Here is a 57,671-nt window from a genome sequence, read left to right on the forward strand (position 1 = left end):
TATTCATGCTGTTGTGTGGTAACAAGCCTAATTGCACGTTCACGAAATTCTGATGTATAGCGATTTGATTTTTTCATAGTTCCAGTTTCTCAAGTTATTGAGTCTCTGGCAAACACGGGGCGATTCATTAAGTAGCCCTCATTTTGTTTGATAGGCACTTGATTTTAGATCAAGCTATAAATCAATATATACAACTTTACAGAGCTAGTCGAAAAGCTTAGATTTTAATGTTAACTCACAGAGTTGATTTACTTATTACTTTGGGAGGTCGAAGGTTAGATACATAGCATAACTCACCAATTTAATTTCTGTACTACGTACAACGATGTAAAACATTTGACATGTAAAGTACTAAATTATAAGTCTCAAACTAACAAGTCATAACACAACACTTAAAACATCATCATCAAAATACTTTAAATGTCTAACCGAAGATAAATAAAATCTTTGCACCTTACAGTCAGTAGGTGTTTAAAAAGCTTTAGGAGCTGGATTGGCTGATCAATCAGTTCTCAAACTTATAAAAAATAGTCTTATTGTATAAATACCATTGAAGACTCCATAAGTAGAAAAATAGTTATCGAAAAACATCTTGACATAATATGTCATGGTAGTTACTTTTAATACATAATATTAAAAGGAAAACTAAAATGGAAATTTGGAATTTATTTACTGCTTTTATTGTGCAATTAATCACCTTTTTTACTCAAGAAGTGGGCGTAAGCCAAGCGGTTGCAATTATTTTGTTTACCGTTATTGGACGATTAGTTTTAATGCCGATTAACCTTGTTGCTATGGTTAACATGGTTAGAAATAAAAAAGCAATTGCCGCACTAAAACCTGAGCTAGATAGCATAAAGAGCAACTATAAAGACCAGCCCAGTGAAATCGCAAAATTAACTATGGCGCTGTATAAAAAGCACAACATTAAGTTTATTGATAAAAAAAGTGTGATTAATATGGCAAGCCAAGGGGTATTTGGCCTTGGAACTTTTCAAGCTCTGCAACAAATTGTATTGAATAGTAAATTTGCTTGGATTACCAGTATTGCAAAGCCTGATATTGCGATTTCGTTATTAGTGGGGGCTATTACATATTTATCTATGATGATGATGCCAGGTAGCGCAGAACAAACCAGCACCTTATTGTTCCTAATTCCCGCAATTATTTGTGTGGTTACTCTCGTTAATTTTCCTTCTGCAATTGGTTTGTACTGGGCTACATCCAGTAGTACTAGCTTGTTGCAGTCATTATTAGTAAATAAGTATTTTAAAAACCATCAGCCGCAGCATCCTTTATAAAGGTCGCTAAACAAAGGAATGACGATAATGAATATGTGTTATCAGCCCACAGCCGATTTGATGGCATCGGCATTGTTAACCTACACCAACATGCGTGAATATTATGAGCAGTATGGCGTTGATTGGCAGCAACATAAAATATATGAACAAATAGTAAACCTTGAAAATTGGGATATTGTGGTAAATGGCGATGTAGTGGGTGTAATGCGCTTGGCTTTCGATGATAAGGGTTGCTATATACGTGACTTACAAGTAGATGCTGCGTTTCAAAATATGGGTATTGGTGCAGCAGCAATTAATGAGTGTGCTCGTTTAGCAGTGCTCCGAGGTGCTATGCAACTTAGGCTTCGGGTTTTTAAAATAAGCCCTGCGCACAAGCTTTACACACGTTCAGGTTTCAGCATAGATAAAGAAGACGACAGATTTTATTATATGTCTAAAAGCTTAGTTTAATAACTGTGACTTTTATTTTAAAAATCAATGTTGCTCAGTCACTGTAGATTAATATTCGCTCATTCAAACTGCTATCCCGACAATTTAATAAAATAGTTATGGATAGATTATGCGCTTTTATACAAACAAAACAGCCACATTGAGTGTTTGCTTTTTATTGCTTGGCACAGGTTTTATGCTGATAGAAAACAGTGTGTATCAATATGTTGATCATAATGGTGTTCTACATGAAAGCTTGTTTATGCCCTTGAGCATACTGTGTTTTGCTGTGGGAGTTCTTTTTGTGGTTAGTTTGTTAGCCCGAAAAGTATTCGGGCTATTTAAAAGTGCTAGGGCAGATGGGCATTAACCGCTGCTGTTATTACTCATTATTTAAGTTAGCGGGTTCTAATAAGTTAAATGTCGGTAAGCGCCATTTAAAGCGTACCGACGCCATACGAATTAAATAGCCTACTACTAAACTTGCAACTACGCTGATATTGTCATCAATGTTGTAGTGGTGCAGTGCTAAGTATAAACAAGCAACAATAAGCGCTACGCTTGCGTAAAGTTCATGATGAAGTACTAATGGCGCTTGTCGACAAATTAAATCACGCAATAATCCACCAAATACGCCGGTAACTATAGCTGCGACAACACAAATTCCATAGTGCAAACCCATATTTAGCCCAACTTGGCAGCCAATTATACTAAACGCTGCAAGCCCTAAGGCATCTAGACGCATGAATATGCCTTTAAATTTAACCACCCATTTGGCCAACCAAGTGGTTACAATACCCGCCACGCATGTGATCAGTAAATATTCTGGGTGTTTAACCCACGTTAACGGGTAATTGCCAAGTAAAATATCGCGTACGCTGCCACCCCCAATGGCTGTGGCACTGGCTACTAGCATAACCCCAAACCAATCCATGTTTCTGCGCCCAGCGCTGAGTGCACCGGTCATGGCTTCTGCTGTAATTCCGATGATGTAAACAATAGTGAGTAGCATGAAATAGTCACTTAAACTTTTAAGAGCAAAAATAAAAGTGCGATTGTAGAGATAAAATAGTGCATTGACGAGTGAAAAATTACATTAAAAACAGCTGCTTTCAGATTAAAAAAACTAATGTGATAGCGAGGTGTGAATAGCCTGTTAATGTAACGAGAGCGCCGGCTTTAGTATTGAAAGCAAAAAGGACAAATGACCGTAAAAATGCAATAAAGCCTGAATTAATTTAAGGTAAAAGAGCGCTGTTGCCTTTAATTTTGTTGCTTCTTAAAAGCGGTTTTATTGAATGTATTAACTTGAGCCGCGCGCAATTAAACGCGGTGGCAGCAGGGTGCTTTGTACTTGCTCACCACGAATTAATTTGAGTAAGTTTTCAACTAACATTTGCCCCGCTATAGTGGTGTTTTGCTCTATGGTTGTCAGCGGCGGGTTAATGTAACTTGCAATAGAAATATTATCAAAACCTATTACGGCTACATCTTTTGGCACGTTAATATTGGCTTCTTTTAGCGCGCGTATTGCGCCTATGGCAATCAGATCGCTGGCAGCAAAAAGTGCATTAAAAGTAATATTATTAGCAATTAAAGAGCGAGTAGCATGGTAGCCAGATTCTTCGGTAGAAATTGCGTTGGCAATCTTACGATCATTTAAGGTGACACCGTTTTGCTGGAGTTCGTCTTTAAAGCCATTAAAACGGGCAAAAAACTCAGGGCTGTGATCAGAGGCATCGCCAATAAATGCACAATCAGTTCGGTTATGCGCCAGTAAATGCTCAGCGGCAAGTTTACCACCGCCATAATTATCGCAACTTATGGTTAAATCAGGGCGGTTATCAACGCTTGCTCCCCAGCAAACAAATTTAGTGTTTTGTTCAAGCAAGGTATTAAATTTTGGTTGAAAATCAATGTAGTCGCCATAGCCTAATAAGATTATTCCATCTGCTCGATGGCTGTCTTCGTAGTCTGCTTGCCAATCAGCGCTGGCTGATTGAAATGAAACAAGTAAATCGTAACCCTCTTTTGCGCAGGCACGAGTAATACTGCCCAGCATGGCTAAAAAAAACGGATTGATTTGTGATTCATCTGAGGTTGGGTCTTCAAACAACAGCAATGCTAGGGTACTGCTTTGTTGAGTGCGAAGGTTACTGGCGTTTTTGTCTACTTTGTAATTAAGTTTTTTAGCAATATCGTGAACACGTCTTCGTGTTTCGTCATTTACCAGTGGACTATTTCGTAAAGCACGGGAAACTGTAGATTGAGACACCCCAGCATAGTGGGCTATATCAAACGAGGTGGCTTTACCTTTCATCACGATTACTTACTTAAGAGGACAATAAGGGGATATTCTCGTTTATTAGTGATTTTTTTCAAGCTTATTTGTCAATAAAGGCATTTTTTTATTGATTTTTTCATGACACCGGTGTCACAATAAGGGCGTTTTATCATTTTGTTGTCAAAACGTATTAGCTACCTTTATTATTAAAGGTAGCATTTTTTTACAGTGATAGCTGCTTTGAGGTGATAGCTCAAAGTAAATAAGTATCAATGATACCCCATTAAAATAATAAGTACTCATTACTTAAACAAAAGAGATAACACTATGGGTTTACACTCTAGCACACACTTTGATCCTATTCTGGTTGCTGATATTGGCGGCACAAATGCTCGTTTTGCGTTGATCACTGGGTTCGACGAATCAAGTAATCAATTTACCATTGAGCATAATCATACTTTTCCCAGTGCTAACTATGGATCGCTCGAAAGTGCTACCGAGTACTACTTATCAACAGTGTCTCATATAACCCCTAAACGCGCATGCCTTGCAGTAGCAGGCCCTATAAATGCAGGGCAAGTTCATTTAACTAATTTAGGTTGGCACTTTAGCGTTAATGATTTTAAACACCACTTTGACCTTGCTCAATTAAGCGTTATAAATGACTTTGCTGCTTTTGCCTACGCAGCACCGTATTTAGACCCTTCACAAAATGTCACTGTTAAACCTGGTCAAGCGGATGAGTCTGCCAATATAGGTGTAATGGGTCCAGGCACTGGTTTTGGTGCAGCGTGCTTAGTGAGAACCGCACATTCGTGCGCGGTGATGAGTTCAGAAGGCGGGCATATTTCCTTAGCAGCCGTTAATCAACTCGACGCTCAACTTATTCAAGAACTCAAAAAAGATCACCCTCATGTATCGGTAGAAACGGTATTTTCGGGCCCTGGCATTGCTCATTTGTATAAAGCCATGGCTGCGGTTAAAGGGGTGGCGGCAAAAAATTTAGATGCCGCACAAATTAGCAGCTTAGCCAATAGCGGTGAATGTGAAGTGTGTGATGCAACGCTTAATCAATTTTGTGACTGGATTGGCAGTGTTGCGGGCGATTTAGCATTGGCCTACGGCGCCTTAGGCGGCCTTTATATTGGCGGTGGAATTTTACCACGCATGCAAGCTCGTTTACTTGAAAGTCGTTTTATTGAGCGCTTTTCGCAAAAAGGTATTATGTCGCAGTACACAGGTCAAATTCCGGTGACGTTAGTAACACAAGACAACATACCATTAATTGGAGCTGCCGCTTGTTTACATACGAGTCAACAGGATTAATCGCTTTGCATAGGTTTGGAAATAAATAGATGAAAAAAGTCACTATAAACAGCGTTGCCAGTCATGCAGGTGTTTCTAAAAAAACCGTATCGCGAGTACTCAACAATGAGCCTAATGTCAGTGCAGCTACACGCGAAAAAGTGTTAGCCGTATTTAAGGAGCTAGATTACACCCCAAACCCAATTGCACGCGGCCTTGCACAAAATCGCAGCTTTATCATTGGTTGCATTTACGATAACCCTAGTAAAAGTTATATCACCCGTGTGCAAACAGGCGCACTGGCTGCCTGCCAAGAGAACAACTATAACTTGCTTATTCATCCTTGTGAGCTCAGGGGCGATGCACTCATTAACAATATTGAGCAGTTATTGCAGTCATCACGCCTTGACGGTTTAGTATTAACCCCGCCATTTTGTGATTTTGGCGAGTTGGTAGATTTTTTAAAGTCGAAAAAAATCCCTTATGCTCGAGTCGCTTCTGCAATTTTAGATGATGATTCTATTTCTGTGACCAGCAATGACGAGCAGGGGGCGTTTGAAATTACCGAGCATTTAATAAATCTAGGACATACCTCCATAGCGTTTATTAAAGGTCACCCAGATCACAGTGCCACTGAGCAGCGTTTTAAAGGTTACAGGCGCGCATTAACAACTCATGGCATTGAATTTAACGAACGCTTAGTTGAAGAGGGTAACTTTAGTTACCATTCAGGAGTAGACAGTGCGCGTAGTATTTTAGATTTATCGCCACGTCCTACTGCTGTATTTGCATCAAACGACTACATGGCAGCGGCAGTGCTCAAATTAGCCACGCAGCGTAACTTACGTGTACCTGATGATATTTCTATCGCTGGGTTTGATAATGCACCAATAGCGCGCCACATTTGGCCTGGGCTGACCACCATAGCGCAACCTGTAGAAGAAATGACAAAACAAGCCGTTACGCAATTGATCACCCATATTATTGAGCCGCAAGAGTCACCATATAAAGTGATTTTAGAAGCAAAATTAATCACGCGAGAGTCAACTGCAGCCGTAAAATAAAACCCTTTTTTCACAGTAGCCCGAGTATGAGTGACGCTTACTCGGGCTTTTTTTTGTCTGTACTTTTAATTTTCATTATTTGCTTGCTGGTATTTCACTAAAAATTCACGTTTATTTATTGTACATGTTAAAAAAATTGGCTATTTTTATGACTCAGGGTTGACACCGGTGTCAATGTCATGAGTTAATACCCTGACACCGGTGTCAGGGTTGTTGTGAGAGGCTCCCTGGTAGCGTACCTTTGAACGGGTAAGTCAAAGATGCTCAGTACAGTTATTTTCGTGGAGTCTATAATTGTTACTGAGCCTTTATCCTCTAACGAATAGAGATGAGTAAAATTATGTTGCACCCTCGAATTCAAGAAGTCACAGAGCGCGTTATTGAGCGCAGTAAACAAACCCGTCAAGCCTATTTAGATCGTATTTCGCACGCAAAAAAACAAACAAGAGTTCGTGCTGGATTAGGCTGTGGCAATATTGCTCATGTAATGGCTGCGTGTAGCAGCGATGACAAAGCGCGTTTAAAAGCAGACGAGGTGCCAAACCTTGCAATTATCAATTCATATAACGACATGTTATCTGCACATGTGCCTTACAAAGAATACCCCGATTTAATTAAAAGCATTGCCACTAAATTTGACGCCACCGCGCAAGTTGCTGGCGGTGTACCTGCGATGTGTGATGGTGTTACGCAAGGGCGTGATGGCATGGAGCTATCGCTTTTTTCTCGTGACGTTATTGCTATGTCTACTGCGGTTTCGTTATCGCATGACGTGTTTGATGGTGTGTTTTGTTTAGGTGTATGTGACAAAATTGTCCCAGGCCTATTAATTGGTGCTTTATCATTTGGTCACTTACCTGTGTATTTTTTACCAGCAGGGCCTATGCAATCAGGTATTCCAAACAAAGACAAAGCACGTGTTCGTCAAAAGTTTGCACAAGGACTGGTATCTCGTGAAGAGCTACTAGAAGCTGAAAGCGCTTCTTATCACAGTGCGGGTACCTGTACGTTTTATGGTACCGCTAACTCAAATCAAATGCTGATGGAAATAATGGGCTTACACTTACCAGGTAGCTCGTTTATAAACCCATACACAGAACTGCGTGATGGCTTAACCGGTAATGCGGTTGAAACCATGCTTAAGCAGCTTACTGAAAACAAAGATGGCCCGTGTTTAGCGGATGTGATCAGCGAAAAAACCATTATTAACGGCTTAGTTGGCTTGTTATCAACAGGTGGCTCAACCAATCATGCAATCCATATTGTGGCGATTGCTAAAGCGGCCGGTATTCAAGTTACATGGAAAGACATGTCTGATTTATCAGCGGTTGTTCCATTACTGACGCGTATTTACCCTAATGGCTCAGCAGATGTTAATCACTTTCAAGCAGCCGGCGGAATGGGCTTCTTAATGCGTGAATTAGCAGGTGCTGGTTACCTTCATACAGACGTAACCACTATTTTAGGCGAAGGTCTTGTACCTTACATGTGTGAGCCACTACTCGATAAAGACGATAACTTGATTATGAGTGATGCGAACGGCCCAAGCAAAGTTAAATGGGTAGCGTGTCCAGAAAACTCACATGATGAAGAAGTACTTCGCCCAGTAAGTAACCCATTTAGTAAGCAAGGTGGTTTACAGCTACTAACGGGTAACTTAGGTAAAGCGGTTATTAAAGTCTCTGCGGTTGCAGAATCTCATCAAGTGGTGTCGGCTCCGGCTAAAGTATTTAGCTCACAAGGTGAGTTACAAGATGCCTACAGCCGTGGCGAACTTAACCAAGATTTTATTGCTGTACTTAAAGAGCAAGGGCCAAAAGCCAAAGGCATGCCTGAGCTTCATAAGCTCACACCGGTAATGGCAACATTACAAGATCAGGGCTATAAAGTGGCTATTGTTACCGACGGTCGTATGTCGGGCGCATCAGGCAAAGTACCAGCGGCAATCCATTTAGCACCTGAAGCGGTTGAAGGTGGGATTATTGCTAAAATTCATGAAGGCGATATTGTTACTCTAGATGCGCCAAATGGTATTTTAAAACTGCATGTTAGCGATGAAGAGCTTGCACAGCGTGAGCCGCAAATTAGCCAAGCAAGCCAAACGTTTGGTACAGGTCGTGAATTATTTACTGGATTTAGAAACATAGTAAGCAGTGCCGATTTAGGTGCAAGTGCTTTTGGACTTGAATAATAATTAGCCATATTGGGTAATGAGGAACAAGTAATGAGTATTGAAAAAATCTTAGCATCGGCACCGGTAGTGCCAGTGGTGGTAATCGAAAAATTAGAAGATGCAGCACCACTTGCAAGAGCGTTATATAACGGTGGCCTAAAAGCACTTGAAATTACACTGCGTACACCCATTGCAGCTGAGGCTGTAAAACTAATGAAAGCAGAAGTGCCCGAAGCTTATGTTGGTACAGGTACTGTGGTTGATAAAGCAAGCTTTAACGCATCAGTAGAGGCGGGTGCTGACTTTATGGTAAGCCCAGGTGTTAGCGATGAGTTATTAGCGCTGGCAAAAGAGTCTACTATTCCATTTTTACCCGGTGCAGCGACCCCAAGCGAAGTGATGAACTTAGCTGCTCATGGTTTTAAGTTCTTAAAGTTTTTTCCTGCAGAAGCTGCAGGCGGTGCTGCTATGCTTAAATCTATTGGCGGCCCATTACCTGATATTACTTTTTGTCCAACCGGTGGCATTAGTTTAGCAACCGCACCTGATTACTTAGCACTTAACAATGTTATTTGTGTAGGTGGTACCTGGATGTTAGATAAGCAACTTATTGAAAATAAAGACTGGCAAGCTATTGAAACGCTTGCTCGCCAAGCATGTGAAGTTAATAGGAGTCAAAAATGATTAATGTAGCAATTAATGGCTACGGCCGAATTGGTCGTAATGTATTACGTGCACTGTATGAATCAGCGCAAAATAATGAAATTAAAATTGTGGCTATTAACGATTTAGCCCCAGCCAATGTAAATGCTCATCTGACTCAGTTTGACTCAGTACATGGTCGTTTTTCACAGCAAGTAACGCTTAAAGACAACACCATGTTAATTGGCGATGATGTGATCACCTTAACGCAAGAACGCGATCCTGCGAATTTACCGTGGAAAGCACTAAATGTTGATATCGTACTTGAATGTACGGGGTTATTCACGTCACGCGAAGCGGCTAATAAGCATATTGAAGCCGGTGCTAAAAAAGTAGTGGTATCGGCACCTGGTACAGATATGGATGCAACGGTAGTTCATGGTGTAAACAGCGATGTAATTAATGCCGATAGCAATATCATCTCAAACGCGTCGTGTACAACTAACTGTTTAGCACCAGTGGCCAAAGCAATAAACGATACGGTAGGGATTGAACAAGGTAGCATGACTACTATTCACGCTTATACCAACGATCAAAACTTATCCGACGTATACCACCCAGATTTATACCGCGCGCGTAGTGCGACTCAATCTATGATCCCAACTAAAACGGGCGCTGCTAAAGCGGTTGGTTTAGTATTGCCTGAGCTGGCAGGTAAATTAGATGGCATGGCGGTACGTGTACCTACAATTAATGTGTCGTTAGTTGATTTAACGTTTATTGCTAAACGTGACACAAGCATTGAAGAAATTAACCAAGTGGTTAAAGCAGCCTCAGAAGGGCCAATGAAAGGTATTTTAGAGTACAACGAGCTGCCGCTTGTTTCTATCGACTTTAACCATAACCCAGCTTCATCTATTTTTGATGCAACGCAAACACGTGCTGATGGTAAATTAGTTAAAGTAATGGCGTGGTACGACAACGAATGGGGTTTCTCAAACCGCATGTTAGATCAAGTTAAAGCGCTGGGTGCCTATTTATAAATTTTCCGTGTAGTTAATTTAGCTTTATCCAGCCAAGCCACGCATTGCGTGGCTTTTTTGTGTTTTAGTTAGCCCAAAATTTGCTAGAATATGCGCACTAGAATAGGGACTGCATATTATATTAAGGAAAATAATGCTAAAACACGTCACTAAAAAAATATTTCGCACCAGTCACTTGCAAATTGGTGAGGGTAATATCAGCGGTTATATTGCTTGCTTTTTGGCAATATTAAGTTGCTTGGGAGTGCTTGCATTCCACTTCCCTGAATATTTAACGACTCCAGAATTGCGTAAAAGTTATAGCGTCGAGTTTTTACGTCAACTTATGTTTGTTGCCCTTATTATTTCAGGAAGCCTGGGTTTACTTAATTTTGTACGAAATACCAATAAGCGCTTGGGGGCGACTGCGTGGTTTTTTATTTTGCTGGCAATTGGCTTTGGCGGCCCGAATGTTGAAGTGAATGACTTTGCAGATAACACCCCTTATATTGGCTTAGATTGGTTTATATTAGACTTATTAGGCTCAACCTTAATTTTTATTTTAATTGAAAAACTACTTCCGCATCGAAAAGAGCAAAAAATATTGCGTAGTGAATGGCGCGGGGATTTAAACCATTTCTTTGTCAATCATCTAATAGTGGGCTTTGTATTACTGGTTACTAATCATTTTGTTCATTATGGTTTTGGTTGGGCGGTGTCGAGCACATTACAAGGTTACATAGCGCAAATGCCGTTTATACTGCAGCTATTTTTAATTATTTTGGTGGCTGATTTAATGCAGTATTGGACACATCGTGCGTATCACGAAGTCCCCTTTTTATGGCGATTTCATGGTGTGCACCACAGTGCCAAAGAAATGGACTGGTTAGCAGGCTCTCGTCAGCATATTTTAGAAATACTGGTTACCCGTAGTTTAGTGTTAACGCCTATATTTGTGCTGGGTTTTTCACAGCAAATTATTAGTTTGTACGTGATTATTGTAGGCTTTCAAGCGGTATTTAATCACGCTAACGTAAATGTAAAATTTGGGTGGTTAAAGTATTTTATGGTTACACCGCAGTTTCATCATTGGCATCACGCATCCGATAAAGCCGCAATTGATAGAAATTACGCAGCCCATTTTTCGTTTTTAGATTACTTGTTTGGCTCTGCAGTAAAAGGGCAAGCAGAGTGGCCTAAAGAATATGGGGTTGTGGGTGATTACATGCCTGTAGGTATGCTAAAGCAACAAATTTACCCGTTTAAAAAACAAAAATAGTGTTCATTCTAGCTTGCGGCCATAATATTAATGGCCGCATAACCACTATAAAAAGTCAGCTAATGCGCTAAGTGTTGGCCGCTGTGCGATATTTTCGCTCATGCATTGCTGCGCAATATGTTTTAAGTGCATGACTTCAGCGTTTTGCTCTTGGCAGGTTGTGAGTAAATCCTCGATTAAACATCCCAAAGCACGCACTTCTATTAACTGCATTTGTTGATGTTGATAGTCACTGAGCATAGTAAGATCAGTGGCCGCGCCAAAGTCCCCAAACAGCACACGCGCGTGCGGGTCAACCATGGTATTGTGCGCATATATATCACCATGGCTTATATTGTGCTGGTGCAAGTGGGCCACAGTGCTAACCATTTGCTGCGCTATGGCATAAATTACTTGGGTAGAGTAGTGGCAATCGCTTTCAAATGTATCTCGAGTACAGGTATCAAGGCTCGGCGGTAAGCCTAGATTTGTAAAGCTTGTATCAATTAACTCCATCACTAAACCAAGCTGTTGCTGTTGTTCAATGTAAGCCAGTACTTTAATTAAGTTTGGATGCTCAAGCGCTTGCAAGCAGCAATTAACTTCATCCAGCGGATAACCATCGCTTGTAATAGTCCCTTTAAATAACTTAACAGCAACCGGCTCTTTATTCGTTGAATAAGCAAGATGGATAATCCCTGATGCGCCTTGGCCTATTACTTTACTGAGCGAGTAGTCACTCAGTGGTTTATTGGCTAAATTTGATTGGGTAAGGCACTGTGATTTATTAAAGCAATTACCTGCAAATGCAAGCCAAGTCAGCTTTGGTAGTTCAAATAGCCAATCATCAATTTGAGTTAACTGATTTGCAGAGAGCCTAATTAGTTCCAGGTTATGGCAGTTTGCCATGCTTATTGGTAGCTCACTGAGCTGATTACCTGCCAATGCCAGCTTTTTAAGCGCAGTGTATTGGCCAAATGTTGCAGGCAGCTTAGCTATTTTATTATCTGTAAGAATAAGCCATTCAATCGCTTTAGGTAGGCAGTGATCTGCAAATTCAGTGATGTAATTACCTTTAAATGCAACCATTATCAAAGCAGGACACTTAGCAAGTATTTTAGGTATATGTTTAAACTGATTAAACGATAAAAACAGTCGTTTTAATTTTGTTAAGCAGGCAAATTCATCAGGTAAATCAGATAAGTTATTATTAGATAAATCCAAGACTTCGAGGGTATCCGCGAGGGTAAAAATTTCCTCTGGAAAGTGGCTTAGCGCTTCAACTAATTGTAGGTGTTTTGCACCATGTAATTGGCCGCTGCGAAGTTGTGAAAGGGTATTCAAAATTAATAATCCATTTTAAAATCAACAAAAAGGCCAACTAAGTTGGCCTTTAAACACGATTAAGCTTTAACGCTTAAAATTGTGCGTTGTGGTACACGTTTTGTACGTCGTCACAATCTTCAAGCATGGCTAAAAAGCGTTCCATCACTTCTACATCTTCGCCTTCAATAGGGGCTTCTACTTGGGGTACAAAGGCAATTAAGTCTTCGTCAAATTCTGTCACACCCATTTCTTCAAGTGCGGTACGCGTATTGTTGTATTCAGTGTGAGGGGCAAAAATAGTCACTTTACCGTTTTCTACTTCTACATCGGTTACATCAACGTCAGCCATCATTAGCGCTTCAAGTACGGTTTCATCGTCGTCACCGTCAAATACAAAAATAGCAAGGTGATCAAATAAGTGTGATACCGAGTTTTGTGCGCCAATTTTAGCGTTTGCTTTAGTAAAACACACACGTACATCAGCAAAGGTACGTTTGTTGTTGTCGGTTAAACAGTCAACAATAATCATGCAATTACCTGGGCCGTAACCTTCGTAGCGCGTAGCTGCATAGTCTTCACCGCCGCCGCCTTTGGCTTTATCAATAGCGCGTTCAATTACGTGAGCCGGTACTTGGTCTTTTTTAGCGCGTTCAATTAAACGACGCAGTGCTAGGTTACCGTCTGGATCAACACCGCCGTTTTTTGCACAAATATAAATTTCTTTACCGTATTTTGAATAAACTTTAGTTTTAGCACCCGCAGTTTTAGCCATTGAATCTTTTTTGTTTTGGTAAGCTCTTCCCATCTGCGTTTCGCCTTAATATGTATAAATAATTGAAAAAATTTGCAAGCCCATATTCTAAAGGTAAATGCCGGGCAGGGCTAGTAAGTATTGAGATTGATTACTAAGTAACGGGGGGAACAGTTATTATGAATGGAAAATAAAAAAACCCGCCGAAGCGGGTTGTTTATTCGTTACAAATGATGAACGTTTGTCAGGGGATTACCAAATACGAACACGTTCGTCTTCTGGTAAGTACAACTCATCACCTGGTTTTACATCAAATGCTTTGTACCAAGCGTCGTGGTTACGAGGAGCTTGTGCTCTAAAGCGACCTGGCGCATGCGTACCGCCACGTAATTGATTTAACATGCTTTGCTCAGTACGTTTTTCTTTCCATACCTGTGCCCACGCTAAGAAGAAACGTTGATCGCCGGTTACACCATCAATCACAGGGGCTTCTTTACCATTTAGGCTTAGTTTGTAGGCATGATAAGCCATGGCTAAACCACCTACATCACCAATATTTTCACCTAAGCTGTTGCGGCCATTTACAAAGTTACCTGGAATTGGCTCATATTTGCTGTACTGAGCCGCCAGTTTGTCGGCTTTAGCATCAAAAGCAGCACGGTCTTCGTCAGTCCACCAGTTACGTTGTATGCCGTTAGCATCTGATTTTGACCCTTGGTCATCAAAGCCATGGCCCATTTCGTGGCCAATCACGGCACCAATACCACCGTAGTTTACCGCAGGATCTGCATTTGGATCGAAAAACGGCGGTTGTAAAATAGCGGCAGGGAATACAATTTCATTAAATGAGCTATTGTAATAAGCATTTACACGTTGTGGTGTCATACCCCAGCGATTGCGGTCGGTCTTTTTCAGCTCTTTTTCAACGCTATCGGCTTGGAAAAACTCACGCATATTTTTTACATTAGCCATTAAATCATTTTTGCTAATACTTAAGCCTTCGTAAGATTGCCATTCGTCTGGGTAACCAATTTTTGGCACAAACGCCGCTAATTTTGCACGCGCATTTACTTTTGTTTCTGCGCCCATCCAATCTAGGTTATCAATACGCTCGCCAAGGGCTGTGCGTAAGTTTTCAACCAGCTCAGACATTTGCTGCTTCGATGACTCAGGGAAGTAACGATCTACATAAATTTTACCAATCGCAAAGCCTAGTGAACTAGTGCCTGACATTTGGCTGATCGCACGTTTCCAGCGCGGACGAGGCTCTTGTTGACCATTTAACTCTTTACCAAAGAAAGCAAAGCTGGTGTTAAATATGTCTTCTGACAACAGCCCAGCGTTACCATTAATTGCATGGTATGTTAGGTAGTCTTTCCATACGCTTATATCTTCGTTGTTGATTAAATCAATCATGGCCTTTACAGGTTCAGGCTGCGACACGTTTAGCTGCGGTACTTTGTAACCTGTTTGCGCAAAGTATAAATCCCAATTAAATCCAGGGTACTGGGTACTTAATTCGTCGCGTTTTATTTGGTTTAACGTTATGTCACGATTACGGCGTTTTTCACGTGGCCAATGACCTTCTGCAATTTTTGTCTCTAGCGCTAAAATTGCTTGTGCACGTTCAGTGGTATTTTCAACACCAGCAAATTTAAGCATGTCGGCAATATGTGCAACATACGCTTCACGAGTTTTTACAAAACGCTCTGCATCTTCAAGGTAATATGAACGATCAGGTAAGCCTAAACCACCAGCACCTAACGACATTTCGTATTTATTAGGATCTAAGCGGTTAAACCACATACCACCACCAATTGGGGCGCTAACACCAGTGAGCCATGAATTACCAAAGATTTTTGCTAAGTCATCAGTTGAGTCGACAGCGTTAATATCGTTAAGCAATGGCTTAATGGGAGTCACACCGAGCTTATTAAGCGTGTCGGTATCCATGTACGAATTATAAAAATCAGCAACTAGTTGCTCTTCTGCATTTAAATTTTCACGTGCTGCAATGTCTTCAATAATTTCTTTTACACGCTCTTCACTGCGTTCAGCTAACGCAGAAAACGCACCGTAGCGTGTTTTATCTGCTGGCATTTCGTAATTGTCGTACCATGAACCGCTGGCATACATAAAAAAGTCATCGCCTGGTTTTACAGCTTCATTGCGGGCAGTTAAATCAACCCCAAAAGTGCCTAATTCAGCTTGCTCAGTTGCTTGTGGTTTTTCAGCAACGGCTGCGACTTGCTCAGTTTTTGTAGTTTGTGGCTCTGAACAGCCGGTAATAAATGTAGCGGCGAGTGCCGCTGCAATTAAACTTTTTTTCATTACTTTCCCCTATGAATTCACGTTATTTAATTCGTTATATTTTTGTTATAAAAATAGCTATTTGATTGTATTAATAACTTCACTGCAAACAAACCTTTTGAGGTGAATAACCGTACCGGTCGATAAGATGAATAAAATACTATCGAAAATAGCAAAAAACACTCAACTACTTCAATCGTTCTTGAGCGGCTTAGTTTATTGCGCCTTTGACTGCTTTTGCTGTAATGCCCACATACGGGCATATTCACCGTTTTGATTTAGTAGTTCTTGGTGTTTGCCTTGTTCAATAATTTCACCAGCTTTTAAAACAATAATTGAGTCTGCATCGGTTATGGTCGAAAGTCGGTGTGCAATAACAATACTGGTGTGATCATTTGCCACTTCACGCATTGCTTTTAAAATAGCTTGCTCTGCATGAGAGTCGAGCGCAGAGGTTGCTTCATCAAAGATTAAGATGGGTGATTGCTTTAAAATAGCACGGGCAATGGCAATCCGTTGTTTTTCACCCCCTGAGACTTTTAACCCACGCTCACCCACGAGGGTTTTATCGCCTTTGTCTAAGCTATTTATAAAGTCGGTTAAGTGCGCCATGTTAATTGCTTTATTTATTTCATCTTCAGTTGCTGAGGGTCTGCCATAGGCAATATTCTCACGGATGGTGCTATTAAACAGCACAGTATCTTGGGGGACTATCGCAATGGCTTTACGCAAGCTTGCAAGAGTAACTGTATTAATTGCTTGTTTATCTATGCTAATAGTGCCTGATGACAGCTCATAAAAGCGATACAGTAATCGGGCTAATGAGCTTTTTCCTGCACCACTTGCACCCACAATCGCGACTTTTGAGCCGGCAGCAACATTAAAGCTAATGCTTTTTAAAATAGGCCTTTTACTGTCGTAGTGAAAGCTTACTTTATCAAAGCTAATTTCACCTTGTTTAATGACCAATTCTTTAGCCTCATGAGCATCCGCCACTTTAGGTTGTGTATTAAGCAGGCCGAGCATGTTTTCAAGGTCGGTGAGGGCACGGCGTATTTCGCGATACACAAACCCTAAAAAGTTGAGCGGTAAAAAGAGTTGAATCATATACGCATTGATCATCACAAGTTCACCAATCGTTAACTCGCCCGTGACAACTTCGCTTGCGCCAAGCCACATTAATGCGGTTATTGCACAGGCAATTATGAGTGCTTGCCCTGAATTTAGCGCCAGTAACGAGAGTCTGTTTTTTAATCGTGCTTGTTCCCAGGTTGCTAAAAACGTATCGTAAGTTTTAGCTTCATACTCTTCGTTATTAAAGTATTTAACGGTTTCGTAATTTAATAAGCTGTCGATGGCGCGGGTGTTACTTTGGTTGTCAGCAGCGTTTGACTCGCGAATAAAGCGGTTTCGCCATTGGGTAACCGTCACCGTAAAAAAGATATAAATAGCCACAGCAAGTAGGGTGATCAGCGCAAACCAAATAGAAAACAAGGTGCCAAAAATAATCGCCACGGTCATTATTTCAAACAACGTGGGCACAATATTAAACATTAAAAAGCGCATTAAAAAGCTCAAACCACTGGTGCCGCGCTCTATATCTCGACTTATACCGCCAGTTTGTCTGTCTAAATGAAAGGCTAAATCTAACGAATGCAAATGTTTAAATACTTTAAGGCCAATATCACGCATGGCATGCTCGGTGACTCGAGAAAATACAGCATCGCGTACTTCACCTAAAAACACGCTGGCAAATCGCAGTGCGCCGTACATAACGAGTAATAAGGTTGGGACGAGCAGTAGCGGGTTAATTGATTTATCAACCGCATCAATTATTTCTTTTAAAGCCCATGGCATAAGCAGTGTCGCGCCTTTAGCACCCACAAGCGCTAATATGGCAATAAGCACACGCCCTTTAAATTTAGTGATATAAGGCCAAAGAGTTTGAATGCTTTGTTTTAAATTCATGGCATCGGGGCGTTTTACTGAACTTTGTCTGGAGCGCATCGAGGATCTCAGTATTGTTTTTATATAAATGAAATAGCTTAATGTTGGCTATTGTATTTTAATTAGCTGCCCTTATATACTATCTATCCTTTATTTTAGTTTTAAATGACAGATGTTTAAATTTCGCGTTTTTTTAGCTACATGCTTGTTTTTTGCCGCACTCTTTAGTGGGCAAAGCCATGCTATGGGTGTAAAACACGAATTAAACAATAACCAAAGCAGTTATAGCCATGTTGGTAATGTCGAAAATTTAACTAACGCTCCCACACCGTTAAAATCGCTAGGCAATTTACAGCATAAAAACTCAAAGCATTCTGAGTTTGCTGCGCATCAACCTAGGCTAACAGCCAATAACTCTTTTTTATTTTTACACAGTGCGCAGGGCGATCCTGAATACGATGTAGTGCATGAGTTTTTTGCGCTAAATGGGTGTAGGCATATTTTTTTGCGACCGCAAGCAGTCATCATAAATCAGCCTTGGTATACTTGGGTTTTTAAAAGTAAAAAGTCGCGCTTGAGCGGCTGGAAAGATGCGAATCTGTTATACACCGCTGTAACCACCTACCACGCTTAAAGTTCCTTAATTATCGTTAATTGGTTTTAACGCATCGCGTTTTGACTTTAATTTTAATTGTGCCTAATAGGTACGTTACTGGGCTATGCCTAGTAATAAGGAACAACTATGTTAAGTTTTAAAAAACAAAAAAAGCCATTTATGGCTAAATTTAAATTAAGCTATGTAGCCATGTTGGTTGTATTGGTTTTACTGGCAATAAGCGCTTTACCTAATTTATACCCGAATAAATCGTGGTTGCATATTAGTGCCGCACCTGAGGTTAAAACACAAGCACTACCAAGTACTGAAAACATAGTGCGCTTTTTAAATAGCCAAGGTTTTGAGGTCAGCCAAGGGGTAGAAAACCAAGCAACAATTAATGTGCTTTTAAATACACCTACGCAAAGTGCCCAAGCTCAAGCGGCTATAAAATCGAATTACCCAAATACACAAGTTAAAATTGTAGAACATGCAACCAGCCCTATTTGGTTACAAGAGTTTGGTTTATCGCCCATAAAGCTGGGTCTTGATTTAAACGGCGGAGTATTGTTTGTACTTGATGTTGATTTAGATAAAGCCATTGATGAGCAATTACTCAGTGCTTACCAGCAAACGAAAGCCATTATTGTTAAACAAAAAGCCTATGGTGTTAAAGCAAAGCAAACTAACCAAGGCTTTGAAATAAGTGCATTAGAAAATGCAGCTGAAAAGCTAACCTCAGTTATTAGCGACCTTAAAAGCCGCTTTGAAAATCTAACTATAACCACATCAACTCATGGCAACTTACAGGTCGTTAAAGTGAGTTATTCTGAGCAAGGGCGCAGCGCATTTGATAAACAAGTCATGAGCCAAACACTCACTACGCTTCGCTCACGCATTGAAGAGTTAGGAATTACCGAGGCGGTTACACAGCGCCAAGGTAAGCAGCGCATTCGCATTGAGCTACCCGGCGTCCAAGACCCAGCCGAGGCAAAACGTATTATTGGTGCTACCGCGTCACTTGGATTTTATCAACTTAAAGAGATTGGCGGGCAAACATTTAATTTGCAATCGGGTGGGACTATTAAGCTCGACCCTGTGCCTATTTTTACTGGTGAGCACATTAATAATGCCAATATTGGCCGTGATGACTGGGGTAAACCTTTAGTACAACTGAGCCTAGATAGCCAAGGTGGCGATGCTATGTCGACGTTTTCTAAAGCGAATATAGGCAAGCCGATGGCAACGCTCTATTCAGAGTATTCACAAAATGCTAAAGGTGAAGTGGTTAAAAAAAGCGAAGTCATTAATGTGGCGAATATAGCCCAGCATTTAAGCTCACGCTTTAGTATAACCAATATGCAAAGCCAGCAAGCGGCTGCCGATTTAGCGCTATTACTACGTGCAGGATCGCTTACGGCGCCAGTGACCATAGTACATGAACAAACTATTGGTCCAAGCCTTGGCCAAGACAACATTAACAATGGATTGGCGGCGTTAATGTTAGGCATGGGGTTAACGCTTGCCTTTATGGCGCTGTGGTATCGTCGTTTAGGGCTTATTGCAAATGTTGCGTTAGTTTTAAATTTAACGTCTTTAGTGGGGTTAATGTCATTATTACCTGGGGTGGTTTTAACACTTCCTGGTATTGCAGGTTTGGTGCTAACCATAGGAATGGCAGTTGATACTAACGTGATTATATTTGAACGCATTAAAGAAGAGCGCCGCAAAGGACGTCCTCCATATCAAGCGATACAAGAGGGCTATAAACAAGCTGCGAATACGATTTTAGATGCCAATATTACCACGATGATCACCGCGATTATTTTATATGGTATAGGTTATGGCCCTGTAAAAGGCTTTGCTATAACGCTGGCGCTGGGACTTATCACATCGGTATTTACTGGTGTGTATGTATCGAAATATTTAAGCCAAAGCTTATATTTAAAGCTGGGTAAAAAAGCAGGAGTAAACGCGCATGCTTAATTCTTTTTTAAAATGTGAGGCAGGGTCTCGTATACGTTATACAGGCATGCTGATCAGCGCCATATTTGTGTTGTTGTCGGTATTCACCATTGCACAAAAAGGGCTAAACTTTGGCCTTGATTTTACGGGTGGATACTTAACAGAGTTTACCACCAGCCAAGGTGTTGAACTAAAACAGCTTGAGCAATTTATTGCAAAAAATCATCAGGGTGAATTTGAGCTAACAGCACAGGGCAATAATCATTTTCAACTAACACAAGGCCCCAATAATACAAGCAATAACGATGACTGGAAAACGGCTATTAGCCAAAACCCAACTATAAATGCTGAGGTTTTATCATCGGCTTATATTGGCTCTCAAGTGGGTGATGAACTATTTGAACAAGGCTGCTTAGCATTATTTGCTGCGATGGTCGCGGTAATGATTTATTTAGCTGTTCGTTTTGAATGGCGTTTGGCATTAGGCTCTGTGGTGGCTTTATTTCATGACTTAGTGCTGGTGGTTGGCTTATTCTCATGGTTACAAATAGAGTTTAACCTAACTGTTTTAGCCAGTTTGTTGGCGATTATTGGCTACTCACTAAATGACTCAATAATAGTTGGAGATAGGGTGCGCGAGCTGTTGCGCATACCAACAAACATCACACTCAAACCAAGCAGTATTATCAACAGTGCTATTAAAAGCACCTTAACTCGTACGCTTATTACCTCCGGGACTACGCTCGCAACGGTTGCAAGTGTTTGGCTGTTAGCAGGGGCGCCGCTGCAGGGATTTGCAATTGCTCTGTTTGCAGGAATAGTCGTAGGCACGTTATCTTCCATTTGTATTGCTGCAACATTACCCGAGCTACTTGGGTTAAGTGCTAAAAACTACGATAAGCAAGTGGATCAGCAAACGCAGGCATTAATGGATATGCCATAGGCTTAAATCAGCATTGTTGTTACACAGCAAAGGGATAGTGTTAGGTGTAGCAACAATGCTAAAATGGCAAAATTATTTTTACCGTATTTAGTGAATTTCCAAATGAATAAAGCCCATGTTACAGAGCACCTGCGTTTTGCCTTAGAAGAGCAGCTCAATACTGCGAAAATTGCAGCTCAAACAGCCCACGATACCGCGACCCACGAAGAAAGTATTGCAGAAACTCAATATGATACGCTCGGGCTTGAAGCTGCGTATTTAGCGCAAGGTCACGCTGATCGGGTGAATGAGTGTTATAAAGAAATACAACTATTTGAAGCCATCTACAACGACGTCGTTACAGGCACAATAGCAGTCAGTTCATTGGTGTGTTTAGAAGATGATGCAGGCACACAAAAATGGTTTTATTTAGGCCCAGCAGCTGGTGGATTAACCGTTGATATTAAAGGCACAACTATTCAAGTACTTACCTCTGGTGCACTATTAGGCCAACAGTTATTAGGTAAACAAGTCGATGATGAAGTTAGTTTAACACTCGGTGATGTAAAACATAGTTACGATGTGGTTAAAGTGCTTTGAATGTAGTATTTATTTGTCTCTTACTTTGAGACGCAGCATCTCGTAGGCTTCTTTGTTAAATAATTGCCTGAAACTTAAAGAATAAAATTAAAGATGAGCCGTTTATGAACTTAGTTTTGGTTAGTGATATATTTGGTAAAACAGCGGCTTTAAAAGCATTAGCTGAAGAACTAAACGCTCAGTCTATTGTCGATCCCTATGGCGGGGTGGATATGGCATTTAACAGTGAACAGCAGGCCTATGAGTATTTTAGTCAGCATATTGGCCTTGATGAGTATGTCGCTATTTTACAAAAAGCGATTAAACCACTCGCTGGTAACATCATATTGATTGGTTTTAGTGTTGGCGCATCGGCAATTTGGTCAATGTCTTCACATCCGGCGATTAAAACGATAACTAAGGGCATTTGTTTTTACAGCTCGCAAATTAGGCACCATACAGACTTACAACCACAGTTTGAGATTGAACTTATACTTCCGCATTATGAACCGCACTTTGATGTTAAATCACTGCACGTTGAGCTGGCAACAAAGGCTAATGTTAATGTAAAGCATGTTAATTATTTACATGGTTTTATGAACCCACACTCAAGTAACTTTAATCAACGCGCTTACGATGAAACATTAACTGTGTTATCTAATAAGCTAATATAATAAACTAGTTAAGGGGTGTTTATAACTCGATGTTAGCTGGTTTCACTCAATCACAACTAAGGCATTTATAGCGTGAACTTATAAGATTTGCTTGAGTCTGATAATCATTAACGGATAAGCAGTTAAATAAAGGACATAAATTTAAGGGAATATTATGGAGATAGGGATTTTTACCGTCACAATTACGGGTGTTTTACTCACGGCTTTAATTATAAAGTACTTAACCTTTAGGCCTGAGCGTGTTTTTTCTGATATTGGAGAAAACGTTCTACTTTGCAAAAAACCTCACTGGTTCAATAATAATAAAAGTAGAATGCAGCTTATTCCCAAAGGGGCGATAATTAAAATACAGCTAGCGTCAAATACCGTTACTTTATTTTGTAAAAGTGGCAATGTTATTGATATACCAGTGCCAAACTCAAAGTTTACTGCCGATGTTTTGCAAAGCGCAAAAACACACTTTCACAAAGCAGAAGTAGTAATACTAGACAACTAACACACCACTTTGAGAACTGAATTTAGATTTTCAATTTTTTAAAAGGCGCTGAAAATCAATTAGTTAAAGTGGATGTCAGTTTGTTAATGCAATAAAGCGCCAAGATTACACAGGTTCTTGCTGTATTTAATTGTTTATTTCAATGGGTTTAGGCTTTTTTAACAAATTTAGCCGTCACCATCATTTCACCTATGCCATCTACTTTACAGTCAAGCTCATGATCTTTTTTATCAAGTACACGTCTTACTAAGGCCTTGGTGCCAATTTTAATAACTTGTGAGCTACCTTTAATTTTTAAATCTTTAGCTACGGTTACTTTGTCGCCATCAGCAAGTAAAGTGCCGTTTGCGTCTTTCACTAAAATAGCGTCTTCGTCATTAGTAACATTCGGGTTCCACTCATAGGCACATTCTGGACAAATAAGCAGCTGTTGGTCTTCGTAAACGTATTCACATTGGCATTTAGGACAAGCGGGAAGAGACATGATGATCACTTTTAGTATTAAATTTTGGCTATTTTAAAACACAAATTAGCAATAAAAAAGTTCATCAAAAATTTTTATCTTTACGCTAAAAATATCTCGTTTGTGCGCATCTAAAAAAGGGCATATAAATCACCTGTCGCTTAAGCAATTTAAGCGCTAACGTTTATAGTAGATATTCGTTAAAGCACCTATCGTATTAAGTGATTTGCTAAATGCTGCACTTAGTGCGATGGGTGTTTCTATTTGCTGTTTTATTCGCTGAGCTAACTGATTAGCAAGGCTGCTTTGTATATTTTGACTTAACTAGGAAAAGTCGTGTTTAAAACCTTAATTGTGGTTGATAACAATGAGCAAACGCTTGCTCTTTCATTTGAAAATGTCATTACCTTTAACACCTATTTGCGTGACTACCCAAAACGCAACGAACCAAAAACCCGCATAATAAATCTATGTGATGCTAGCCAGTATTTAAGTAAAGGCTATTACTGTTCGTTACTTGCTGAGGCGCGCAAGCACCAAGTATTACCGAGTGTAAAAACAATTAACGCGCTTCGAAGCAATCAAGCGTCATTACAAAATATTGGCCATATTGATGGTGCTGTTTATTTTGGTCATGCGGGAAATGATCAACAAGCTAAAGCCGCTAAATCGGTATTTAAACAATACCCAGCGCCTATTTTATTTGTTGATGAGCAAGGCCTATTACAACAAGGATCATTAGCGTCCCTAAGCGAGCAACAATATGCTGCGTTTATTGAAAAGCTAAATGAGTTTACCCAAACGCAATGGCGTATTGGTAAAGTAGAGCGCCGTTTCCGTTGGGATATGGCGATATTGGTTGATCATAACGAAAAAGTACCGCCAAGTGATAAAGATGCAATAGCCCGTTTTATAAAAGCAGCAGCGAAACATGGTATTAACGCAAAAGCACTTAGCTTTGAGGAAATAGACAATATTGCCCAATTTGATGCGTTGTTTATTCGACAAACAACAGCGATTGATCACCCAACGTACCGCCTTGCAAGTAAAGCGCAAAGCCTAGGTTTAGTGGTGATTGATGATGCGGAGTCTATTTTACGATGCTGTAATAAAGTGTACTTACATGATGCATTCAATTATCAGAAAGTACCGAGCTTAAAAACCGTGGTGGTCGCAGATCAATCAAAAGACACAATTGAGCAACTAGAAGCGTCGTTTACTTATCCGCTGGTATTAAAAATGCCAGAAGGGTCGTTTTCAAAAGGCGTGTATAAAGTTGCTAATCGTGATGAATTAGAAGCTAAGCTTAGTGAATTATTTGCTTTAAGTGCGTTAGTTCTGGCGCAAGAGTACATGTACACAGAATATGATTGGCGTGTAGGGGTACTTAATGGTCGTGCTATTTATGCGTGTCGTTATTTAATGGCGCGTAACCATTGGCAAATATATAACCATGACGCAAAACGCTTTTTCTCGGGTGGCTTTGAAACATTACCTACGTTTGAATTACCTAAAGCTGTACTGGATGCTGCTTTAAAAGCATGTAAAACCGTGGGTAAGGGTTTATACGGTGTGGATGTAAAAGAGCATCAAGGCCGTGCGTATGTGTTGGAAGTAAACGATAACCCAAGTATTGATCACAAAGTAGAAGATGGTTACTTAGGTGATGAGTTATACATGATCATTATGGATGAGTTTAAACAGCGCCTTGAAGCACGAGGTCGCGGCTAATGCTTAACGCATTGTCTGATATAACGATTTTTGCAGGGGCGGATATTAGTATTCGCCCTGCAAGCGCGAGTGATTTAAACGCCTTAGTGGCGCTTGAAAATGCCTGCTTTAGTAACGATAAGCTTAGTGCGCGAAGTTTAAAGCGCTGGCTTAGTGCTAAACATGGGATTTTATTAGTTGCCGAGCACAATGCGCAATTATGTGGTTACGGTTTGGTGTGGTGCCATAAAGGCACGCGGTTAGCGCGTTTGTATTCGTTAGCCGTATTACCGACGATGCAGGGCAAAGGAATCGCTAAAACGCTGCTTAAAGCCCTTGAAAAAGCCACTAGTGAGCGTGGGCGTATTTATTTGCGTTTAGAAGTGGCAGTAAATAACGACAGCGCCATAGGGCTTTATAAAAGTGTAGGGTATCGTGTTTTTGGTCAGTACAGTGATTATTACGATGATCACAGTGATGCCTTGCGCATGCAAAAAAACATCCGTCAAACCAGCGAGTTGCAAGTTGAGCGTTTAACGCCATGGTATCAGCAAACTACCGAGTTTACCTGTGGGCCTGCGGCATTATTAATGGCAATGGGCTCGCTTGATAACAGCACAGAGCTGAGTCAGTCACATGAATTAGCTTTATGGCGTGAAGGCACCACCATTTTTATGACCTCGGGACATGGCGGTTGTCATCCGTTTGGCTTGGCATTGGCTGCAAATAAACGGGGATTTAAAAGTGAGGTTATTGTTAATACCTCAGAGCCATTATTTTTAGATGGGGTACGCAGTGATAATAAAAAAACGGTGCTGGCGACAGTACATCAGCAATTTGTTGAAGGCATAGCCTCGGCTAATATTCCTGTTACCTATAAAGATGTTGAACTAACCGATATAGAGACGTGGTTAAACCAAGGTTTTAGTGTGTTACTGTTAATAAGCACTTATCGGTTTGATGGAAAAAAATCACCGCATTGGGTATGTGTTACTCATTTAGATGCGCACTGTGTGTACGTACATGACCCGTTTTGCGAACCAGGTAACGACAATCAATTAGCGATTGACTGTCAATATGTGCCAATTGCACGCAGCGATTTTAGTAAAATGTCGGCTTTTGGTAGTCAAAGGCTTAGAACGGCAGTTGCTATTGGTAAAAAATAATAGATTAGGATTTTAAGTGACATTTTTAGATTTTATCGATGTAGCCCCATACTCGTGGGCAGCTATTGGTACGGCGGCTTTTTGTGGGGCTATTATTGGTATAGAACGGCAATTGCGTGGCAAACCTGTAGGGATCCGTACTTCTGCACTGATCACCTTAGGTACTTACTTGTTTTTATCGACTGCGTTTAATTTACAAGGGGATGTGATTGATCATTCTCGCGTAGTCGGGCAAATAATTACCGGCATCGGCTTTTTAGGCGCAGGCGTAATGCTCGCAAAAGACGGTGCGGTAGTCGGGGTTACCTCTGCTGCCACCATTTGGGTACTGGCCTCCATTGGCGTGATGATAGCAACTGAAAACCTCGGGGCTGCTATTAAGCTCTCGGTGCTTGTGGTGGGTATTTTATATGGCGTTGACGTGCTAGAAGCTAAGTTTAAAAGCTTAAGTAAAGGCGTGCATGCTAAAGTGAAAAGTTATCATAAACGCTATTATCGAAAAGACAGTATTGATACCGAGCGCCACTAATTAGTGGCGTTTTTATGCGGGTAGTGCTTTGTTTTGGAAGCTAAGCGCATCTTCAATTGGTGCAGGGCGGCCAATAAAATAACCTTGTACACTGTCTACATTGAGTATTCTTAACGAGTTTAGTTCTTCTGCGGTTTCGATCCCTTCGGCAACAATGGTGCAGTCGATTGCTTTTGCAAATCCACACAGTGCTTTTGCCAGTAAAAATTTACGATCGTCTGTGTTTATATTTTGAGTCAGGCTAATATCTAATTTTATAATATCGGCCTCAAGCTCTAGTATGTGCTGAAATGAGGAAAAGCCAGCGCCAACATCGTCAATGGCCAAGCGCAGACCTTTGTTTCTGAGAGGCCTAAGTGCAGCTCGCATTTTTTCGTAATTAGAAATTGGCGAATGTTCAGTAATTTCTAATACCAGCCTAGTGCAGTCAATCTGTTGTAATGTTCGTTCAAGTGCACTGCTAAGAATGTGCGAAGGCGAGCAATTAATGGCAATGTAAGTTGTATTATTAAACTTTGCCATACTGGCTACTGCATTTTTAATGGCCAGCATTTCTAATGATTCACTTAAACCCACCTTACTCGCTTCTTCAAACCAGATATCAGGGGTTTTATAAGGGGTGGTTAAAAAACGTGCAAGCGACTCAAAACCTACAACTTTATTATTTAGTTGACTATAAATAGGCTGGAAATAGATACTAATATCATTATCGCCAATAATTTGCTCAATAGTTGATTTTGTGTGGTTGTACGATACGCTTTTATCTAAACTCTTTTCAATTAATCCGGTCGCTATTTCTGAAATAATATTTAAAAAAGATAAATCGCGCTCATTTAAGCTCTCATCATGGTGTGATTTATAACAACAAAACGTACCATATAATTTACCGTTTGACAGGTTGATAGGTACACCTATATATGCCCCTATACCTAATTTTTTTGTAACCGGCATCGCTTTGGTTATTGGGTTTGCTTTGGTATTAGTAATAATAGGGCTAAGCTTGTTGTCGGTGATTTGTTGGCAATACGTTTCATTAATCGGATCGGCATTACCCACTTTAACAACTTGGTTTTCAGAGGGGTTATCGACCACTTTAAAAACACGCTCATCGTTAATAAATTCAGATATAAAAGCAACATCCATATCTAAATGTTTACGGACCAAAGTGAGTAAGTTAGCTAGTTTAGCCTTAATGGATGCATTGTTGTGTTGTTCGACAAGCAAATTGGTTAATTCATCCATCGGCTATCTCCCTATGTTAATACCACTACACCTAATGAGTAATACTATAATTTATATATATAAAAAGATCTAATCAAGGCCTATCAATCTTTGTTCACGCATATTTAAATTTAGGCTAATATTAGCTGTTATAGTAAGTAGGCTTACATATAAGTTGTAGTTATTATCTATTTTTTAATGCTAGGCTGATATGCTTGAAGTTTATGGGAGGTAATAATTTAGAGGGATATTAATGCATCAGCATTCATTTGATAAAACAGAATCAGTCAGATTAACCGTATTCAAAAATATAAGCTTAATAATTACATTAGTTGCTTTAGTTGTGGCTTACGTTAATGTGTTTATGAGTAAAAATTATGTTTTGGGCTTTATTGAACTTGCATTAGCTTTTTTTTGTATTTATACCTATCACCAAACGAGAACAAACCGCTCTAAATTATGGCATAGCTATGCTGTTATTTATATTTACTTTGCGGTTGTGTTGCTTGCTATCACCGCAATTAATCTAGAGACTGGCATATCGCATTGGGTGTGTACTCTTCCTGTATTGGTTTACTTATTGTTTGGAAAAAAGCATGGTTTTATAAGCAGCTTTGGCTTTTTGATTACGTTGTTATTGCTGTTTTATGTTATCGACAAACGGTTAGTTGAAATAAATTTTAAGCTCATCATTAATCTTTCTCTGACGTATATTATTGTGTGGGGTGTTTCACATGTTTTTGAATCGATGAGAGCCTCTAATCAAGAGGAAATTATTAATTTAGCATTACGCGACAGCTTAACGCAGGCTTATAACCGGCGTGCTTTTAAAAGCCATTTTCATAACCATATCGACTTTTCTAACCCCTATTTTTTTGCCTTAGCTGATCTGGATTTTTTTAAAAAAGTAAACGATAAATATGGGCACGATGCCGGTGATTCAGTGCTGGTACAATTAACACAGTTATTTAAAAAACATTTAGGCGATGAACATGTTTATCGTTTTGGCGGTGAAGAATTTACATTGGTGGTAAATGACGACATAGAGGTCGCTATAATCACAATGGATAAGCTAAGAACTGACATACAAAATCATCAATTTACTTATATGCAGAGCACGTTAAACATCACTATCAGTATTGGCTTGGTCGGTATTGATGCACATGAGCATACTCACCTGAGTGAAATTTTAAGATTAGCCGATAATTATTTATATTTAGCTAAAAACAACGGTCGAAACTGCGTTGTCAACGGCCTGACTAAAATATCAAACAAGGGCAAAGAAACATTAACCAAATAACTTTCGTCTGACTACTTTTCTGTATTCGCTCGGGGTTTGGCTCAATACCTTTTTAAACACACGGGTTAAATGGCCTTGATCGTTATAACCAACTTCTAACGCGACTTCCTGAATTGATAAGTTCGATGAGGCCAGTAATTCTTTTGCACCTTCAACACGTAGCTGCTGCCAGTACTCTATAGGGCTTTGATTTGTAGCAAGTCGAAACCTGCGTGTAAACGTGCGGTAGCTTAAGCTAAATTGTGCCGCGACTTCTTGTAAATCTAACTCACTAGATAAATTAGTTTTTAACCAAAATTGTATTTGTGCAATAAGTTCATCAGCATGTCGGTTAACGGCGCCTTCTAAATAGCGTTGATCTTCGTAGGGTTTACGTATTTCATGTGAAAAGTTCCGCTCAACATGCTGCGCCGCTTCTTTACCATAGTATTGGCTAATAATATGAACAATAACGTCAGCTAAGGCATTTAAACTGGCTACCGTATACATGCGCTCTGATTGGGTAATAAAAAAATCAGGTTTTAAGCTAACGTTTGGATAATCTTGAGAAAATTGCTTGGCATAATGCCAGTGAGTGGTTGCAGGGTGCCCATCAAGTAAACCGGCTTCTGCGAGCAAACAATTGCCGGTACCAACACCAATAATATGGCTTCCCATGGTAAAACTCTCATTGAGCCAATTAACTATTGGTTGATTCGTTTTAACAACAGGGCGTGGATTACGCCAAATACCCGGAACAATGATTAAATCGCAATAGGGGGCGTTATCACTGCTGCAATCAGGCACGATGGCTAAACCTGTTCTGGTTGCAATAGGAGCCATATTTTTTGCAATTAAATGAATATTCAGTGCTCTGAAGTTTTTTTTACTAGTGTGCCCTTTGGCGAACGCTTCACCTGCTCTGAGCATTTCAATTGGCAAGGTTAAACTAGTTACCAGTAGATGCGAGTAAACAGCAATAGCTATATTTAATGGTGGATTTGTTGGGTTATTGCTCATTTAAATGCTCCGACCAGTTGTTTCTGGCCTTTTATGCTTAATATTTGGCTATTAAAGCACAAAGATATGTGCGTAATCCATTTAAACTAACTCCATATTCTTATAACACGTTTTTTTAAAGGTAAATTATGACCGCATTACCCGTCATTGTCGGCATGGGAGGCATTAATGCCGCTGGCCGTACTTCTTTTCATCAAGGTTATCGTCGTATCGTGTTAGATAGCTTAGAGTCACAAGCTCGCCAAGAAACATTTTTAGGCCTCGCCACATTAATGAATTTAGTGAGTGTTGTGAATGGACAACTACAAGACATGCAAGGCAATAATGTTGAGCAAAGCGACATAGAAGCACGTTTTGGTGAGCAAATTATTGCAGGTACATTAATTCGTAAAATTGAAAAACAACACTTTGATGTAGATGCCACGCCGTGGCAGCAAAAAATGACGTTAACCGCATCGGATGAAAACGCGATTGTGTTTGAAACACGCCGTCGTGATTTACCTTCGCCAGTACCTGAAAGTTGGCACGTAGAAGAGCTTGAAAATAAAAAAGTGAAAGTAACTATTGCGGCTCAATTTGATATTAAACATGATTCTACTCGTGATAACCCAATTAAATCTGCTGGGCAACTACCCACAGGGTTTGATCCGTCAATTATGTACAATAGCCGCTACCAACCTCGTGGTTTACAAGCCACTATTTTTGCTGCCACCGATGCAATAAAATCAACCGGACTTGATTGGCAATACATTATGAATAGTGTTGAGCCTGATAAAATTGGTACCTATTCAGCATCGGTTATTGGCCAAATGGACGATAAAGGTTTAGGTGGGTTAGTCAAAGCGCGCCAGCAGGGTGATCGCGTCAGCACAAAGCAGCTAGCACTGGGTTTAAATACAATGTCGACCGATTTTATCAATGCCTATGTTACGGGCAATGTAGGGACTACTTTTTCTACATCGGGTGCGTGTGCTACTTTTTTATATAACTTGCGCGCAGCAGTAAATGATATACAAGCAGGGCGCACACGTGTTGCAATTGTGGCAAGTGTAGAATGTGCGATTACCCCTGAAGTGGTTGAAGGCTTTGGCAATATGAGTGCGCTGGCTAATATTGAAGGTTTGCGCCGCTTAGATGATTTAAGTCATGACGATGAACCTGATTATCGTAGAAGCAGCCGCCCATTTGGCGAAAACTGTGGCTTTACTTTAGGTGAAGGCGCACAAGTGGCTATATTAATGGATGATGCGCTGGCACTTGAACTAGGTGCAGACATTATGGGCTGTGTGCCTGATGTATTTGTTAACGCCGATGGAGTAAAAAAATCAATTACTTCACCTGGGCCTGGTAACTACATTACCATGGCAAAATCGGCTGCACTTGCCAGTAGCTTACTAGGTAAAGAGGCATTACAGCAACGTAGTTTTATTTTAGCCCATGGTTCAAGCACACCACAAAACCGCGTAACTGAGTCGTTAATTTATCATAAAGTAGCGCAAACATTTGCAATAGATAATTGGAAAGTAACCGCCCCTAAAGCGTATGTTGGCCATACTATAGCACCTGCCAGTGGCGATCAGCTTGCCATTGCCTTAGGTGTATTTAGTCATAATATTATGCCGGGTATTACCACTATAGATAAAGTGGCTGATGATGTTTATGCAGATCATTTAGATATTCGTAACAGTCACTATGATTGTGGTGATATGGATATTGCATTTATAAACTCTAAAGGGTTTGGTGGTAATAATGCAACAGCCACAGTGCTTTCAGCAAAAGTAACGATGCAGATGCTTGCTAAGCGTCATGGCGATGAAATGATGGGGCTTTATACCAGCAAGCATGCAGCGGTAAATGAAGCACAACAGCACTATCAACAACAAGCAGATTTAGGTCAATACGCGCTAGTTTATCGTTTTGGTGATGGGCTGATTGATGAAAATGACATTGTTATTGATGAGCACAGCATTCAGCTGCCAGGCTTTGAAAAAGCAATTACATTCAATACAACACATTCCTATCAAGATATGTTCTAAGCACACATACTTGTTAGCAAGGCGCTTTTTAAGCGCCTTTTTTAATGTATGAACCCATATTGTAGTTTAACTAATGCGCTAATTAGTTCCTTAACAAAAATATTAAAACTTCACCTCTTTGCAAATACTTCAAATTACTAATCTCTTCTTCCGCATTAAAAATAAAGCACCTTGATAAATTGAAAATATTAGGTTTGTTGCATACAATATAATAATTAATTAGTAGTGTGTTATTTATTTTATTAAGTTAAAAAGTATTATTTGTTATGCATCAAGAACTTTATAAATAGTTACTATAATTTTTTGCTCAGATAGGTTAAATACTCAATTTTATTAATTACTTTAGGAGTAGTGATGAAATTAATACCATTAAAACGCTGGCTTATAGGGCAAAAAAGTCTCACTTTATGTACTTTACTCTTTCTGTCTAAACTTAGTTTTGCGTCTATTATTTTATTTGATGACAAACCACGTAATGGTACTTCATTGTGGTCAACCTCATCTAGTGAATCGACTTTAACTAAAATTGGTGAGCCTGTAGCTGCTGGCGAAAGAGCTATATTAATGCAGGCACACTACTGGACTCAATCAGGATTACGTATTGCTCAAGTACCTCCTTTTAAAAATTCAATACTTGAGGCAAAAATATACAGAAAATCAGGAAATAAGGGCACTTTAATGTTTCGTCGCGGTAACGATTCATTAAAAATAAATCTTGATGAAACCAATAACGAATTTTGGACATTGGATGGTTTGCCTGGCCATAATAATTTTTCAGACGATACATGGCACACGATTAGAATCAATCTCAATGGCTTTAATCTTGATGAAAATGAGAAAGTCCTGGCTATTGGTATTCAAGGCCCTCTTGGAACAGGTAGATTTTACATGGACTCGGTTTCCTTTGTTGAGGGAGAGCCAGATAATAACATTTCTCCGCCATTAGCTGGTAATTGGGAGCTGACTTTTGAAGATAATTTTAATTCAACTTTATTAAACCCTAATAATTGGCATGTTGGAAAGCAATATCTAGGAATGAGTGGTATCGCAGGTAATGCTGGGCGAGAAACTATTCGCATTGAAAATGAAATGTTACGGTTTGAAGCAGAAAAAAACACATTAAATCAAGGAACTAAACGTTACTTTTATAAAGCCGCTGAGGTAAGTACTTTTCGTAAATTTAGACAAAAATATGGTTACTTTGAAGCCAAAATTAAGTATGACTCAGTACATGGTGCTTGGCCTGCATTTTGGTTACTACCTGACAAAGGCATTTATGGTAACGATACTTATAGGAGGCAGTCATTATTAAAATTTAATCTTGATGATGTATCTACTACTATTTCTTCTGCATTATTAAGATTTAAGATCTCTGAAGCAAACACTCAAAGCAGCATAGCTGTGCATAAAACACTTTCCGCAGATTGGTCCCAAGATACTGTAACTTGGAATACTAAACCGCAGGTCGATCCCTTATGGTTTAGTCATAGCTATGGAGAGGTTACGGGAAACATAATTGAAGTGGATGTTACCAGTTATATAAGAGAGCAAAAAAGTTCTGGTAAAGAGGCGAGCTTTGCATTGATTGACAATTATATGCGTAGCCAGCTTATAAAAATTTTTAGCAGTGAAGCGAATAATATTTCTGATAGGCCCGCTTTAATTGTAAATGAAGAAAGTTTATTCCCGACTGAAGATGCTTTTGTGCGTGGAGGTAATTATGCAGATACTAATTATGGTCAAGAACCATTTCTTTTAATTAAAGACACTTGGGGAGATACCTCACCTACATTCGATCAGGGAATGGAGTTTGATATTATGGAGAGTTTAGGTATCTGGGGGGAAGACATCAGTATCTCAGCTCTGCATTGGGATGGTTACGGTAGCCAACATAAGTCAGTAAATTCCGGCGAGCTTTATCATAATTATTCCTCAGATGGTTTCCATATATATGGCATGCATTGGCAGCCTGGTTATGTCGGTATGTATATAGATGGTGAAAAAGTCTGGGAGCACTATGACGACCGAGTTGGAAGTTTACCTTCTTATATTATTTTATCGTTACAAGTAGGTGGTTGGGATGGTAATGAAAAGAATATCAGTGATGATTTTGAGGCTAACATGCTAGTAGATTTCGTTAGGGTCTGGAGTAATTCAGAGTTCAATTAACAACAAGAGCGAACCAAAGCGTTATCATTTATAAATGTCGATTATGATGCATTAAAAAAAGCACTCAAAAAATTAAATTAATCTATCTGATAAAGTGACGAAACATTTTATCGAGTATTTCCCCCACAATATATTGTGGGGGCGATTACTAAATATATTTAGCAATCAGGCTGTTTTTATTACGATATTTCCAGTTTAAGTAGCGCTTAGCGAGTAAGGCGGTAAGCACAACCACTACAGCTATCATCGCCATGGTCGCAATATAACTCATACCATACCCAGATGGTAAGCCAACAAGGGTTTCACCATAGGTCATATCACTAAAGTTAAAACCAAGAGCAGGTATTAAAAGCCAACTGATAGCATGTAGCAAATACAAGTGAGTGAGGTAGGAAAACATGCTGGTTTTACCTAGTACTTGCAGAAAATTTTGCGAAAAACTAGCCTTTAAGTGGCTCAACAGTTTTAACGCAATTAAACCAAGCCCTACAGTAAGTAACATAAATTGTAACGACAACGGATATTTAGTCGGATTTAAAAACGACATAATAGTCAGCAGTGGATCTGTATGTGTAGAAAACTGTGACATATCACCGTATAAATTAAAGCCGCGTAGTATTGAATATAGTGCTAGGCAGCTCATACCCATAATAAACGCGTAATTCATCACTTTTTTACTATAATGCTGAGATTTATAATATACACCTGCACAATAAGCCAAACACATGAGTCCAACAATAGGCGCAACGGGGTAGGTCGTTCTAATAGAAAAACCAAACGGCAGTGCTAATACATTTTTTTGATGAACGATAGACCACAGTGTATGCGCTATTGTATTAGTTTCAAAGGTAATGCCATCAAGTAAGTTATGACCAAATACCAGTAATAAGCCAGCTATAAATACAGGGTATATACCTGTTAAGCGAAGCAAGCCAAGCACCACAAAGCCCCAGCCAATCGCCCAAATTACTTGAGCATATAACATCGGGAAAAGAGGATTAAAACTCCATGACCATGACACAATTGTAAACTCAAATAAAATAAGCACTAAGCCTCGAACTATTAAAGCGTTAGCAAACTGACGAGTACACGTGTATTTATGCTCTGTAATAGCGGCAGAGAGGCCTGCTAAAAATACAAATAATGGCGCACAGAAATGCGATATAAAGCGTGTGAAAAAAGTAAGCGCATCTGTTCCGGGTATGGTCATGGGATCAGTTACTGAATAATTTAGACAATAATACATGCCGTGATCTATCACCATAAATATGATGATAATGCCGCGTAATAGATCAATATGATGCAAGCGACTTTGCGATAAAGATAATGACATAAATATAATTAACAAGAATGAAAAAAATGAACTTGATTATATGTTATATTATATCAAAAGGCGAGTTTGAAGATTGAATTTAACAGGGTGATCGCATCAGCGCTAAGCAATTAATTATAATTTTCATTATTTAAATTTTTTAACATACCTAAGCGTTATGAAGTTTATTACTGCCAACAAAATAGCTATTTCATAGCGGCTGTACGCAATAGCGATACCAATTAAACCCATATTCCAAATACTCGCAGCTGTTGCTGTTCCAGATGTAGACTGGTTATTTTTTAAAATAGCGCCGCCACCAATAAAACCAATACCTGTAATAATACCTTGTAACATTTTAGATTGCGCCTCTGCGCCCTCCAAAACTGACATAGCAATCAGTGCATAACCACATGATGCGACGGCAACTAAAGGAAACGTTCTTAGACCTGCACCATTATGGCTATGCTCTCTATCATATGCCATTGGCAGGGCAAGTAAATACGCCATGCCAAGATGAATCAAGTTATCAATAATGTCTCTCCACTGTAGATCAATTTCCATTGCTATTTCCACGGATAAATTTTAAATAAGCAGCAAAAATTGAACCAAGGTATTAATTTAAATAAAATCATTGTGTTACCTTTGTTTTATCGAGGGGGATGAGTGGCGTTAGCAATATTTACACAATAAAGTGCGTTTTTACCCAGCAATGAATTTCAGCTGCGTACCACACAAGCAAACTCTATTATGTAAAATTGTGGGGCTTACATATTTTTACAACACTCCCTTTTTAAGTCGTATATAATTTGGCTTATTTGCAACGAGAGTTTACATGCGCATTTTATTAATTATTATCTTTTCAAATGTATTAAGTGGTTGCACAGTAATGGGTATATTTTTGGATGAAACGGCGAGATCCAAGTTAAACATCAATAGCACTAATAGTTTTGTAAAGGATAAAGATAGTTTTAGTTTTAGCAAACTTGGTTACGAAACTGATAAAGCCATAATTGAATTTATAAAAGAAGATAACGGTGTGATTAAAAAATGTAGGCAGGTTACTAGGGTCTGTTGACCTTTCAAGGTTAAATTTACAGCAGTCTGTTTGGTATTTAGGCAAGGCAGAGCCTATGTGGTGTGGTTATTCCCCATAAATAGGCGATAACGCAGAATAAATGCTAATCAGGCGCTGCCCGAAGGGTTCTGCCTAGGGGCGATTTACTCTTTGTTACTCGGTTTTTACTTAGCCCACTAGGTTACAAACCTCGCGCCGCGATTAAACCGCCCCTAGTTTGAACAAATTTTAATCCGCAAAGGTCAACAGACCCTAAAGTCTTAAAAGAATGTGTAGAAGTAGATAAATCTACTCTACACAGTAATGAACCTAAGCCGATAAAAACTGATGATGAAATAATAAGTGTTGGTCTATAAAGCTACTAATAAAAAAGTAACTATGATCGTAGCCAGCGTGCATTTCGAGCTGCAGCGGATACGCTTTTTTATTAGCGATATCGACCAAATTTTGCGGCTTAAGCTGCTCTTCTAAAAAGTTATCAGCATCACCTTGGCTTACCAGCATAGGTAAATAGTTAGCTTGATCGGCTTGTTGCATTAATTCGCAAGTATCGTAGTGTGCCCACGTTGTTTTGTCGTCGCCTAAGTAGCCTGTAAATGCTTTTACACCCCACGGACACGCCATAGGATTAACAATAGGACTAAATGCCGAAGCGCTGGTGTACGATTGTGGGTTTTTAAGTGCAATCATCAATGCGCCGTGCCCGCCCATTGAATGACCACTAATTGCTTTTTTATCTGTAACAGGAAAGTGTTGCTCAATTAGTGCCGGTAACTCATTAACAACGTAATCATACATATTAAAATGGGTGTTGTAGGGCGCTTTTGTGGCATTAAGGTAAAACCCAGCACCTTGTGCAAAATCATAGCTGTCTTCGTTTGGCACGTTATCACCACGTGGGCTCGTATCTGGCGCTACAATGGCGATACCCAGCTCCGCTGCTTTTTTAAATGCGCCTGCTTTTTGCATAAAGTTTTCATCGGTACAGGTTAAACCTGATAACCAGTACAGTACCGGCACCTTATTGGTTTCACTGGCGCCTGGCGGTAAAAAAACTGCAAAACGCATAGTGCAACGAGTGCTTGAAGCGCTATGGCTGTATTGCTTATGCCATCCGCCAGCCACTTTCGCTGTTGAAATATTTTCTAACATAACAATCCTTAAAAGCCGTTACTTAATAGCAACGGCTTGTGATGGTAATTAAGTGAAATGAGCGTATTAGTAATGAATTACAGTACGAATACTTTTACCTTCATGCATTAAATCAAAGGCATCGTTAATTTCTTCTAGGCTCATGGTATGAGTGATAAAGTCGTTTAGCGCAAATTCACCCGCCATGTAACGCTCTACAATTTCAGGAAGTTGTGAGCGGCCTTTAACACCACCAAATGCGCTACCACGCCATACACGGCCAGTAACAAGTTGGAACGGGCGAGTTGAAATTTCTTGGCCAGCACCAGCTACACCAATAATCACAGACTCTCCCCAACCCTTATGACAACACTCAAGCGCAGAGCGCATTACATCAACATTACCAATACATTCAAATGAGTAATCAACACCGCCATCGGTCATCTCAACAATGACTTCTTGAATTGGCTTGTCAAAGTCTTTTGGATTAATTAAGTCGGTAGCACCTAGTTTGGTCGCCAAGTCAAATTTAGAGGTATTAATATCAATACCAATAATACGGCTTGCACCAGCCATTTTAGCGCCAATAATGGCAGATAAACCAATACCGCCTAAACCAAAAATAGCCACCGTATCGCCCGCTTTTACTTTAGCCGTATTTGTTACAGCGCCCATACCGGTAGTAACACCACAGCCTAATAAACAAATTTCTTCTAACGACGCTTCTTTGTTTACTTTAGCCAATGAGATTTCTGGCAATACTGTGTATTCAGAAAATGTAGATGTACCCATATAGTGGTAAATAGGCTCGCCATCTTTGAAAAAGCGAGTGGTGCCATCTGGCATTAAGCCTTTACCTTGTGTTTCGCGCACTGCTGAACACAAGTTTGTTTTACCTGAAGTACACATTTTACATTCACCACATTCTGCGGTGTATAAAGGAATAACGTGATCGCCAACTTCTACACTTGAAACACCTTCGCCCACAGCATAAACCACACCCGCGCCTTCATGACCTAAAATAGCGGGGAAAATACCTTCAGGATCTTCACCTGATAAAGTAAAAGCGTCTGTATGGCACACACCAGTGGCAGTGATTTTTACCATTACTTCGCCTTTTTTAGGCATCATCACATCAACTTCTTCAACGCTTAAAGGCTGATTAGGGCCCCAGGCAATCGCTGCTTTTGATTTTATAAATTCAGACATGTGTATATCCTTTGTAGTGGTTTGAATATGAATTGTAGACCCATACTGTTTGGGTGATGAGGTTATTGTATTTGTTTCTCAGACAATGATAATCTTCAATTTAATAAAACACTTTTACAGTATGGTAATAATTATGCGTTGGGAAGGTATTGATGAGTTTATTGCTGTTGGCGAAGAGGGAAGTTTTACCCAAGCTGCACAGACGTTAGGTTTATCGGTTGCTCATATTAGCCGCCATGTTACAAAGCTAGAACAACGGTTAAATACGCAATTATTAACACGTACTACTCGCAAGGTTGTTTTAACCAAAGAGGGCGAGCAGTTTTTACACCAAGTTAAACATTTACAGCACGCAATGGACGAGGCCACTCAAGGATTAGCATCGGTACAAACCTCACCTAAAGGTAAAATTAAATTAACAGCACCGGTTATGTATGGTGAAAGTTTTATTATGCCCATTGTACATTCATTTATGCATGATCACCCAGAGGTAGAAGTAATCGCAACGCTCTCTAACGAGCAAGAAAACTTATTAGAGGGGGGCTTTGATTTAGCCATTCGACTAGGCCATTTAAAAGATTCAAGCTTAAAAGCGCGGCGCTTGAGCTCGCGACGATTTATTATGTGTGCTTCACCTGCATATTTAGCGCGTTTTGGTGAGCCTCACACTTTGGGGGAGCTTAATAATCATCAATGTTTAATTGGCAATAGTAGTTATTGGCGAGTAAATGAAAATAATCGTGATAAACATATTAAGGTAGCAGGGCGATTGCATTGTAATAGCGGCTGGGCACTGGTTGACGGCGCTAAAAAAGGTTTGGGTATTGTTCAGTTGCCTGATTACTATATTGAAAATGAAATTAAATCCGGTCAGTTAGTGCCTATACTAACTGCATACCAACCACAACAAGAGGGCGTGTGGGGTCTATATCCGCCACGGCAATTTGTGGCTACTAATGTGCGGGTATTACTTGATTACTTAGTAACAGGGCTGAAAGTTTAGCAGGGTTTACTGGCTTGTTTAAAATATAGCCAAGTATCAGATTTATAAATTATTTCTTACATTTATGGTGATATTCAATTGCGCTGAGTTCGTGCTACTATAACGCCACACTTTTGGCATTAATGTTTTAATTAATATGTTTCAACCTGTTAGCCTATTTATCGGACTTAGATATAGCCGCTCCTCTAAAGGCAATGCGTTTATTTCGTTCATTTCGTTTTTTTCTATTGCAGGTATAGCGATTGGTTTAATGGCGCTTTTTACGGTCAGCAGTGTAATGAACGGCTTTGAGAGTAGTTTAAAATCAAATATGTTGGGGCTTATTCCACACGTTGAAGTGCAAGCCAAAGAACACTCCAAAGCGCAAATGAATTCGTTAAAATCTGCGCTTGAGCAATCACCGTATGTTGATCATGTTAGTTTGTACCGCCACGGAGAAGCCATATTGCAAACCAATAAAGATCTTCACGGGGTGTTATTACAAGGGCTTTACGACAATAACGGCTCGCTGTATAAAATCACCGACAAAATAGTGCAAGGCAATTGGCAAAGCGTACTAAATAATAATTATAATATTGCAATAAGTCGTTATTTAAGCCGCAAACTTGGCGTTGGCTTAGGTGATAAGTTACGTGTAATTATGCCTAACGCATCTACGTACACCCCGCTTGGGCGCATGCCAAGCCAACGTTTATTTAAAATTGCTGCTATCTATGAAACTGGCTCCGAAATAGACATGGGACTGGCATTTACCAGTGGCGTATCACTACAACGGGTTTTAAAACTTAGCAACAATACGGTACCTAATTTAAGCGTGTCACTGCATGAGCCGTTTGCACTTGACCAATTTATGCAAGACAGCCAACACATACTCAATGACTTTAAACTCACCGACTGGAGAAGCAGTCAAGGCACTTTATTTGCCGCCGTTGCGATGGAAAAACGCATCATGTCTATGCTCCTTGGCTTAATTGTGCTGGTGGCGGTATTTAATATTGTATCGGCACTGACCATGATGGTCAGTGAAAAACAAAGCGAAGTAGCAATTTTGCAAACATTAGGACTCACACCAAGCCAAGTGCAAACCGTATTTATGGTACAAGGGCTCTATAACGGAGTAATTGGCACGGCCGTGGGTGCTTTTTTAGGTCTTTTATTAAGTTTATATATAAATGAACTGCTGGCTTTGGTTGGTTTAAATTTACTATCGGGAATTTCACTCCCCGTCAAATTTGATGTGGTTAGTTTAAGTGTTATTGCCGTTTTAAGCTTAGCAATGAGCTTTTTAGCGACTTTATATCCAGCGCGCCAAGCCGCTAAAGTAAACCCAGCAGAGGTATTACGTTATGAATGATTTAGTAATTAGTTGTGAAAAAATAAGTAAAGTGTACCAAGACGGGCAAAATCAGGTTGAGGTATTAAAAGGCGTTTATTTAGCCCTAACGCAAGGTGAAATGCTGGCAATTGTAGGCAGCTCAGGTTCAGGTAAAAGCACCTTGTTACATATTTTAGGCACCTTAGACACGGCCAGTGCGGGTAGTGCAAAAATAAAAAACCAAGACGTTGCTAAGTTATCTCGCTCGCAGCAAGCGGCTTTCAGAAATAAAAACTTAGGGTTTATTTATCAGTTCCACCATTTATTAATGGAATTTAGTGCGGTTGAAAACGTTGCCATGCCATTACTCATAAAAGGGTTGAGCGCAAAAGAAGCCAATAAAAAAGCACTTAACATGCTAGATAAAGTAGGCCTTGCACACAGAAGTAGCCACAAGCCTTCGGCTCTTTCTGGTGGTGAGCGTCAGCGTGTTGCCATTGCTCGCGCTTTAGTGACAGAGCCTGCGCTGGTGCTTGCTGATGAGCCAACGGGTAATTTAGATAAGCAAAATGCGATTAAAATTTACGATTTAATTAATGAGTTAAATAAAAGTTTAAACACCAGCTTTGTGGTAGTGACTCATGATTTAGAACTGGCAGATAAGCTGGGTAAAATAGCGTACTTAGATGATGGTAAACTATCAATAAAAGAGTCTAGCCATGTTGCTTAGTGCCTTTATTAGTAAACGCTTTAGAGCCTATTCAGGCCATAAAGATGAAAAAAATGCCTTCGTAAGTTTTATAGCCAAAGCATCCACTATTGGTATTTTACTTGGTGTTGCCGTGTTAATTGTGGCGTTATCGGTGATTAATGGGTTTGAGCAGCAATTAGTGCATCGTTTATTAAGTGTAGTGCCGCAAGTTGAATATGTTGCCCCAAGTAGGCCAATTGCCGATTGGCCCACTAAAGTCGAAAAGTTAAAACAGCAACCACACGTAACAGGCGCAGCCCCATTTATTGCCGTTAATGGTATGGCGCAATTTAAAAGCCAATTAAAAGCGGTTGAGATCCGAGGTGTTGAGCCTTCGTTGGAAGGTGATGTGTCAGCCATTAACCAATTTACACAAGGTAAATTAGTCAGCCAGTTAACAGGTGATGATGTTATTTTAGGCAAGCAAATTGTTAAGCAACTTAATATCGCATTAGGTGATAATGTGACCTTGTTAATCCCGCAAATTAGTGAAAAAGGCCAGTCATTACTCGCCCCAAAACGTGTTACCCTCACGCTTGCGGGCATTATAGAAATGGGCGGACCAATCGACAGCAGCGCTGCTTTTATTCATCTTAACAAAGCACAACAAACCTTAGGCTATGATCAAAGCCAAGTAACAGGGTTACGCTTGCGTGTTGATGATGTGTTTTCGGCGCATCAAATAGCGCTTCGTGTTGGCCAGACTATTACCGATTATGTGTATATTTCGAGTTGGCTTAGAACGCAAGGTAGCTTGTATCAAGATATTCAAATGGTGCGCACGATTGTTTATATTGTGGTGTTTTTAATTATCGCGGTGGCGAGTTTCAATATTGTGTCTTCACTGGTAATGGAAGTGCGTGAAAAAGAAGGCAATATTGCTATTTTAAAAACCATGGGTGCCAAAGACAGTACCATATTGGCTACTTTTGTCATGCAAGGCTTAACCCAAGCATTTGTGGGTGTACTTTTAGGCTCAATTGTTGGCGTGATTTTAGCAGTTAATATTAGTGAGCTATTTACTTGGCTGAGCTTGTTACTGGGTGAAAACCCGCTAGAAGGTGTGTACTTTATCGAATTTTTGCCCAGTAAATTAGTTTGGCAAGATATTGTGTTGACCGTTATAGCCACCTTTGTGCTTGCGATATTGGCGACGCTATATCCAGCATGGCAAGCAACACGCGTAGATCCGGCAAAGGTATTGGGTAATTAAACACAGTATTTAATAGGGTGCTTAGTGTAACTCTGATAAACTGCACCGCTACTAAACAGCTTTTGTTTGCTGAGCGCTTATTTACCTTGGGATTTACTTTGACAAATAACAATATTTTACGCCGTATTCGCTACACCTTTGATTTAACTGATTCAGCTATGGTTGATGTTTTCGCCGCAGCAGCGCAGAGCGTAAGCACTGAGCAGGTGATTGCATGGTTAACTAAAGAGGGCGAGCCTGGGTATACCCCAATAAGTGACACTGAATTTGCGGTATTTTTAAATGGCTTTATAAACACCAAGCGCGGCAAGCGTGAAGGTGAGCAGCCAGAGCCTGAAAGTAAATTGAACAACAATATTATTTTTATGAAGCTACGTATTGCTTTAAATATGAAAGCAGAAGACGTGATCGCGACCTTGGCGTTGGTTGATTTTGATTTAAGTAAACATGAGCTAAGCGCATTTTCACGTAAAGTTGAAAACAAGCATTACCGTGTGTGTAACGATCAAATATTGCGTTTATTTTTAACTGGTGTACAGCGTACTTTTCGCCCAGATGGCGAAAAAGCTTAATGCATTTTATGGAGGTTGAATACAACCTCCATTTTGACCTCTCCACATTTACTCAATTATCAGTCTATCCTTCTACAACTTCAGTCTCATAAAGCAGTTTATTTTGTCGCTCTCGTAAAAATGTAGAGTCGTATTTTGTTTTACTATTTTTTTAATACTTTTAACGTGTTATTCATTCAAATGGGTGTTTTTAGCATATAAATTCTTTTTTAATGAGTTTTTATATAAAAGAAACAACAATTTAATTCAACATCAAACACGTGCATCCAGTTTATCTATGATGTTAAAGTGTGAAAATAATGATCGGATAATTAATTTCTTCACTAACAATAGCATTGATCATTTCTCCTATTTCGAATTAAAAAATACCTACATGGAAGAATAAATATGAATTATATACACACAACCATTGCGCAGTTAAAACAAACGAGCCCTGCGCAATGTGAGTTTTATCAAGCAGTGGAAGAAGTGCTTGACTCACTTGAACCTGTATTTGCGCAAACAAGTCATTACCAACAACAAGCAATTATTCAAAGAATGGTAGAGCCAGAGCGTCAACTAATGTTTCGTGTGCCTTGGGTTGACGATGAGGGCAATATTCAAGTGAATAAAGGCTACCGTATTGAATTTAATTCGGCGTTAGGGCCTTACAAAGGCGGCTTACGTTTTCACCCGAGTGTAAATGCCAGCATTATAAAGTTTTTAGGCTTTGAACAAATTTTTAAAAATGCACTAACAGGTTTGCCTATTGGTGGAGGAAAAGGCGGTGCGAACTTTGATCCTAAAGGACGCTCTGATGCCGAAATTATGCGTTTTTGCCAATCCTTTATGAACGAGCTATACCGCCATATTGGCCCGACTACCGATGTACCTGCTGGCGATATTGGCGTAGGTGCCAGAGAGATTGGCTATATGTTTGGTCAATACAAACGCTTAACAGGGCGTTATGAAGGGGTGCTAACGGGTAAGAGTTTACTTTGGGGTGGATCGCTTGCCCGTAAAGAGGCCACTGGCTATGGCGCTGCCTATTTTGCTAATAATATGCTTGAAGAGCGTAACGATAGCTTATCGGGTAAGCGCTGTTTAATTTCAGGCTCTGGTAATGTGGCTATCTATGCCATGGAAAAGTTATATCAACTTAATGCAACGCCAATTACCTGTAGTGACTCTAAAGGCACTTTATACGATGAGAATGGTATTGATTTAAAGCTGATAAAACAGCTCAAAGAGCAATCAAGAGGGTGTTTAAGTGACTACTTAGACACTCACCCTCAAGCTAATTACACACCGCGTGACGAATATCCTCAAGATGGTCATACGGTATGGCGCTACAGTGCGGATGCTGCGTTTCCTTGTGCCACGCAAAACGAGTTAACTCAAGCTGATGCAAAAGCGCTACTTGATAATGGCTGTAAATTAGTATGTGAAGGTGCCAATATGCCCTCAACCAAAGAAGCGATTGATTGCTTCATTGAAGCAAAAATAGCTTATGGCCCGGGTAAAGCGGCTAATGCCGGTGGCGTGGCAACCAGCCAACTAGAAATGGCGCAAAATGCCAGTATGCAAAGCTGGACGTTTGAAGAAGTTGATGAAAAGCTCAAGCAAATAATGAAAGATATTTTCACAACAGCAAGCGATACCGCAAAAGAATTTGATCAGCCCGGTAATCTATTATTAGGCGCTAACATCGCCGGTTTTAGACGTGTAGCCGATGCAATGATTGAACAAGGCGTTGTATAGTAGCGCCTCTGCTATTTAATTAACTCTCTACTTTTATTCGTTATATCCTGAATAAGAATTGTTCAGGATATAGCAAAAATAATATATAATATTATTTAATAAGGTAAATTTAACTCGCTAATTAATAACAATAAACTATAGTGTGGATAAGGATCAGTGAGCTTATTAAGGAGAGTGCAGGTGCGACTTATTCCCGCAATTTTTTATTTTTCAAGTGCGACAGAGCACGACTTCCAAAATCAACTTAATAAAAGCTCAATGCGCCTTGCTGATGCATCACTCTACCTTGTAACACTTTTTTTATTGTCTTTTATTTTTATGGCTTGGTTTAATCAACAAGAGCCTGCTAATTCAACCATAACAATTTTACGTGTAGTTATGGTATTGCTATCGATAGTTCTGATTATTATAAATAAAACACTAAGTTCAGAGTACTTACATTCGCGCTTTTTTATTTATGCGGTTTTATTTTGTTTTTTATTTAGTTATTTCTTCTGGGTATATGTTCAGCGTTACGGTGAGTTGAAAGAGGGAGGGCCTATGCTTGTAGCGGCTGCATTTATAGCCATACCGATGCTGCACTTAGGACATAAACTGGTTTTATGGTCAATAATCGGCATTGCCTTGATATTTATTGAGCTTTTTTCTTCTACTTCGATTGTATGGACACTTTATTTTTATTTTAGCATGGTGATTGTATTGGCTATTGTGCAATATCAACTAGATACCTTATTAAGAAAGCAATATAAAGCGGAGTTATTTGAAACGGAAAAAGCTAACACCGATCAGTTAACAGGTATGCATAATCGGCATAGTTTTGATCGGCGCTGTAAAGCATTAATTAACAAGTTAGCGCCATCACAATATTTAGGGTTAGCCATGATTGATATCGACTATTTTAAAAAATATAACGATAACTACGGCCACTTAGAGGGAGATAACGTACTAATAGCAGTAGCAAACCGATTAAAGCATTGTGACGCTGATATTGTGGTGCGTTTTGGTGGTGAAGAATTCATATTGGTAAAAACATTGCAAGCGAATGAGCTAGATTGGTTAAGTGACTTACCTAAGTGCTTCGCAGACGACCCCATTGCACACCAATATTCACCTTTTAACCGTATTACTGTCTCTGCCGGTATTGCAATTGATCAATACACGACATATAGGCCTTCAATAAAATCATTGTTAGCAACAGCTGATGTAGGGGTTTATAAAGCTAAAAATGCAGGACGAAATATCAGTATTACCGATTTTGTTGACCCTAAACAACCTGAAATTGAGTAAGACAATGCAAAGCACTAAGCTGATAGTGCTTCGCATTGAATCGGTTTACGAAAATGCAGATTCGGCGAGCTCTTCTTGCATTTGTTCACGCATTTTAAATTTTTGCAATTTGCCGGTTACCGTCATCGGGTAATTCTCAACAAAGCGAATGTATTTAGGTTGTTTAAAGTAGGCGAGTTTGTCCTTTAAAAATAATCGAATTGCATGCTCATCTAGTACTTCACCTTCTTTAGGTTGGATCCAAGCACAGACTTCTTCGCCAAATTTTTCATCACTAATGCCAAAAATAGCGGCGTCTTGTATACCCGGATAGGTGTAAAGCACTTCTTCAATTTCACGCGGATAAATGTTTTCACCACCACGAATAATCATGTCTTTAATTCTGCCAACAATGCTGACAAAGCCCTCACTGTCCATTACCCCTAAATCGCCCGAGTGCAGCCAGCCTTCACTGTCAATGGTTGCTTTGGTTTTCTCTTCATCATTCCAGTAGCAACGCATAATGCCCGCACCACGGCTACATACTTCACCAGGCTGCCCGATTTTTTGAATGTCACCAACCTCATCAATAATTTTTACTTCGGTGTGTGCAAGTGCTCGGCCAACCGTAGTGACTTGACGCTCAATAGAAGAGTCGGTTTCGGTAATGTTATTAATTGGGCTGCATTCTGTTTGCCCATAGGCAATTACCACCTGATTCATATTCATGAGTGTTTGTACTTTACGCATCACCTGTTCAGGACAAGTTGAGCCTGCCATAACACCTGTTCGCAGTGTACTTAAGTCATACTCGTTAAAGTTATTAAGCTCTAACTCGCTTATAAACATAGTGGGTACACCATGAAGGCCGGTGCATTTTTCTTGTTGTACCACCTCTAATGTAGTTTTTGGATCAAAAGAATCACTTGGATAAATTGCAGCGGCCCCTTTACTGACACACAATAAACTGCCTAATACCATGCCAAAGCAGTGATATAGCGGAACAGGAATACAGAGCTTATCGCGCTCAGTAAAGTGCATAGCTTGTGCGACTAAAAGCGCATTATTCAATATATTTTTATGCGTCAACGTAGCCCCTTTAGGGTTTCCGGTGGTGCCAGAGGTAAATTGAATATTGATATCTTGATTGCAATCGAGGGTTTTGGCCACCACTTGCAGTTCTAATTTATGTGCATCGGTGGGCATGCTCATAACCTCATTAAAGGAAAACATCCCATCGACGGGTTCATCACCAATACAAATTACATTTTTTAAAGTGGGTAATTTGACTGCGGTTAACTCACCTTTGTTACAACCGCTAAGCTCAGGAGCTAAACTTTTCAGCATATTAATATAGTGGCTGCCTTTAAATTCAGTGGCGGTTATAAGCGTAGAGCATTCCACACTGTTTAGTGCATATTGCAGTTCACTAGGGCGGTAAGCTGGGTTAATGCATACCATAATGGCACCTATTTTAGCGGTGGCAAATTGTGTTAAGCACCACTGTATATTGTTCGGTGACCAAATACCGACCCGTTCACCAGGTTTTACCCCTAAAGCCAGTAACCCCATAGCAAGTTGATTAATCTGCTGTTGAAATTGCTTATAGCTTAAACGTATATTTTGATGGGCAACGACTACGGCCAGAGCGTCTGGGTTATTGTCGACAATGGCGTCAAAGTAATCGCCTATGGTTTGTTCTACTAATGGTGTGCTCTGAATTCCTTTAAAATAGCTGCTTGATAGCGGTATAGTGTTTATTTGCTCTACTTCTTTTATCACTTTTTGTGTCGCTTTCATGACATACTCCATGTTTTTATTTTTGAGAGGCCTGCTGTTTAAATAAACACGAATTGTCGACAAAAGGAAGAGGGTTAGACTAATGTATTATACCAATCGGCAATAATACTAAATCATTTTGAGGGGGCAAATCAGACGCTAGCTGTGTTAAAAATTTCTCATTGAGAACAACTAACTAACGAAATTTTTGCTTTGATATCGACACGATTTTCCTCCCTCAAATTAGATCACTTAGTTAAGCGAATTGGTATTACTGTTTCTATGTAGAATTTAAAGACAAAAAAACGCGTACTCTCTAGCGAATACGCGTTTTGATAAGGATGTAATTAATTTACATTTCGTCGCTGCGATACGTTTTTTTCATAATGTAAACGTAAGCATTAACAAATGCATTTTCTTGATACTTTTTAAGACCGGTGTCTTCAAACGCGATAGGTATCGGATTACGTTTTACTTGTTCTTTTATTTCGGTGGTTGAAAACACGCGTACATCGAGATTATCGATTAACTGAATAGCGGTTTCCATTTTGAATCCTTTAGCGCTGCCAGCAAACTTACCTTTAGGTTGGCGTTCGCGAATGGCAACCGAATCAATTTGGTAATCTTGCATTAACTTGGCAAAATCAAACTGAAACTTACGCATTACTTCAGTGTCGTTACCGTTACCTAAGGTAAAGCGTGTTTGGCGCACATCACGAATATCAAAAACGTCATTATCTTTACTTAAAATACAAAGTAGTACATCACTACCGGTAATTTCTACACCACATGTTCTCATTGCTAATCTCTACTATAACTTAATTACCCGTTATTATACGCAACACGCATTAAAATGCGAGTTTAAGCACTTACAGTGGTGTTTTTGTTAGCGCTTAACGTCCATTCATCATTTTGATGTAACAAGGTCTGTTTATCTTTGCGGCTAAATGTGCAGCCCTCCTTTTTTTAGCTAAGACAGCGCTATGGTTTGTTTACTTTAAATAGGTTTGAGCGTTGCTCAATTTTTTACTTAGCGCCAGGTGATAGCTCCCGGGCTTTAACTAAATCGCCCCTAGATTGAACAAATCCTAATACAGAAAGCCAACAGACTCTTATTAAACGTTATTAATTGCACTTTTATGGTAAAATAGGGTGGTTTTTAATAGCTTAAAACTTGTAATTAATGCTGCAGCACGCGACAATAACTCTCTTGTAGTTGAGCAGACTCAGCATCTACATTAGCCATTTTTGGCGAAAAATAGTCAATGCTTATTCGTAAAAGCGTTGTCGAGTCATTCTCATTTAATTAATTAAAAATACACGTGATACATTGTAGGTGTCACCACTGTATGTAAGGATTTATAATGCCAGTTATTACTCTTCCTGACGGTAGTCAGCGTAGTTTTGAAAACCCTGTAAGCACTCTTGATGTAGCAAACGATATAGGCCCTGGTCTTGCTAAAGCCACCATTGCGGGTCGTGTTAATGGCGAACGCGTAGATGCGTGTGATTTAATTAGTGACGATTCTCGTCTTGAGATCATTACCGCAAAAGACGACGATGGCCTAGAGATTATTCGCCACTCGTGTGCGCACTTAATTGGTCATGCTGTTAAACAACTTTTTCCTGATGCAAAAATGGCGATTGGTCCAACAATTGATAACGGTTTTTACTACGATATTGATATGGAACATTCGTTATCTCAAGATGATCTTGATGCCATTGAAAAACGTATGCTACAGCTTGCAAAAACAAACTACGACGTAGTGAAAAAAACCGTTAGCTGGCAAGAAGCGCGCGACACTTTTGCAGCGCGGGGCGAAACATACAAAATTGAAATACTAGACGAAAATATCGCACAAGATGACCGTCCAGGTTTATATCATCACGAAGAATACATCGATATGTGTCGTGGTCCTCATGTGCCAAACATGAAGTTTTGTCAAAACTTCAAAATTATGAAAGTGGCCGGCGCATACTGGCGCGGTGATTCTGAAAACAAAATGCTACAGCGTATTTACGGCACAGCATGGGGCGATAAAAAGCAACTTAAAGCGTATTTAAAGCGTTTAGAAGAGGCTGAGAAGCGCGATCACCGTCGTATCGGTAAAGCACTCGATTTATGGCACTGGCAAGAAGAAGCGCCAGGTATGGTATTTTGGCACAACGATGGTTGGAGCATTTACCGCGAGCTAGAAGACTTTGTGCGTGAAAAATTACGTGAGTACCAATACGAAGAAGTGAAAGGTCCAATGATGATGGATCGCTCTCTGTGGGAAAAATCAGGGCATTGGGAAAAGTATTCAGAAGCCATGTTTACCACGGAATCTGAAAAGCGTGAATACGCAATCAAGCCAATGAATTGCCCAGGCCACGTACAAATTTTCAACCAAGGTTTAAAATCGTACCGTGACTTACCACTGCGTATGGCAGAGTTTGGTTGTTGTCACCGTAATGAACCATCAGGCGCGCTTCATGGCTTAATGCGTGTACGCGGCTTTACCCAAGATGATGCGCATGTATTTTGTACAGAAGAGCAAATCATGGATGAAGTATCGGCCTGTATTAAAATGGTTTACGATACCTATGAAACATTTGGTTTCGAAAAAATTGTTGTTAAACTTTCAACTCGCCCAGAGCAACGTATTGGCGAAGATGAAATGTGGGACAAAGCAGAGCTTGCACTTGCTGACGCACTTAAAGCAAATGACATTGAATTTGATTATTTACCAGGTGAAGGGGCGTTTTATGGCCCTAAAATTGAATTTACTTTGTACGATTGCTTAGACAGAGCGTGGCAGTGTGGTACAGTGCAACTAGATTTTGCATTACCGGGTCGTTTGGGCGCTACTTATGTAGCTGAAAATAACGAACGTCGCACACCTGTTATGATACACCGCGCTATTTTAGGGTCTATTGAGCGCTTTATCGGTATCTTAACAGAAGAGTACGCTGGTTTATTCCCAACGTGGCTTGCGCCTAAGCAAGTGGTGATTATGAATATCACCGATAAACAAGCACCTTATGTGCAGGAAATTGTACAAAAATTAAATAAACTTGGAATTAGAGCCGCTGCTGACTTGAGAAATGAGAAGATTGGCTTTAAAATCCGAGAACATACACTTAAGCGTATTCCTTACTTACTGGTTGTTGGCGATAAAGAAGTTGAACAACAAGAAGTAGCAGTACGAACTCGCACAGGTGAAGACCTAGGCAAATTTAATGTCGATGATTTTATCGCTAAAATCAGTGAAGAAATCAAAAATCGACAGTAAAAATCGAGCGTGTAGGGCAATCACAAACGGCCAACTACACGCTTATATTATTGATATTCTTGGAGGAACGTACCATTAGAGGCGGCAAGAAAGGGCAACAAACAGCTCAAAAAAATCGTATTAACGAAGAAATTACAGCGCTAGAAGTTCGTTTAATCGACATCGACGGCGAACAAGCTGGAATTCAGTCATTAAAAGACGCGCAAGCTATGGCTGATGCAGCGGGTGTTGATCTTGTAGAGATCAGTCCAAACGCTGAGCCGCCTGTTTGTAAGGTTATGGACTACGGTAAGTTCATCTTTGAAAAAAGCAAAGAACTAAAAGAGCAGAAGAAGAAGCAAAAGCAAATCCAGATTAAAGAAATCAAATTCCGTCCGGGAACGGATGAAGGCGATTATCAGGTTAAGCTGCGCAACTTACGTAAGTTCTTAGAAGCTGGCGATAAAGCTAAGATAACTATCCGCTTCCGTGGTCGTGAAATGGCTCACCAAGAAATTGGTATCGAATTATTAAACCGTATTAAAACCGATTTAGAAGAGTTAGCAGTTGTTGAGTCTTTCCCAAATCGTGTTGAAGGTCGTCAAATGGTTATGATGATGGCACCGGTTGCTAAAAAGTAATAATTAGGCGATAATACGCACCGAATTTAGCTCAGGTTTGCAAGTGATTTGAAAATGTCCACCTGAGTTAACCGGTTTTAAAGTAAAACTGCGGTATTTATATCGGGTTTTCACCGGAACATAGCAGTAAGTTAGGCCTTTAAAGTGGAGCTATAGCAATATATCTCACGCCTTCTTACTAAATTTAAAGCAATACAATTGGAGTTATTGCAATGGCTTACAAGCTAAAAAGTCACAGAGGCGCAGCTAAGCGTTTCAAAAAGACTGCTTCTGGCGGTTTCAAGCGTAAACAAGCGCATCTTCGTCACATTCTGACTAAGAAAACTTCTAAGCGTAAGTTACACCTACGTCCTAAGATGATGGTTCATAAAAATGACCATGGTCTAGTTTCACGTATGTTACCATTCGCTTAATAGGGGTTTTTAGAAATGGCAAGAGTTAAACGCGGCGTTGTCGCACGTGCACGTCACAAAAAAGTTTTAAAACAAGCGAAAGGTTACTACGGAGCACGTTCACGTGTTTACCGCGTAGCTTTCCAGGCTGTTACTAAAGCGGGTCAATACGCTTACCGTGACCGCCGTGCTAAGAAACGTACTTTCCGTCAACTATGGATTGCACGTATCAATGCTGCTTCACGTCAAAATGGTCTGTCTTACAGCCGTTTTATCAATGGTCTTAAAAAGACATCTGTAGAAATCGATCGTAAGATCCTTGCAGATATCGCTGTTTACGACCAAGTTGCATTCGCAGCGCTTGTAGCAAAAGCAAAAGAAGGCCTAGCGGCAGCTTAAGTTTTTGTATAAGTAATGAAAAGGAGCCCATGGCTCCTTTTTTTGTGCCTGTAATTTATTATCTTTTTTATGCGCTTGTAGGCTTTTTCCTTTATTTATTGCCGTTGTGTGTTCGTTTTTTAGGTACTAATTAGCCCTTTTTATTCAGTAGATGTTGATAGCGTGGCTGGGCTGCAACTAAAAATGCCGTTGGCTGTATTTTTTTGTTGAACCACCGCAGTTTTGGCAACTAGAAAAGTTTAATTGCTATAATTTTTCTTAATTAATGGGTTTGTTAGAGAAGTATATGTTTATAAGTTTATTGGTTTTATCTGCAAGTATGGTAAATAGCGATCATTTACCGCCATTATTACCATGGGAAGGTAGTAGTACCTCACTATTGCAACAACAGGGACCCTTAACCACAGACTTTGAAATTTCTGCAGGAGTCTCGTCTCCCAATTATGCTAATACCATGGCATTTGTTGATAGATTAGTGGCTGCGAATCCCACTCAATTTAAATCAAAAACGATTGGCTATAGTAATAGTAAACGAGCAATAAAAATGTTGATTGCTAGTGAGCAAGGTTTTTTTGATGCGGGGCAAATGGCCAATAGCACCAAACCAACCGTGCTTATTCAGGCTGGTATTCACGCTGGTGAGATTGATGGTAAAGATGCGATGTTTATGCTGCTTAGAGACATTGCTACGGGTAAACGACGCGATATATTAAAAAAGGTAAACATTTTATTTATCCCAATATTAAACGTTGATGGTCACGAGCGTAGTAGTGCGTTTAATCGTATTAATCAGCGTGGCCCTGTCAAAATGGGTTTTAGAACAAACGCAAATAATCTTAATTTAAATCGTGATTACACTAAGCTTGATACACCAGAGGTTAAAAGCGTCCTTCAAGTAATTAATGATTATAATCCGAATTTGTATATTGACGTACACGTGACTGATGGGGCTGATTACCAATACGATGTAACCTATGGCTATAACCCAGTATTTGCTAGCGAGTCGCCTGCCATTTCAGATGCGCTTAACCGTTATTTTAAACCAATGATTGATCAAACCCTCACTGAGCAAGGCCATGTTCCGGGCCCTTTAGTGTTTGTTATGGATAAGCAAGAATTTAAATCAGGTTTAGCAGGTTGGGTTGCCACACCGCGGTTTTCAAACGGGTGGGGTGATTTAAAGTCATTGCCTACCATTTTAGTTGAAAACCATTCTTTAAAGCCATACAAACAACGCGTGTTAGGGACTTATGTGTTTATAGATGGTGCTATTGAAGCATTATCAGCGCATAAAGATAAACTCGCTAATGCAGTAAAAAAAGAACAAGAATTTGTTCCTAAGCAATTAATTGTTAAGCGTGGTTATTCTGAGCAGCCTGATCATATCGCGTTTAAAGGTATTGCTTATTCTAAAAGCTTGAGCCCATTGTCAAATCAACAAGAAGTAAGCTATTTGGGTAAAAAACAGGATTATGACAAGCTGCCTATTTTTTGGCAAAAAGAGGTGCAGCACACGGTTGAAGTACCAAAATCATTTTTTATTCCACCTGTTTACACCGATATTATTGAGAAATTAGCCCTGCATGGGGTGTCAGTTAATAAGCTCAGTGGTGCCAACACTCAGCCATTAAAAATGGCAAAAGTAGCGCAATATAGTTTTGATAAAGCGCCATTTGAAGGGCGTTTTAGAGTGTCGGCTAGTTTTGATTATGTACCAGCTACAAATGTGGATTTAGATGGTTGGTTTGAAGTGAGTACGCAGCAAAAGGCAGGAGAGTTAGCTGTCCACTTGCTACATCCTGAAGCACCAGATTCATTTTTTGCTTGGGGAGAGTTTAATACTATTTTTCAGCGCACTGAATATATGGAAAATTATGCTTTGATACCGTTTGCTGAAAAAATGCTTGCTGATGACCCCAAATTAGCCCAAGAATTTGATAAAAAAGTAAACCAGGATAAAGACTTTGCTAAGAACGCTGAAGCACGTTTAAATTGGTTATATGAGCATAGCCCATTTTATGATCAAGCTTATTTGAAATACCCAGTTTTAATGTCATACGAAGAGAATATAGTTATTCCAGCACAAAAAGATAAAGAAATATAAGATGAAAATAATCACTATTCCCGTAACCCCGTTTATGCAAAATTGCCGCATTATAGTATGTGAACAAACCCAGCAAGCTGTCGTGGTCGACCCTGGCGGTGATGCTGAAAAAATTAATGCATCACTTAAGCAGCATAATTTATCATTAGCAGCGATTTGGTTAACCCATGGGCATTTAGATCATGTAGGCGCTGCGCATAATTTACGCGAGCAACACAAGGTAAAGATGATTGGGCCTCATGAGGATGAACGTTTTTGGTTCGACAATTTACCGATGCAAGCCACTATGTTTGGCTTTAAACCGATCAACTCCTTCTATCCTGATGAATGGTTAGCCCATGGTGATAGTATCAAGGTTGGGCAGCTTGAATTTAAAGTACTTCATTGCCCAGGGCATACGCCAGGGCATGTTGTGTTTTATCAACAAGCACACAATACGGTTATCGTCGGGGATGTTATTTTCAAAGGTTCAATAGGGCGTACCGACTTTCCTAAAGGCGACAGCAAGCAGCTAATCGACTCTATAATGCAACATATCATGACATTACCACCGAACACTGCAATTTTAAGTGGCCATGGTGACAACACCCATGTTGCTCATGAACAGGCTACTAACCCATTTGTAAGTGGCCAGTTTGGTTGATGTGCATATTTGTTAAAAATAAGCAGACTGCTTTTTAAAAAGGCTGTATAATTTAACCAATTTATTAGATAAATAAGAAATAAAATGTCTCTAAATCACGTAGATCGCCAAATATTGGCACTTTTACAACAAGATGCAAGTTTATCAACTGCTGAGATTGCAGACAAAGTCGGACTTTCTCAGTCTCCTTGTTGGCGTCGTATTGCTAAATTAGAACAAGATGGCTACATCAAAAGTAAAGTCGCATTGCTTGATGAAAAAAAGCTGGGCTTTGATATGTTGGTTTACGCCCATGTACGTTTATCAAACCATGGTAAAAAGAATTTAGCTGAGTTTGAAAAATTAATACTTAGCTATGATGAAGTGACTGAATGTTACACCATGGCTGGGACTATGGACTTTATGTTGCGTATTATTTCTCAAGGCATAGAAGGTTATGAGCACTTTGTACGCGATAACTTGCTTAGCTTAGAATATGTACAAGAGGTTCATTCTAATGTGACCATGACGTGTGTTAAACGAAGCACGGCACTGCCACTTTAAACTTTACTAAGCAGCTAAAAACACACAGGCTGAATTAACTATAATTGTGAAATGAGCGCTAATTTGATAAAATCTAGCGCTTTTTTTGTTAGCGAAATAAAACTGAGGAACTCAATGTTTAACTTACTCAGCAGAGCGCCAAGCTCTGCTAAAAACGATATTCTCTCTGGATTGACAGTGGCACTTGCCTTGATCCCAGAAGCTGTTGCATTTGCCTTTGTTGCAAATGTAGAACCTCTTGTTGGTTTATACGCCGCATTTATTGTGGGCTTAATTACGGCTATTTTTGGTGGTCGTCCGGGTATGATTTCGGGTGCAACCGGTGCATTAGCGGTTGTGATGGTAAGTTTAGTACTTGATCACGGAGTGGAATACCTATTTGCTACTGTGTTGCTGATGGGACTACTACAAATATTGGCTGGGGTATTTAAGCTCGGTAAGTTTATTCGTATGGTTCCGCATCCTGTTATGCTCGGTTTCGTTAACGGTTTAGCGATTGTTATATTTTTAGCCCAGCTTGGACAGTTTAAAGTGCCTGATGGTGCTGGCGGCCAAATGTGGATGACGGGCAGTGCGCTTTACATCATGTTAGGTTTAGTGGCGCTAACGATGGCAATTATTCACTTTTTACCAAAATTAACTACCGCGGTGCCTTCATCACTGGTTGCTATTGTTACTGTAACGGGT

Annotated in this window: 51 protein-coding genes (1 of these 51 running past the window's edge); 36 read left to right on the forward strand and 15 right to left on the reverse strand. The window is 39.8% G+C overall.

The features are described from left to right. The first annotated feature begins 650 nt into the window (after nt 1-650). From yidC to QL986_RS00015, 3 genes are all read left to right on the forward strand, one after another. Entirely contained in the window at nt 651-1,301 is a 651-nt protein-coding gene (yidC, locus tag QL986_RS00005) for a membrane protein insertase YidC (RefSeq protein WP_013464816.1), read from the forward strand. 27 nt (nt 1,302-1,328) lie between these two features. Next, entirely contained in the window at nt 1,329-1,754 is a 426-nt protein-coding gene (locus tag QL986_RS00010) for a GNAT family N-acetyltransferase (protein ID WP_013464817.1), read from the forward strand. Between the two features lie 109 nt (nt 1,755-1,863). Then, nucleotides 1,864-2,103, forward strand: coding sequence for a DUF3955 domain-containing protein (locus tag QL986_RS00015; protein ID WP_013464818.1), 240 nt, complete (start codon nt 1,864-1,866; stop codon nt 2,101-2,103). Between the two features lie 12 nt (nt 2,104-2,115). Here QL986_RS00015 and QL986_RS00020 read toward each other — a convergent pair whose 3' ends face one another. Both QL986_RS00020 and QL986_RS00025 read right to left on the reverse strand, forming a co-directional pair. Next, nucleotides 2,116-2,745: a trimeric intracellular cation channel family protein gene (locus QL986_RS00020; RefSeq protein WP_013464819.1), complete on the reverse strand. Its 630-nt coding sequence runs from the start codon at nt 2,743-2,745 to the stop codon at nt 2,116-2,118. A 291-nt stretch (nt 2,746-3,036) separates the two neighbouring features. Beyond that, nucleotides 3,037-4,053 carry a LacI family DNA-binding transcriptional regulator gene (locus tag QL986_RS00025; protein WP_013464820.1) on the reverse strand — a complete coding sequence of 339 codons (1,017 nt, stop codon included), beginning with the start codon at nt 4,051-4,053 and terminating at the stop codon, nt 3,037-3,039. A 291-nt stretch (nt 4,054-4,344) separates the two neighbouring features. Between QL986_RS00025 and glk the strand changes: the two genes are divergently transcribed. From glk to QL986_RS00055, 6 genes are all read left to right on the forward strand, one after another. Beyond that, on the forward strand, nt 4,345-5,343 hold the full coding sequence (gene glk / locus QL986_RS00030) for a glucokinase (RefSeq protein WP_016899969.1): 999 nt from the start codon (nt 4,345-4,347) through the stop codon (nt 5,341-5,343). 29 nt (nt 5,344-5,372) lie between these two features. After that, nucleotides 5,373-6,386, forward strand: coding sequence for a LacI family DNA-binding transcriptional regulator (locus QL986_RS00035; protein ID WP_008110549.1), 1,014 nt, complete (start codon nt 5,373-5,375; stop codon nt 6,384-6,386). Nucleotides 6,387-6,726: 340 nt separating this feature from the next. After that, entirely contained in the window at nt 6,727-8,577 is a 1,851-nt protein-coding gene (gene edd / locus QL986_RS00040; protein ID WP_024601779.1) for a phosphogluconate dehydratase, read from the forward strand. 33 nt (nt 8,578-8,610) lie between these two features. Further along, nucleotides 8,611-9,243: a bifunctional 4-hydroxy-2-oxoglutarate aldolase/2-dehydro-3-deoxy-phosphogluconate aldolase gene (gene eda / locus QL986_RS00045; protein ID WP_013464823.1), complete on the forward strand. Its 633-nt coding sequence runs from the start codon at nt 8,611-8,613 to the stop codon at nt 9,241-9,243. Beyond that, nucleotides 9,240-10,244, forward strand: coding sequence for a type I glyceraldehyde-3-phosphate dehydrogenase (gene gap / locus QL986_RS00050; protein ID WP_013464824.1), 1,005 nt, complete (start codon nt 9,240-9,242; stop codon nt 10,242-10,244). Before eda ends, gap begins: the two co-directional genes overlap by 4 nt. A gap of 133 nt (nt 10,245-10,377) precedes the next feature. After that, nucleotides 10,378-11,502, forward strand: coding sequence for a sterol desaturase family protein (locus QL986_RS00055; protein ID WP_138765183.1), 1,125 nt, complete (start codon nt 10,378-10,380; stop codon nt 11,500-11,502). 45 nt (nt 11,503-11,547) lie between these two features. Here the strand turns inward: QL986_RS00055 and QL986_RS00060 are convergent, their stop codons facing one another. The 4 genes from QL986_RS00060 to QL986_RS00075 form a co-directional block, all read right to left on the reverse strand. Continuing rightward, entirely contained in the window at nt 11,548-12,825 is a 1,278-nt protein-coding gene (locus QL986_RS00060) for a protein kinase (protein ID WP_024601061.1), read from the reverse strand. Between the two features lie 73 nt (nt 12,826-12,898). Then, nucleotides 12,899-13,612 carry a YebC/PmpR family DNA-binding transcriptional regulator gene (locus QL986_RS00065; RefSeq protein WP_024601060.1) on the reverse strand — a complete coding sequence of 238 codons (714 nt, stop codon included), beginning with the start codon at nt 13,610-13,612 and terminating at the stop codon, nt 12,899-12,901. 198 nt (nt 13,613-13,810) lie between these two features. Further along, nucleotides 13,811-15,889 carry a M13 family metallopeptidase gene (locus tag QL986_RS00070; protein ID WP_024601059.1) on the reverse strand — a complete coding sequence of 693 codons (2,079 nt, stop codon included), beginning with the start codon at nt 15,887-15,889 and terminating at the stop codon, nt 13,811-13,813. Between the two features lie 195 nt (nt 15,890-16,084). Continuing rightward, complete coding sequence (locus QL986_RS00075) at nt 16,085-17,875, reverse strand: ABC transporter ATP-binding protein/permease (protein WP_028835312.1); 1,791 nt, start codon at nt 17,873-17,875, stop codon at nt 16,085-16,087. A gap of 112 nt (nt 17,876-17,987) precedes the next feature. Between QL986_RS00075 and QL986_RS00080 the strand changes: the two genes are divergently transcribed. The 6 genes from QL986_RS00080 (at nt 17,988) to QL986_RS00105 (ending at nt 23,046) form a co-directional block, all read left to right on the forward strand. Then, complete coding sequence (locus QL986_RS00080) at nt 17,988-18,449, forward strand: hypothetical protein (RefSeq protein ID WP_138765184.1); 462 nt, start codon at nt 17,988-17,990, stop codon at nt 18,447-18,449. A gap of 108 nt (nt 18,450-18,557) precedes the next feature. Continuing rightward, a complete protein-coding gene (secD, locus tag QL986_RS00085; protein ID WP_024601056.1) occupies nt 18,558-20,396 on the forward strand; it encodes a protein translocase subunit SecD in 1,839 nt (612 codons plus the stop codon). Then, nucleotides 20,389-21,318 carry a protein translocase subunit SecF gene (gene secF / locus QL986_RS00090; RefSeq protein WP_016899961.1) on the forward strand — a complete coding sequence of 310 codons (930 nt, stop codon included), beginning with the start codon at nt 20,389-20,391 and terminating at the stop codon, nt 21,316-21,318. Before secD ends, secF begins: the two co-directional genes overlap by 8 nt. A gap of 102 nt (nt 21,319-21,420) precedes the next feature. After that, nucleotides 21,421-21,897, forward strand: a complete 477-nt coding sequence (locus QL986_RS00095; RefSeq protein ID WP_024601055.1) for a hypothetical protein — start codon at nt 21,421-21,423, stop codon at nt 21,895-21,897. A gap of 104 nt (nt 21,898-22,001) precedes the next feature. After that, on the forward strand, nt 22,002-22,550 hold the full coding sequence (locus QL986_RS00100) for a hypothetical protein (RefSeq protein ID WP_024601054.1): 549 nt from the start codon (nt 22,002-22,004) through the stop codon (nt 22,548-22,550). Nucleotides 22,551-22,704: 154 nt separating this feature from the next. After that, complete coding sequence (locus QL986_RS00105; protein WP_231485830.1) at nt 22,705-23,046, forward strand: hypothetical protein; 342 nt, start codon at nt 22,705-22,707, stop codon at nt 23,044-23,046. Nucleotides 23,047-23,194: 148 nt separating this feature from the next. Here QL986_RS00105 and QL986_RS00110 read toward each other — a convergent pair whose 3' ends face one another. Beyond that, nucleotides 23,195-23,530: a zinc ribbon domain-containing protein YjdM gene (locus tag QL986_RS00110; RefSeq protein WP_013464836.1), complete on the reverse strand. Its 336-nt coding sequence runs from the start codon at nt 23,528-23,530 to the stop codon at nt 23,195-23,197. 315 nt (nt 23,531-23,845) lie between these two features. Here QL986_RS00110 and QL986_RS00115 point away from each other — a divergent pair, with 315 nt between their 5' ends. Genes QL986_RS00115 through QL986_RS00125 form a run of 3 tightly spaced genes read left to right on the forward strand, consistent with a single transcriptional unit; the run spans nt 23,846 to nt 26,914 of the window. Next, nucleotides 23,846-25,240: a RimK family protein gene (locus QL986_RS00115; protein ID WP_028835308.1), complete on the forward strand. Its 1,395-nt coding sequence runs from the start codon at nt 23,846-23,848 to the stop codon at nt 25,238-25,240. After that, nucleotides 25,240-26,385, forward strand: a complete 1,146-nt coding sequence (locus tag QL986_RS00120) for a GNAT family N-acetyltransferase/peptidase C39 family protein (RefSeq protein ID WP_024601052.1) — start codon at nt 25,240-25,242, stop codon at nt 26,383-26,385. Before QL986_RS00115 ends, QL986_RS00120 begins: the two co-directional genes overlap by 1 nt. Nucleotides 26,386-26,401: 16 nt before the next feature. After that, the gene (locus QL986_RS00125; protein ID WP_013464839.1) at nt 26,402-26,914 is read left to right on the forward strand and encodes an MgtC/SapB family protein; all 513 of its coding nucleotides are present in this window, start codon (nt 26,402-26,404) and stop codon (nt 26,912-26,914) included. Nucleotides 26,915-26,926: 12 nt separating this feature from the next. Here QL986_RS00125 and QL986_RS00130 read toward each other — a convergent pair whose 3' ends face one another. Beyond that, nucleotides 26,927-28,156: an EAL domain-containing protein gene (locus tag QL986_RS00130; protein ID WP_024601051.1), complete on the reverse strand. Its 1,230-nt coding sequence runs from the start codon at nt 28,154-28,156 to the stop codon at nt 26,927-26,929. Nucleotides 28,157-28,388: 232 nt separating this feature from the next. On the opposite strand from QL986_RS00130, the gene QL986_RS00135 reads away from it, so the two are divergent. Further along, nucleotides 28,389-29,435: a GGDEF domain-containing protein gene (locus tag QL986_RS00135; RefSeq protein WP_024601050.1), complete on the forward strand. Its 1,047-nt coding sequence runs from the start codon at nt 28,389-28,391 to the stop codon at nt 29,433-29,435. Here the strand turns inward: QL986_RS00135 and QL986_RS00140 are convergent. Next, on the reverse strand, nt 29,424-30,434 hold the full coding sequence (locus QL986_RS00140; RefSeq protein WP_013464843.1) for a helix-turn-helix domain-containing protein: 1,011 nt from the start codon (nt 30,432-30,434) through the stop codon (nt 29,424-29,426). The genes QL986_RS00135 and QL986_RS00140 overlap by 12 nt on opposite strands. A gap of 128 nt (nt 30,435-30,562) precedes the next feature. Between QL986_RS00140 and QL986_RS00145 the strand changes: the two genes are divergently transcribed. Both QL986_RS00145 and QL986_RS00150 read left to right on the forward strand, forming a co-directional pair. After that, nucleotides 30,563-32,470: a beta-ketoacyl synthase gene (locus tag QL986_RS00145; protein ID WP_024601049.1), complete on the forward strand. Its 1,908-nt coding sequence runs from the start codon at nt 30,563-30,565 to the stop codon at nt 32,468-32,470. 354 nt (nt 32,471-32,824) lie between these two features. Continuing rightward, on the forward strand, nt 32,825-34,639 hold the full coding sequence (locus QL986_RS00150; RefSeq protein WP_024601048.1) for a DNRLRE domain-containing protein: 1,815 nt from the start codon (nt 32,825-32,827) through the stop codon (nt 34,637-34,639). Nucleotides 34,640-34,787: 148 nt separating this feature from the next. On the opposite strand, the gene QL986_RS00155 is transcribed toward QL986_RS00150, so the two are convergent. The 4 genes from QL986_RS00155 to QL986_RS00170 all read right to left on the reverse strand — a co-directional run bounded on the left by QL986_RS00155 (nt 34,788) and on the right by QL986_RS00170 (nt 39,369). Further along, the gene (locus tag QL986_RS00155) at nt 34,788-35,972 is read right to left on the reverse strand and encodes an acyltransferase family protein (RefSeq protein WP_024601047.1); all 1,185 of its coding nucleotides are present in this window, start codon (nt 35,970-35,972) and stop codon (nt 34,788-34,790) included. Nucleotides 35,973-36,098: 126 nt separating this feature from the next. Further along, entirely contained in the window at nt 36,099-36,515 is a 417-nt protein-coding gene (locus tag QL986_RS00160) for an MgtC/SapB family protein (RefSeq protein ID WP_013464847.1), read from the reverse strand. 823 nt (nt 36,516-37,338) lie between these two features. After that, complete coding sequence (gene fghA, locus QL986_RS00165) at nt 37,339-38,181, reverse strand: S-formylglutathione hydrolase (RefSeq protein WP_138687157.1); 843 nt, start codon at nt 38,179-38,181, stop codon at nt 37,339-37,341. A gap of 66 nt (nt 38,182-38,247) precedes the next feature. Then, the gene (locus tag QL986_RS00170; protein ID WP_013464850.1) at nt 38,248-39,369 is read right to left on the reverse strand and encodes an S-(hydroxymethyl)glutathione dehydrogenase/class III alcohol dehydrogenase; all 1,122 of its coding nucleotides are present in this window, start codon (nt 39,367-39,369) and stop codon (nt 38,248-38,250) included. A gap of 130 nt (nt 39,370-39,499) precedes the next feature. Here QL986_RS00170 and QL986_RS00175 point away from each other — a divergent pair, with 130 nt between their 5' ends. From QL986_RS00175 to QL986_RS00205, 7 genes are all read left to right on the forward strand, one after another. Continuing rightward, nucleotides 39,500-40,372, forward strand: coding sequence for a LysR family transcriptional regulator (locus tag QL986_RS00175; RefSeq protein ID WP_024601044.1), 873 nt, complete (start codon nt 39,500-39,502; stop codon nt 40,370-40,372). A 136-nt stretch (nt 40,373-40,508) separates the two neighbouring features. Next, nucleotides 40,509-41,726: a lipoprotein-releasing ABC transporter permease subunit gene (locus QL986_RS00180; RefSeq protein WP_138687156.1), complete on the forward strand. Its 1,218-nt coding sequence runs from the start codon at nt 40,509-40,511 to the stop codon at nt 41,724-41,726. Beyond that, a complete protein-coding gene (lolD, locus tag QL986_RS00185) occupies nt 41,719-42,417 on the forward strand; it encodes a lipoprotein-releasing ABC transporter ATP-binding protein LolD (RefSeq protein ID WP_138687155.1) in 699 nt (232 codons plus the stop codon). Before QL986_RS00180 ends, lolD begins: the two co-directional genes overlap by 8 nt. Further along, nucleotides 42,407-43,651 carry a lipoprotein-releasing ABC transporter permease subunit gene (locus QL986_RS00190; RefSeq protein ID WP_028835296.1) on the forward strand — a complete coding sequence of 415 codons (1,245 nt, stop codon included), beginning with the start codon at nt 42,407-42,409 and terminating at the stop codon, nt 43,649-43,651. The genes lolD and QL986_RS00190 overlap by 11 nt, the downstream gene beginning before the upstream one ends. Nucleotides 43,652-43,749: 98 nt before the next feature. Continuing rightward, nucleotides 43,750-44,223, forward strand: a complete 474-nt coding sequence (locus QL986_RS00195) for a DUF1456 family protein (RefSeq protein ID WP_138687154.1) — start codon at nt 43,750-43,752, stop codon at nt 44,221-44,223. A 387-nt stretch (nt 44,224-44,610) separates the two neighbouring features. Continuing rightward, nucleotides 44,611-45,963, forward strand: coding sequence for an NADP-specific glutamate dehydrogenase (gene gdhA, locus QL986_RS00200; RefSeq protein ID WP_138687153.1), 1,353 nt, complete (start codon nt 44,611-44,613; stop codon nt 45,961-45,963). A gap of 180 nt (nt 45,964-46,143) precedes the next feature. Beyond that, nucleotides 46,144-47,250: a diguanylate cyclase gene (locus QL986_RS00205; RefSeq protein ID WP_024601039.1), complete on the forward strand. Its 1,107-nt coding sequence runs from the start codon at nt 46,144-46,146 to the stop codon at nt 47,248-47,250. A 45-nt stretch (nt 47,251-47,295) separates the two neighbouring features. Here the strand turns inward: QL986_RS00205 and QL986_RS00210 are convergent, their stop codons facing one another. Together QL986_RS00210 and QL986_RS00215 are read right to left on the reverse strand one after the other, a co-directional pair. Continuing rightward, on the reverse strand, nt 47,296-49,029 hold the full coding sequence (locus QL986_RS00210; RefSeq protein WP_290190965.1) for an AMP-binding protein: 1,734 nt from the start codon (nt 49,027-49,029) through the stop codon (nt 47,296-47,298). Nucleotides 49,030-49,360: 331 nt separating this feature from the next. Beyond that, on the reverse strand, nt 49,361-49,807 hold the full coding sequence (locus QL986_RS00215; RefSeq protein WP_008110482.1) for a DUF3010 family protein: 447 nt from the start codon (nt 49,805-49,807) through the stop codon (nt 49,361-49,363). A 565-nt stretch (nt 49,808-50,372) separates the two neighbouring features. Here QL986_RS00215 and thrS point away from each other — a divergent pair. The 8 genes from thrS to QL986_RS00255 form a co-directional block, all read left to right on the forward strand. Continuing rightward, nucleotides 50,373-52,283: a threonine--tRNA ligase gene (gene thrS, locus QL986_RS00220; RefSeq protein ID WP_024601037.1), complete on the forward strand. Its 1,911-nt coding sequence runs from the start codon at nt 50,373-50,375 to the stop codon at nt 52,281-52,283. A 59-nt stretch (nt 52,284-52,342) separates the two neighbouring features. Beyond that, nucleotides 52,343-52,903 carry a translation initiation factor IF-3 gene (gene infC / locus QL986_RS00225; RefSeq protein WP_008110479.1) on the forward strand — a complete coding sequence of 187 codons (561 nt, stop codon included), beginning with the start codon at nt 52,343-52,345 and terminating at the stop codon, nt 52,901-52,903. A gap of 212 nt (nt 52,904-53,115) precedes the next feature. Beyond that, nucleotides 53,116-53,316 (forward strand): 50S ribosomal protein L35, encoded by a 201-nt coding sequence (rpmI, locus tag QL986_RS00230; RefSeq protein WP_004587840.1) that lies wholly within the window; start codon nt 53,116-53,118, stop codon nt 53,314-53,316. Nucleotides 53,317-53,331: 15 nt separating this feature from the next. Further along, nucleotides 53,332-53,694, forward strand: a complete 363-nt coding sequence (gene rplT / locus QL986_RS00235; RefSeq protein WP_008110477.1) for a 50S ribosomal protein L20 — start codon at nt 53,332-53,334, stop codon at nt 53,692-53,694. A gap of 286 nt (nt 53,695-53,980) precedes the next feature. Next, nucleotides 53,981-55,798 (forward strand): M14 family metallopeptidase, encoded by a 1,818-nt coding sequence (locus QL986_RS00240; RefSeq protein ID WP_024601035.1) that lies wholly within the window; start codon nt 53,981-53,983, stop codon nt 55,796-55,798. Nucleotide 55,799: 1 nt separating this feature from the next. Beyond that, complete coding sequence (locus tag QL986_RS00245; protein ID WP_024601034.1) at nt 55,800-56,441, forward strand: MBL fold metallo-hydrolase; 642 nt, start codon at nt 55,800-55,802, stop codon at nt 56,439-56,441. A gap of 84 nt (nt 56,442-56,525) precedes the next feature. Then, a complete protein-coding gene (locus tag QL986_RS00250) occupies nt 56,526-56,984 on the forward strand; it encodes an Lrp/AsnC family transcriptional regulator (RefSeq protein WP_008110469.1) in 459 nt (152 codons plus the stop codon). 114 nt (nt 56,985-57,098) lie between these two features. Next, nucleotides 57,099-57,671, forward strand: the beginning of a protein-coding gene (locus tag QL986_RS00255; RefSeq protein ID WP_008110467.1) for a SulP family inorganic anion transporter. Its footprint extends 984 nt past the window's final position; the window shows 573 of its 1,557 coding nt (coding positions 1-573); it begins with the start codon at nt 57,099-57,101; its stop codon lies off the right edge, out of view.

It is taken from the genome of Pseudoalteromonas sp. APC 3250 (assembly GCF_030407915.1).
GTDB lineage: Bacteria > Pseudomonadota > Gammaproteobacteria > Enterobacterales > Alteromonadaceae > Pseudoalteromonas > Pseudoalteromonas tetraodonis.

Coding starts and splice junctions, on each gene's coding strand:
- thrS (WP_024601037.1), top strand. CDS start 50,373: ATGCCAGTTATTACTCTTCCTGACGGTAGTCAGCGTAGTTTTGAAAAC.
- QL986_RS00240 (WP_024601035.1), top strand. CDS start 53,981: ATGTTTATAAGTTTATTGGTTTTATCTGCAAGTATGGTAAATAGCGAT.
- QL986_RS00035 (WP_008110549.1), top strand. CDS start 5,373: ATGAAAAAAGTCACTATAAACAGCGTTGCCAGTCATGCAGGTGTTTCT.
- QL986_RS00110 (WP_013464836.1), bottom strand. CDS start 23,530: ATGTCTCTTCCCGCTTGTCCTAAATGCCAATGTGAATACGTTTACGAA.
- edd (WP_024601779.1), top strand. CDS start 6,727: ATGTTGCACCCTCGAATTCAAGAAGTCACAGAGCGCGTTATTGAGCGC.
- QL986_RS00140 (WP_013464843.1), bottom strand. CDS start 30,434: ATGAGCAATAACCCAACAAATCCACCATTAAATATAGCTATTGCTGTT.
- yidC (WP_013464816.1), top strand. CDS start 651: ATGGAAATTTGGAATTTATTTACTGCTTTTATTGTGCAATTAATCACC.
- QL986_RS00250 (WP_008110469.1), top strand. CDS start 56,526: ATGTCTCTAAATCACGTAGATCGCCAAATATTGGCACTTTTACAACAA.
- rplT (WP_008110477.1), top strand. CDS start 53,332: ATGGCAAGAGTTAAACGCGGCGTTGTCGCACGTGCACGTCACAAAAAA.
- gap (WP_013464824.1), top strand. CDS start 9,240: ATGATTAATGTAGCAATTAATGGCTACGGCCGAATTGGTCGTAATGTA.
- QL986_RS00210 (WP_290190965.1), bottom strand. CDS start 49,029: ATGAAAGCGACACAAAAAGTGATAAAAGAAGTAGAGCAAATAAACACT.
- QL986_RS00020 (WP_013464819.1), bottom strand. CDS start 2,745: ATGCTACTCACTATTGTTTACATCATCGGAATTACAGCAGAAGCCATG.
- QL986_RS00160 (WP_013464847.1), bottom strand. CDS start 36,515: ATGGAAATTGATCTACAGTGGAGAGACATTATTGATAACTTGATTCAT.
- secD (WP_024601056.1), top strand. CDS start 18,558: ATGTTAAGTTTTAAAAAACAAAAAAAGCCATTTATGGCTAAATTTAAA.
- QL986_RS00135 (WP_024601050.1), top strand. CDS start 28,389: ATGCATCAGCATTCATTTGATAAAACAGAATCAGTCAGATTAACCGTA.
- QL986_RS00145 (WP_024601049.1), top strand. CDS start 30,563: ATGACCGCATTACCCGTCATTGTCGGCATGGGAGGCATTAATGCCGCT.
- QL986_RS00100 (WP_024601054.1), top strand. CDS start 22,002: ATGAACTTAGTTTTGGTTAGTGATATATTTGGTAAAACAGCGGCTTTA.
- QL986_RS00055 (WP_138765183.1), top strand. CDS start 10,378: ATGCTAAAACACGTCACTAAAAAAATATTTCGCACCAGTCACTTGCAA.
- QL986_RS00190 (WP_028835296.1), top strand. CDS start 42,407: ATGTTGCTTAGTGCCTTTATTAGTAAACGCTTTAGAGCCTATTCAGGC.
- QL986_RS00105 (WP_231485830.1), top strand. CDS start 22,705: ATGGAGATAGGGATTTTTACCGTCACAATTACGGGTGTTTTACTCACG.
- QL986_RS00170 (WP_013464850.1), bottom strand. CDS start 39,369: ATGTCTGAATTTATAAAATCAAAAGCAGCGATTGCCTGGGGCCCTAAT.
- gdhA (WP_138687153.1), top strand. CDS start 44,611: ATGAATTATATACACACAACCATTGCGCAGTTAAAACAAACGAGCCCT.
- secF (WP_016899961.1), top strand. CDS start 20,389: ATGCTTAATTCTTTTTTAAAATGTGAGGCAGGGTCTCGTATACGTTAT.
- QL986_RS00180 (WP_138687156.1), top strand. CDS start 40,509: ATGTTTCAACCTGTTAGCCTATTTATCGGACTTAGATATAGCCGCTCC.
- QL986_RS00010 (WP_013464817.1), top strand. CDS start 1,329: ATGAATATGTGTTATCAGCCCACAGCCGATTTGATGGCATCGGCATTG.
- QL986_RS00130 (WP_024601051.1), bottom strand. CDS start 28,156: ATGGATGAATTAACCAATTTGCTTGTCGAACAACACAACAATGCATCC.
- QL986_RS00075 (WP_028835312.1), bottom strand. CDS start 17,875: ATGCGCTCCAGACAAAGTTCAGTAAAACGCCCCGATGCCATGAATTTA.
- rpmI (WP_004587840.1), top strand. CDS start 53,116: ATGGCTTACAAGCTAAAAAGTCACAGAGGCGCAGCTAAGCGTTTCAAA.
- QL986_RS00215 (WP_008110482.1), bottom strand. CDS start 49,807: ATGAGAACATGTGGTGTAGAAATTACCGGTAGTGATGTACTACTTTGT.
- QL986_RS00155 (WP_024601047.1), bottom strand. CDS start 35,972: ATGTCATTATCTTTATCGCAAAGTCGCTTGCATCATATTGATCTATTA.
- lolD (WP_138687155.1), top strand. CDS start 41,719: ATGAATGATTTAGTAATTAGTTGTGAAAAAATAAGTAAAGTGTACCAA.
- fghA (WP_138687157.1), bottom strand. CDS start 38,181: ATGTTAGAAAATATTTCAACAGCGAAAGTGGCTGGCGGATGGCATAAG.
- QL986_RS00080 (WP_138765184.1), top strand. CDS start 17,988: ATGTTTAAATTTCGCGTTTTTTTAGCTACATGCTTGTTTTTTGCCGCA.
- glk (WP_016899969.1), top strand. CDS start 4,345: ATGGGTTTACACTCTAGCACACACTTTGATCCTATTCTGGTTGCTGAT.
- QL986_RS00150 (WP_024601048.1), top strand. CDS start 32,825: ATGAAATTAATACCATTAAAACGCTGGCTTATAGGGCAAAAAAGTCTC.
- QL986_RS00095 (WP_024601055.1), top strand. CDS start 21,421: ATGAATAAAGCCCATGTTACAGAGCACCTGCGTTTTGCCTTAGAAGAG.
- QL986_RS00065 (WP_024601060.1), bottom strand. CDS start 13,612: ATGGGAAGAGCTTACCAAAACAAAAAAGATTCAATGGCTAAAACTGCG.
- QL986_RS00120 (WP_024601052.1), top strand. CDS start 25,240: ATGCTTAACGCATTGTCTGATATAACGATTTTTGCAGGGGCGGATATT.
- eda (WP_013464823.1), top strand. CDS start 8,611: ATGAGTATTGAAAAAATCTTAGCATCGGCACCGGTAGTGCCAGTGGTG.
- QL986_RS00015 (WP_013464818.1), top strand. CDS start 1,864: ATGCGCTTTTATACAAACAAAACAGCCACATTGAGTGTTTGCTTTTTA.
- QL986_RS00025 (WP_013464820.1), bottom strand. CDS start 4,053: ATGAAAGGTAAAGCCACCTCGTTTGATATAGCCCACTATGCTGGGGTG.
- QL986_RS00245 (WP_024601034.1), top strand. CDS start 55,800: ATGAAAATAATCACTATTCCCGTAACCCCGTTTATGCAAAATTGCCGC.
- QL986_RS00070 (WP_024601059.1), bottom strand. CDS start 15,889: ATGAAAAAAAGTTTAATTGCAGCGGCACTCGCCGCTACATTTATTACC.